The organism is Salinarimonas rosea DSM 21201 (assembly GCF_000429045.1).
Lineage (GTDB): Bacteria > Pseudomonadota > Alphaproteobacteria > Rhizobiales > Beijerinckiaceae > Salinarimonas > Salinarimonas rosea.
Window position 1 is genome coordinate 110,076 of the sequence record NZ_KE386842.1, and the last position, 55,646, is coordinate 165,721.

Sequence of the window (55,646 nt, forward strand, 5' to 3'; positions counted from 1 at the left end):
CCGGCGCGGTGATCCCGCAGCAATTCTCCAACCCGGCGAACCCGTACATCCACCGGGTGACGACGGCCGAGGAGATCTGGAACGACACGGCCGGCGCGGTCGACGTGCTCGTCTCGGCGGTCGGCACCGGCGGCTCGATCACGGGCGTCGGCAAGGTGCTGAAGGCGCGCAAGCCCGAGGTGAAGGTGATCGCGGTCGAGCCCGAGGACAGCCCGGTCCTCTCCGGCGGCCAGCCCGGCCCGCACAAGATCCAGGGCATCGGCGCGGGCTTCGTGCCGGAGATCCTCGAGCGCGGCCTCATCGACGAGGTGGTGACCGTGGGCAACCAGACCGCCTTCGACACCGCGCGCGCGCTCGCCCGCGCCGACGGCATCCCCGGCGGCATCTCGACGGGCGCCAACGTCGCCGCCGCGCTGGAGATCGCCGCGCGGCCCGAGATGAAGGGCAAGACGATCGTCACCTTCGCCTGCTCCTTCGCCGAGCGCTACATCTCGAGCGCGCTGTTCGAAGGGCTGTGAGACGCCTCTCCTCTCCCCGACGGGAGAGGACCGCCGGCGAGGCGGGGGCACTCCCGCAGCACGACAGAAGACCCGGAGGATCCGTCATGGCCCATCCCGCCCTCGAGCCCGGCGCCACCGCCGTCGTCACCGGCGGCGCGGCCGGCATCGGCCTCGCCGCCGCCCGCCGCTTCGCCGAGGCGGGGCTGAACGTCGTCGTGGCCGATCTCGGCGAGGAGCGCCTCGCGCGGGCCGCCGCGGTGCTCGCCGCCGCCGCGCCGCGCGGCGCGGACGCGATCCTGGCCCGCGCCTGCGACGTGTCGCGCCTCGCCGATCTCGTCGCGCTCGAGGCGGAGGTCGCCGCGCGCTTCGGCGGCACCGACGTGCTCGTGCTCAACGCCGGCATCCAGCCGGGAAGCCGCGTCGACGGCCCCCGCGAGGCGTGGGAGCGCATCCTCGCGGTGAACCTCTGGGGCGTCGTCAACGGCGCCCACGCCTTCGTCGGCGGCATGCGCAGCCGCGGGGGAGACGGGCTCGTGATCGCGACCGGCTCGAAGCAGGGCATCACCACGCCACCCGGCGACCCGGCCTACAACGTCTCCAAGGCGGGTGTGAAGGTCTTCACCGAGGCGCTCGCCCACGACCTGCGCCAGGACCCGGAGTGCCGGATCACGGCCCACCTCCTCATCCCCGGCTTCGTCTTCACCGAGCTCACGGCGCGGGGCCGCACCGAGAAGCCGGCGGGCGCCTGGACGCCGGAGGAGACAGTGGACTTCATGCTGGAGCGGCTCGAGGCGGGCGATTTCTACATCCTGTGCCCCGACAACGAGGTGACCCGCGCCGTGGACGGGAAGCGCATCCGCTGGGCGGCCGGCGACGTCGTGGAGAACCGGCCCGCCCTCTCGCGCTGGCATCCGGACTGGGCGGACGCGTTCGCCGCGTACATGCGGGACGGGTGAGGACGCGAGCACGTCGGCTCTGCCCTCGTCCCCATCCTCGTCGCGGGGCTCACCGGCCCGAGTCGCCGAGCGCCGCGTCGGCCTCCCACCCCCGCCGCAGCTCCGCCGTCAGCCGTCGCGCGATCGCGACGCAGGCGATCGAGAGTGCGACGCACCAGGCGCCCATGAACAGGCTCTGGGTGGGAAAGCCGATGCCGAGGTCGATCAGCACGCCTGTGAGGCCCGGGCCGATGGCGGTCGAGACCACCATGATCGTCGTGGCGAGGGCGCGGATCGCGCCGAGGTGCCGCGTGCCGTAGACGTGGGGCAGGAGCACGCCCCACAGCGCGCTCGCGGCACCCTGCGTGATCCCGATCACGCCGAGCGCGCCCCACCAGGCCTCGACCTGCTCCGCCGGGAAGACGAGGGCGATGCCGATGCCCATCGGCAGGAGGAAGACCGGCAGGAGCCGCTGTGGCCCGAACCGGTCCGCCGCCCACCCCGCCGCGAGCGCAGAGACCACCGTGGTCGTCGCGAAGGCGGGGTAGCCCGGCGCCATTTCCGCGAGCGTCCAGCCCTTCACCGCCGCAATGTGCGACTGGTGGAAGAAGGCGACGGTGCTGACGAAGCCCGGCGTGAGCAGCACCGGCACGAGCGCCGGCAGGAGCCAGTGCCGGACGGCGTCGGAGCGCGCCCAGTCGCGCCCGTCCTTCCGACGTAGACCCGCGAGGCCGGGGCGGGGAGCCGCCTCGCTGCCGCCGCGCGGGTGCCGCTCCTCCCGCAGCAGCGCCCAGAGGAGCGGCGCGACGACGAGGAGGACGACGCCCGCGACGCCGACCCAGGTCGGCCGCCAGCCGATCGCCGCCACCGCCGAGACGGCGACGAGCGGGATCACGATCTCGCCGGCGGGGTGCCCGAGATTGGCGAGCGAGACCGCCCGCCCGCGCCGGGCCTCGAACCAGCGCCCCATCGCCGTCATGGCGATGTGGCTGAACATGCCCTGCCCGCAGAACCGCAGCAGGAACACGCTCGCGCCGAGCAGCCAGAGCGACTGCGCGGCCGCCATGCCGAGGGCCGCGAGGGCGAAGGCGCACGCCGTGAGCGGCGCGAGGCGCGAGAGCGACATCGTGTCCGCGACGGCGCCGCGCCAGAACATCAGCGCGGCGGCGGTGAGCGTCGCCACCGTGTAGAGCGTGCCCCAGCCGCCGTCGCTGAGCCCGTGCTCCTGCTTGATCGCGCCCGCGAAGAGCGCGATGAACCACGTCTGGCCGAAGGCCGAGGCGAAGGTGAGCAGGAAGCCGGCCCCGAGCCAGCGGGCGTTCTCTCGGATGAAGCTCGGCATCTGCTGGGGGACCGTCCGGTTGCATCGTTCGCCGCGCCGAGGCCGCGCGGCGTCCGCGCAGCGCGGCAGGCCCCATTGGCCTACACCCTCCCGCCACGCGGCGCATCGTGCGGCGGTGGCGATCGGCGGTGCGCCGACGCGCGAGCCGAACGGTCACGCCTGCCCGCGCGTTCCCCCGATCCTCCGTCGTGCGGGTCTCCGGCCCCGGGCGGGAAGGCCGTCCTCAGGCCGGTAGGTCGAGGGCTTGCGGCCCGATGCCGAGCCCGATCATCAGGCTGTCGGCGATGCGGTGCGCGCGGTCGACGAGGAAGGCGGCGGCGTCCGGGGGGCAGACGTCGCGCGCGGTCGCCTCGAACAGGGCGAGCCAGCGGGCGAAGGCCGCCTCGTCGAGCCCCATGCCGCCGTGCGCCCGCTGGGGCCTGCCGCTGTAGCGGCCCGTCTCGCCGGCGATGGCCGACCAGAAGTCCACCATCTTCGCCAGGTGCGCGTCCCAGCGCCCGGCGAGCCGCGCCTCGAAGATCGGGCCGAGCTCGGCGTCGTCGCGGATGCGCGCATAGAACGTGTGGACGAGCCGCGCGACGTCGCCGTCGTGGATCGGGACCCGCGGCGCGACGAGCGGGACGCGGGTTCGTGCGGAGGCGTTCGCCATCGCCCTCCTCCAAATCAGGTATCTCGGACGCCTCTTTTCCCTACGCCCGACATCGGGGTATTGTCGATACCCGTATCGGGACATCCGTAATGAAGCTGACCCTCCACACCGACTACGCCCTGCGCGTGCTGATGACGCTCACACTGCTCCAGGACCGGGTCGTGACCATCGACGAGCTGGCGCGGCGCCACCGTGTGTCCGAGAACCACCTGCGCAAGGTGGCGCAGTCGCTCGGGGCGCTGGGGCTCGTCGCGGGCCTGCGCGGCCGCGCCGGAGGGCTGCGCCTCGCCGTCGATCCGCGGCGGGTGCGCATGGGCGGCATCGTGCGCGCCCTGGAGGACGACCCGGGTCTCGTCGCCTGCCTCGGCGACGCGCCGGCGGCCTGCGTGCTCTCCGGCGCCTGCCGGCTGACCGGCGCGCTGGCGCGGGCGCTCGACGCGTTCTACGCCGAGCTCGACCGGCTCACGCTGGCCGATCTCGTCGGCTCCGCGCCGGCGATGCGCGCGCGGCTCGGCCTCGCGGACGCCGACGCGTCGTGACGGGGGCGGCCGCGGCGGTTTTCGCCCGTGACCCGCGCGGCGTCCCGCCCTAGTGTGCGCGCCGCAGCCCGCACGGAGCCCCGCCATGACCGCCGCCTCGACCGCCCAGACCAGCCCCACCGCTTCGGCCCCGCTCGGGGCGGGGGACACGCTGATCCTGGTCGACGGGTCGTCCTTCGTGTTCCGGGCCTTCTTCCAGTCCATGAACCAGGACGCGCGCTACAACTACCGCTCGGACGGCCTGCCGACGGGGGCGCTGCGCATGTTCTGCGTCAAGCTCCTGCAGTTCCTGAACGACGGCGCCGCCGGCATGAAGCCGACGCATCTCGCCATCGTGCTCGACAAATCGGAGGGCTCGTTCCGCCGCGAGGTCTATCCCGAGTACAAGGGCCACCGGCCGGATGCGCCGGAGGACCTGAAGGCGCAGATGCCGCTGATGCGCGACGCGGTGCGCGCCTTCGGGCTCGAGCCGATCGAGCTCGAGCGCTACGAGGCCGACGACCTGATCGCCGCCTACGCCAAGGAGGCCTCCGCGCGCGGGGCGGACGTGCTGATCGTGTCGGCCGACAAGGATCTGATGCAGCTCGTCGGCCCGAAGGTGCGCTTCTTCGACTTCGAGAGCGGCATCAAGGGCAGGCCCGGCTACCGGCCCGAGCGCGACCTCGACGAGGCGGCGGTGACGGAGCGCTGGGGCGTGCCCCCGAAGCAGATCGCCGACGTGCTGGCGCTGATGGGCGACACCTCGGACAACGTGCCCGGCGTGCCCGGCATCGGCCAGAAGACGGCGGCGCAGCTCGTGAGCGAGTACGGCGACCTGGAGACGCTGCTGGCGCGCGCCTCCGAGATCAAGCAGCCCAAGCGCCGCGAGACGCTGATCGCCAACGCCGACGTGGCGCGGCTGTCGAAGCGCCTCGTGCTGCTCGACGACGCGGCGCCGATGCCGGTGCCGGTGGACGACCTGCGGCTCGGCGCCTTCGACGCGCGCCGGCTGATCGCCTTCTTCAAGGCGATGGAGTTCACCACCGTGACGAAGCGGGTCGCGGCGGACTGGGACATCGACCCGAACAGCGTCGAGGCGGACCCGGCGCTCGCCCGCGCGGCGGGTGCCGCGCGGGCCGGCGGGGGCGAGGATGGTCCGGACGCCGGCGCGGCCGCTCCCGTGGCCGACGAGGATGCGACGCCGGCGCGGGTCGTGGCGCTTCGCCTGAAGGAGGCCACCGACGTCGGGGTCGACCGCGGCGGCTACGAGCGCGTGACCACGCTGGAGCGCCTGCGGGCCTGGGTGGACGAGGCGACCGCCCTCGGCATCGTCGCCTTCGACACGGAGACGACCGCGCTCGAGGCGCATGCGGCCGATCTCGTCGGCGTCTCGCTCGCCACCGGCCCGAGCCGCGCCTGCTACGTGCCGCTCCAGCACCGCGACCCGGAGAGCGACCTCTTCTCCGGGTCGGGGTCGTGGCTCCTGGCGGACCAGATCCCGATCGCCCGGGCGCTCGAGGTGCTGCGACCCATGCTGGAGGACCCGGGCGTCCTCAAGGTCGCCCACAACATGAAGTACGACTGGCTGCTGATGCAGCGCCACGGCGTCGAGGTCGCGCCCTTCGACGACACGATGCTGATGTCCTACGTGCTCGATGCCGGGCGCAACAACCACGGCATGGACGACCTCGCCCAGCGCCATCTCGGCCACACCTGCATCGCCTATGCCGAGGTCGCGGGCTCGGGCAAGGCGCAGGTCTCGTTCGACCGCGTGCCGATCGACAAGGCGACGACCTACGCCGCCGAGGACGCGGACGTGACGCTGCGGCTGTGGCGGGTGCTGAAGCCCCGCCTCGTGGCGGAGGGGAAGGTCACCGTCTACGAGACGCTGGAGCGGCCGCTCGCGCCGGTGCTGGCGCGCATGGAAGGGCGCGGCATCAAGGTCGATCGGCAGGTATTGAGCCGGCTATCTTCCGACTTCGCCCAGACCATGGCGCGGCTGGAGGAGGAGATCCAGGAGGATGCCGGAGAGCGATTCTCGGTCGGCAGCCCCAAGCAGATCGGCGAAATCCTGTTCGGCAGGCTCGGCCTGCCCGGCGGCAAGAAGACGCCGTCGGGCCAGTGGGCGACGCCTGCGGCGGCGCTGGAGGAGCTGGCCGAGGCGGGACATGAATTGCCGGCTAAGATCCTCGAGTGGCGGCAGGTGCAGAAGCTCAAGTCCACCTACTCGGACTCGCTGCCGGGCTACATGGACGCGGCGGGCCGCGTGCACACCTGCTTCTCGCTCGCGGCGACGACGACGGGCCGGCTGTCCTCCTCGGACCCCAACCTCCAGAACATCCCCGTGCGCACCGAGGCCGGCCGCAAGATCCGCACCGCCTTCGTCGCGGAGCCCGGCCACCGCATCGTCTCGGCGGACTATTCCCAGATCGAGCTGCGGCTGCTCGCCCATATCGCCGACATCCCGCAGATGCAGGCGGCCTTCGCCGAGGGCGTCGACATCCACGCGACGACGGCGTCGGAGATGTTCGGCGTGCCGCTCGACCAGATGACCCCGGACCTGCGCCGGCAGGCGAAGACCATCAACTTCGGCATCATCTACGGCATCTCCGCCTTCGGGCTCGCGGCGCGGCTCGGCATCCCGCAGGGCGACGCGGCGGCCTTCATCAAGCGCTATTTCGAGCGCTTCCCCGGCATTCGGGCCTACATGGACGAGACAAAGTCCTTCTGCCGCGAGAACGGCTACGTCACGACGCTGTTCGGGCGGGTCTGCCACTACCCGGCGATCCGCGCCGGCAACCCCGCGGAGCGCGCCGGCGTCGAGCGCCAGGCGATCAACGCCCCGATCCAGGGCTCGGCGGCCGACATCATCCGCCGCGCCATGGCCCGCATGGAGGACGCGCTCGCGGAGGCGAGGCTCTCCGCGCGCATGCTGCTGCAGGTCCACGACGAGCTCGTCTTCGAGGTGCCGGAGGACGAGGTCGAGGCCACCCTGCCGGTCGTCACGACGGTGATGGAGGAAGCGCCCCACCCGGCGCTGACCCTGAAGGTTCCGCTGGCGGTGGAGGCGCGGGCCGCGGGGAACTGGGAAGAGGCGCATTGAGGGCCCGGCGTCCCTCGCGGCGCAGCAACGGCTCGCACCGCCGTCGCGCGCGGGACGCGGGCGCCGCGCTGCGTCAGCCGTAGGTATGATCCTTCCAGGCGCCCGGCCCGCGCGGCGCGTGCAGCGGCCAGTCCGGGCGGGCCTCGCGCACCATCATCACCTCGGCGAGGTTCTCGCGGGTGAGCAGGCCGACGAGCCGCCCCGCCGGGTCGAGCACGAACAGGGCCGGCGCGCCCGAGGTCGAGAGCACGCGCATGCCCTCCGCGAGCGGCGCGCCCGCGGCGATCTCGGGGACGTCGCGCGCCATCACGTCGAGGACCGGGTCGCTCGGGCTGCCGTGGCGCAGCGCCGGGATCAGCGCATCGCGGGTGACGAGCCCGCGCGGGCGCCCCGCCCCGTCGAGCACGGGAAACTCCTTCTGCGAGGTGCGGATCAGGCACTCCACGGCGTCGTCGAGGGTGGCGCCCGGTGACAGCGTCTCCACCACGCTGACCATGGCCTCGCCGATGGTGGCGTCCCGCGTCGCGCCCTTCATCTGCACCTGCTCCACCTCGGCGGAGGCGGCGAGATAGACGAAGATGGCGATGACGAGCAGGATCGGGTTCCAGAACAGCCCGATCACCGCGAAGGCGACCGCGGCGGCCTGGCCGATCCGGCCCGCGATCCGCGTCGCCTCGGCGTGCGGCCGGCGCATGGCGAGGAGCGCGCGCAGCACGCGCCCGCCGTCCATCGGGAAGGCGGGAATGAGGTTGAACACGACGAGGATCACGTTCACCGCGGCGAGGCGCGCCAGCAGCGACAGGCCGGGGTTCTCGATCTCCACGAGGTTCGCGGTATCGAGCGTGGCGCCGAGGACGAGGAAGAGCACGACGGCGATGACGACGTTGACCGCGGGACCCGCGATCGCGACGACGAGCTCCTGGCGCGGGTCCTCGGGGATGCGCTCGAGGCTCGCGATGCCGCCGATCGGCGAGAGGATGACCGAGGGCGTGCGGATGCCGTAGCGGCGGGCGGCGAAGATGTGGCCGAACTCGTGCGCCAGCACGCAGGCGAACAGGAGGAGCACGAACAGCGTCGTCGTCAGCGCCGCCTCGAAGCCGCCCGCGCGCCAGGCCGCGCCGGCGATCCAGACGAGGAACAGGACGAAGGTGACGTGGATCTTGACGACGGTGCCGGCGATGACGCCGATGGGGAAGGACCAGACCATGGACGACGCTCCTCGCGCGCGTGCGGACCCCGGACGGCGCCCGCGGCGGTCGCACGGCGTGCGAACGCGATCCTAGCAGCGCCGGTTCGCGGGCGCGACGGCGAGAGGGGCCTCGGCCGCCGCGCCGCATGCGACGTCTTGCATCCGTGAAAGCCCGCATGTCCCGCGGGCGTGCTAGGCTTCTCGTCCGATCAGCCGATCAGGAGGTCGCCATGCAGCTCACCGGCATCCATCACCTCACCGCGGTGACCGCCGACGCGGCCGGGAACCACGCCTTCTACACCGACGTGCTCGGCCTGCGCCTCGTCAAGAAGACGGTGAACCAGGACGACGTCTCGGCCTACCACCTGTTCTATGCCGACGGGCTCGCCTCGCCGGGCTCGGACATCACCTTCTTCGACTGGCCCGTGGGGCGCGAGCAGCGCGGCACGCGCGCCGTCACCCGCACGGGCCTGCGCGTCGCGGGCGAGGCGGCGCTGGCGTTCTGGGATAAGCGGCTCGCCGAGCACGGCGTCGCCCACGGCGCGATCGCGCGGCGCGACGGCCGTCTCGTCATCGACCTCGGAGACCCGGAAGGCCAGCGGCTGAGCCTCGTCGACGACGGCGGCATGGGCGCGGCCCATCCCTGGGAGCGTTCGCCGGTCGCCCCCGAGCATCAGGTACGCGGGCTCGGGCCGATCACGATCTCCGTGCCGGACCTCGCGCCCACCGCCGCCGTCCTGGTGCAGCTCATGAACATGCGCGAGGCGCGGGCCTACCAGACGCCGGGACGGCCCGGCTCGACCACGCACGTCTTCGAGATGGGCGACGGCGGCCCGGCGGCGGAGCTGCACGTCGCGGTGGAGCCCGGCGTCGCGCCGGCACGGCCGGGCGCGGGCGGCGTCCACCACGTCGCCTTCCGCGTTCCCGACGCTCAGTACGACGCCTGGGCGGAGCGGCTGCGCGGGCTCGGCGTTCCCTCCAGCGGGCCGGTCGACCGCTACTACTTCCGCAGCCTCTACTTCCGCGAGCCGAACGGCATCCTCTTCGAGCTCGCGACCGACGGCCCGGGCTTCGCCGTGGACGAGCCGCTCGACACGCTCGGCGAGCGCCTCGCCCTGCCGCCGTTCCTGGAGCCGCGCCGCGCGGAGATCGAGCGGGGCCTGAAGCCGCTCTGAACGGGGCGGCGGGGAGGGTGCCGGGGAGGGTCTCGGGGAGGGTCTCGGGGAGGGTCACGAAGCACCCCGCCCGGGCGCGAAAACCCGCTTGCGGGCCGCGGCGGGCGCGGCTATCTATGGGGCCGACGCGGGCGTAGTTCAGTGGTAGAACGTCAGCTTCCCAAGCTGAATGTCGTCGGTTCGATCCCGATCGCCCGCTCCAAGCTCTCCTCCGGCATACCGGTGACCTGCCCGGCCCTCGGGCCCCGCGTGCCCGATCCGTCGTCGACGAGGACGCCTCTGCCTGGTGCGCGGAGGTCCTCGCTGCGTGCGGCGGGCTCCCGTCACACACGGGGTCGGCGTCGTACGCCGTCGCGGTACCCGGCGTCCTGCGCTGCGGCGAATGGACGGCGCTCGTCGGATACCGGATCGGCAGACCGTCCTCGATCATGGCCTGCGCGCTCGCGCCGCCCTCCTCCGGACGCCGGGGCCCCGCGCCGCGCACGTCAGCTGCTCGCGCCCCCCGCCATCGCGAAACTGCGCCCGATCAGCTGGACGGAGAAGAAGCCGAAAAGGACCGCGCTCCCGAGATCGATCCAGAAGCCGTGGGACCGGTACCAGCCGATCATGCCCTGCGAGGAGAACAGCAGCGCGTAGCCGTAGAAGACCATCACGCCGAGGATCCAGCAGCCCGCCACCACGAGCAGCGGCAGGATCGGCGCGCTTCCGGGCACCAGGACGATCGCGATGATCGCCGACCACGCGAGAACGCCCTTCGGGTTGAGCAAGTGGATGGCGAGACCTTGAAGGTAGAAGCTCCGCCCGGACCGGCCTTCGGGGCCGGCCGGAGCCGCGGCGCCGGACAGGGCCCGCCGGAACGAGCGGAACGAGCGGTAGGCCAGGTAGCCGAGATAGAGTCCGCCGAGGGTCATGACGACCGCCGTCGTGCCGCGGTGGGCGGCGATCAGGACCGAGAGGCCCGCGGCGGCGACGAGGCCCCAGAACAGGGAGCCCGTAATGACGCCCGTCGCCACCGACAGGCCGGCGCCGCGGCCCCAGCGCATGGCGGCGTTCATGATGGCGAGATTGCCGGGCCCGGGGCTTATGGTCGCCACGAGGTAGACCACGACGGCCCACCCGATATTGCTCGCGACCTGCGTGATCTCCATGCGTCGCCACCTCGTCTCGTCGGGTCCGTCACCGGCCTCGGGCCGGGCGTCCTCACCCGGGTCTCGGTCCCGCTCCGAGGACGAGGCCCATTCCCGTGGGTGATCGATGCGCCGCTCCCCGTTCCGCGATCAGCGTCGGCGGCGCGACTCGGAACGTTCCTCGGATCACCGCGTCCCGGCTGCGGAACGTCGCCTCGTCTCCTGGAACGCGTCGGCACGAGCTTCGTGGGAGGAGAGCAGGGTTCGGATCGGGTCCATGCACGGGCGTCCTTCGGTGCGGGCAGAGCCTATCCGGAAGACGCCCGACGCCGGCTCGGACACTCGCTTCGGTAGATCCGAAGGGGTTTTTCTATATTCGAGATTCCAGACGCGTCAAGGCTCGATTTCAACCGAGGGGACGTGCTCGGCAACAGATGCTCGAGCGTCGACTCGGCCCGAGACTGTCCAGAGGGCGAGATTGGCCGCGACGCTCGCCGCAGCGAGGCCGTTGAACGCCAGGAGCGCGACTCCCGCGAGCTTCGGGATCCGCACCGAGGTGACGTTGAGCACCGCCAGCACGGCGAGCACGGTCGGGAAGAGCACCGCCACCGCGGGCAGGTCCATGGCGGCGACGAAGAGGCAGGCGGCCATCGTGCTGAAGATCACCGGCACGCCGGTATAGGATCCGTCCGCGCGCGGTCCCGCGAGCGCGAAGAAGGCGAGGCGCAGCACCGCGCAGACGGCCAGGGCCGTCGCGACGAGCACCGTTACCGGCGACGACCCGACCACCGCCACGAGAAGAAGCCCCGGCAGCACGCCGCCGTGGACGACATCGCACAAGGCATCGAGCAGGCCTCCGGCGCGGGCCATGACGCTCGCCCGCGCTGTCTGGCGGCGGGCGACGGAGCCGTCGAGCATGTCCGCGAGAAGCGCCAGGCCCGCGAGAGCCGCCCCCAGCCGCGGCTCGTCGAGGACTACGGCGTGAGCTCCGAGGACGGCGCACGAGAGCCCCGCCAGCGTGACGGCGTTCGCAGGATCCCATGCGATCGCGCCGATCGTGCGCGGGAGCGCGGCCGGTGGCTCGACGCCGCGTTCGCCGTCGTCCCTCACCGGGCGGCTCCGAGGCCGACGCCGAGCGCGATGTACAGGGCGGAGGTCACCGTCGGGATCACCTTCCCGGTCACGGACTTGGGCATCCGGCTCTTCAGCACCACGAGGACGAAAGCGTAGAGCGCGTGGATACCGATCACGATCGCCGCGATGGTGACGAACATGATGGCGAACTGCGTCGGGACCGGGCGGTCCGCGGCGACGAATTGCGGCAGGAAGGCCGACAGGAAAATGACGGTCTTCGGATTGCTCGCGGACACGGTGAGCGCCTCGAGATAGCGCCGACGTGCGGATGGGATTGCCGGCGTCGGCTTCACCGCCGTCGAAGCGTCGAGATCGCGCCGCTTGTGCAGGACGTAGAGATCGTAGAAGCCGCGGCAGCCCAGATAGACCAGATAGGCCGCGCCGGCGTACTTCATCCAGGTGAAGGCCGCGCTCTCCTTGGTCAAGAGCGCCCCGACGCCGAGCCCCACGGCGGAGATGATGACGAGCTGGCAAGACAGGTTGCCGGCCATGGTCACGGCGATGCTGCGGTAGCCGTAGCGCGCGGCATGGGTGAGGACGATCAGCACGTTGGGTCCGGGAGACAGCGTGATGGCCAGATACGCGGCGGCGAAGACCGCCCAGAGCGACGCGTCCATGTGAGTTCCTCGAACGAGATCTACATCCGGAAAGGAGCGCTCGGGCTTCTGGATGTCGCGAAGGACCGAAGGATATCGGGTGGGTCGCGGCCCGCACCGGGCGCTCTCAGACGCCGCGGAGAAGCGGGCCCGCCCGCGATCGGCCGTCGTGCTCCGGCCGCGAGGATCGCGGCCGGGCATCGCGCCGGCGCTCGAAGAACGCGATGTCCTCCCGGCTGTCGAGTTCCCCCCAGGGAGCGGAGGTCGGGACGCAGGCGACGTTCCGTCCGGCCTCGACAAGGCCCGCGAGCATCGACGTCGTGTCGATGGCGGCGCGGCGAGACGGCTCCAGCCCGTCGAAGTGCTCGACGAAAGCCGCGAAACCCGCGGGTCGAAACGCGAGGAGACCCATGTACTGGCCTTCCACGGCGTCGATGTTCTCGACCCGGCCGCCGATCTCCCCCAACGAGCCGTCGGGACGCAGGCGGAACTTCTCCAGGTCGGCCAGCGGATCGGAGAAGCGCGCCTCCCAAAGGGACCTGCCGTCCGGGTCGAAGGCGATGGCGATGTCGGCGTCGCAGGTGGAGAGGTCGGCGACGATCCCGGCATCGTAGAAGATGTCGCTGTAGCTGACGAGGCACGGCTCAGCGGCGAGGCGCTGGCGCGCGACGAGGAGCGTCTGCACCATGTTCGTGACCGCCCAGCACTCGTTGACCAGAACGTCGTCGACGACCGCCACGGTACGGGCGAAGTCGCGCAGGACCTCGCTGCGATAGCCGCCGACCAGCGTCACCGATCGGCACCCACCCGCCTCGAGTGCCCTCAAGGTCCGTGCTAGGAGCGGCTCGCCCATGAAAGGTACGAGACATTTCGGCCGGTCGTCGGTCAGGGGCCCGAGCCGCGACCCACGTCCGGCGGCGAGAACGATCGCATGCATGACTTCTGCGCCTCAGGACGAGAAATGGGATTGCACGATGGCGACGTCTGACGGGAACGGATCGGGCTCTCGCTCGGGATGCCACATGATGCCGGCCATACGGCGCCGGTCGTCCTGCATCCACTCGATGCCGCCGTCCGCCGCGCGCGCGCGCGCGACGAACCCGGCGGGCGCCTCTCCGATTACGTTGTGATGGTAGGAGTTGACCACGCGGGCGATGTCGGGGCCGACGACCCGGTGACGGGTGGCGACGTGGCCACTCGCCTCCACGAGGCAACCGCCCGCGTCGAGGCAAATCTTCTGGAGCCCGCGGCAGACACCGAAGATCGGCAGGCCCTCGGCCGAAACGGCGGCGATCGCGAGGTCCTCGACGTCGTCGCGCTCCGTACGCGCCTCGGGGGTACAGCCCACCGCACCGCCGCCGGTGAGGAGGAGCCCCGCGAGCTCGCCACGTGTCCGCAGCGCGCGATCGAGGAGCGCCGCCGCGTGAGACCGTCGGTTCGGCAGGCAGAGCGGCACGAGGCCGCAACACTCCAGGAAACCCCACCAGCCGGCGTCGAGGGCGTCGCGCCACTCGTCGCGCTCCGGCAAGTGGTGTCGCAACATGGTGATTGCGACGACACGCGTCATGGTCGCCTCCGCCGAAACGACAAGCCGAGATCGAGGCTGCGGCCGGCTGTCACAGCAACACCTCGACGCGGCGGGTGGCGCAATCGATCCGAAGCAGGCGGGACGAACGCCAGGTCTCGTAGGAGCTCCCCGCGCCGATGACGGCCGGCAGGCCGAACTCACGCGCGCGGATGGCCATGTGCGAGTTCTCTCCGCCGAACTTGGTGACGAAGCCGGCGATCGGCCGCGTGAAGATCCAGTCGAAGCCCGGGTCGGCGCTTTCGATGAACACGATGCGCCCGGCGAGTTCGCGCTCGTCGATCGATGCGACGGGCGCCTTCACTGCCTGGTCGGTGATGAAGTTGGGCGCCGATGCACGGATCTCGAAGGCATAGACGTCGTCGAGGCCGGTGAGGAGCTCGGGCAGCCTGATCGGCTGGTTGCGCCGCCAAGCGACCCGGTTCGCACTCGATATCTCGGCGATCCGATGGTGCAGATCCGGCCCGAGGTCGAGACAGCTGTCGATGTCGGCCACCGTGAGGAACGACATCGTATCCCGGTCGAAGCCGAAGCGCGCACCCACCCGCGCGATGATCTCCAACGCATCGGATATGCCCGCGGAGTAGAGGAACTTCACACGCTCGCGCGCATGGATCGCGTGGCGCGCGAAGCCGTGAAAATCTTCCCAGCCGAAGGTGTAGCCGTGCGCGGCGAGAGCGGCGTCGAGGCGCGCGGCATCCGGGTTCCAGCCGGGCGGCTGCGCGGGCACCACCGGCTCGACCTCGCGCGGGGTCGTCTCGCTCGCCTCGAAATACGGTGCGCTCGGGTCGTCGTAGCGCGGTACCATGATATCGAAGGTCCCCGGTCGGACGTGGCCGTAAAGCCCCATGAAAGTCCGCCGATCGAGGGTGCGGAAGTCGTCGACCATGCGCGCGCCGATGCTGTCCGCCGCGCGGGAGATCTCGTCCAACGTCTCGACCGGGACCGTTCCGCTGCCGACGAGCGCCTTGAGGATGTCCGTCGCGACGAAGGCCGCCCGGGCGGCGGTCGCGAAGAGCGGAATCGCGTCCCGCCGCACGCGGGCGAGGAGGGTCCTGACGTCGATCAGGTCGCCGCCGTCGATGTCCGCCGGTTCGTGGTGAAGGGCCTCGACGGCGCCGAGGTCGCGCATGGCGGAATGATAGTGTCCCTGCGGCGCGACGATGTCGTTCGTGATCTCGAGGAGCGCGTCGAGGTAGGCGGTCCATTCCGCATCGTCGAGCGAGGGGAAGCGGGCGCGCCAAGCCTCCTTCCGGAGATCCGGCTTGAAGACCGTCGGCATGATCCTGAATTCGATCTTGTCGTGATGCTGCGGCTCGGCGCGCAGCGCGCGGCAGGCGTCGGCCACGATGCGGCGACGCATGTCCGGCGCGATGCTCGCAGGCACGAGGGAATGGAAGCTCGTCTCGACCGAGATGTAGGGGATGCCGCCGATCGGCGACATGAGCGAGTAGCGGTGCATGTCGTGATAACCGAGCCGCGCACGCCCCTTCGCCCATGCGCAGTCGGTCACGAGAAGGCGATAGAGCGAATACGCGAGGGGGCGCGGCTTGAAGCCGATCAGCTCGCCCGGGTTCCAGTCCGGCATGACGCCGAGGAGCGTCCCGTCCTCCAATCCCTGCCGACGACCGTGCTGCGCGACCGCGGCGTAGGCCTCGCGCACCTGACCGACGAGTGCGGGAAAGCTCGCGCGGTGGGCGAGATACCGCGTCGTGCCGAGGACGAGGGGCCGAGCCTGGAAGACCGTGACTTCCCCGAACCGATCGATGGCGAACTCGACGTCGATGGGCGCGTCGTCGAAGAGCGTCGCGAGTTCGTCGATCACTGCGCGCAGCGGCTCCAGCTCGCGCTGGAGGCGTGAGCCGTGGCCTTTCAGGACGATCGTCGTCCTGGTGCCCGCGGCACCGCTCGTCACCCGGGACGTGTCCGAGCCGGGCGCGTAGTCGATCACGATGTAAGGAGCACTCGACTTCGCGTCGACGGTCGTCAGGACGCCGCTGAGCGCGACATCGCGTGCCATCGGTTGCACGAGGACGTGCTCCTCCGTTCGATCGTACTGACCGAACGGAATGTGGACGGGCCGCTCGTAGGAGCGGAACACGCGCACGATCGCGTCTCGGAGCTCGGCCGGGCTCGATACGTCGAGGACGGAGCAGAAAGCCCCCGCCATGGAGGCTCGGCCGGAATCCTCGCCGGAAAAGCTCGATCTGACGATGAGGGGGAACGAAAAGCGCGGATCGCCCACGATCGACGCGAGACGAGCGGTGCCGTTGCGCGTCCAATCCCGGGCCGATATCGTCGCGGCGGGGAGCACCTTGAACGTTGTGGCGACTGCGGCCAGTCGGTCGAGGGTCTGCGCCTTCGTCCCGAAGACGACGTGACGCGAGGCGGGGCTCCCCATCGATCCGGGGTAGCGGACCTCGTGGGCATTCTGCGAAGTCGAAACTGCTGTCATGTGCCGCCTCGGCGCCCATAAGTTTATTAGCCCGCCACGATGCAATCAGCTTCGATTCGATGTCAAGTTGCTTTCAAGGGAGACGTACGGCTAAAAATTCGACCTCGTGATTTTCGCGTCTCGGCGACGAGGTCGGGGATGCGCGAGGCGGCTGCGAGCGCGGCCGACGACGTGAGACGATGCGGTCACCCCGAGGGCCCTGGTATCGTAGTGGTGCCGCGACCTCGTTCGACGATTCGTTCGAGCCGGTCCGGGGCGAGCCGCGCGCGCGTACGGCGCGTCCGGCTCGTTCACACGGCCGCGGCGGAGCGGCCGTTGGTGGCCGCCACGGAGCCGCAGGGCAGGTCGACCGGAGCCGAAAGCGCATCGGGATCCACGTAGCCGCGCCGGCGGTCACGTGGATCGGCCGGCACCGGCAGCGGTGCCCGGACCCGGGCGGCCCGAGCGGGATCCTCCCTACACGTCGGCCGCGCACGCCGGGCGGAACAGGACGGCCCATGCGAGAGCCGCCGAGGTGCCGCCGCATGCCGCGATGGCGGCGACCATCGGAACCGTCGTTCCGTCGAAGAACGGCCCCGAGACGACGACGACGAGACCGCCGAGGATCATCTGCAGCGCGCCGCCCAGCGAGGAGGCGAGGCCCGCGATTGCGCCGTGGGGGTCGAGCGCCATCACCATCGTGCTCGGTATCACGACGCCGAGGAAGGCGTTCGCGACGACGAGGAGGCCGATGACGACGGCGAGCGGGGCGAGCCCCGCCCAGGCGAGCCCGAAGAGCAGGCTCGAGAACAGCGCGAAGCCGGTCGTCCCGGCCAGCACCACCCGGTCCATGCCGAAGCGCTGGCCGAGCGTCGCGGCGACCTGCGACGCGGCGAAGAACCCCGCCGCGTTCGCCGCGAAGGCCAGGCTGAACTCGGTCGGGGTCAGCCCGAAGCTCTGCGTGTACACGAAGGAGGCGCTCGCGATGAAGACGACGAACGAGGCGAAGCCGAAGCCGCCGACCAGGGTGAGCCCCACGAACCAGCGATCCGACAGCAGAACGGCGCTCCCGCGCGCCAGCCCCGACGGCGACACGCGGACCCGGGAGGCGGGGGGCAGGGTCTCCGGCAGGAAGAACTGCGTGACGACGAGGCTCGCCACCGCCGCCGCCAGCAAGGCCAGGAAGACCAGGCGCCAGCCGCCCAGGGCGATGACGCCGCTCCCGGCGAGAGGGGCGAGCATCGGCGATACGCTGATCACGAGCATGACGAGCGCCATGATCCGCGCCGCGTCGGTTCCCGTCGCCGTGTCGCGGATCACCGCGCGCGGGACGACCATCAGCACGGACCCGCCGATGCCCTGGACGAAGCGCGCGGCGATCAGCCAGCCGATCGAGGGCGCGATCGCGCACGAAGCCGAGCCCAGGATGAAGATGCCGAGCCCGAGGATCAGCGGCGTCTTCCGCCCGATCCGATCCGAGATCGGCCCCCAGGCGAGCTGCGAGACGCCGAAGGCGATGAAGTACGCGATCAGCGTGGCCTGGACCGCGGAGATCGGCGCGTCGAGCTCCGTCGCCACCGACGGCAGGGCCGGCAGGTACATGTCGATGGCGAAAGGGCCGACGCTGGCGAGGAGGCCGAGCACGACCGCGAGGCGCACCGTGGAGACGGGGGAGTGTCCGTGACGCATGATTGTCTCGTGGAACGAGGGGGCGGCCGGGCCGGCACGACGCCGGCGGGACTCCCCTCCGGATGCGGGATCGGCGCGAGGACGCGCGAGCCTCGCCGCTTCCGACCGCCGGCGCTCGGCCTCCGCCGCGGCCGCTGCCGTCCCCCCCAGATGTCGTCCCCCCCGATGCCGTCCCGCCGCGCGGCGGGCATGCGCGGAAACCGCCCGCGCATGCCCGCCGACGGCTCACGCCGTCGCGAGCGCCCGCGCACCGCGGACCCCCAGCCCCTGCGCCAGCGCGAACGCTGCGACGGCCACGGCCTGGAGCATCACGAAGGCGACGCCGAGCGCGGTGGGCGCCACCCAGCCGCTCGCCAGCAGCAGGAGGCTGTCTGCCACCCAGACCGCGTTCAGGATCGCGACGGCCCAGCCGAGCGCGGTCCGGATCCGTGCGCGGGCCGCCAGGAGCCAGAGCACGGCGGCCCAGGCGAGGCAGACCGCGCCGACGATCCGCAGGAACGGTGCCGGCAGGCCGAGCAGGTCGGAGAGCGGGCCCGCCGCGACGGCGAGGCCCGCGCCCATGGCGCCGCTGGCGAGCGCGTCGGCGCGCAGCGCGAACCGGAGGAAGGGGGTGATCGAAACGTGTGTCATGTCGTGTCTCCTCGAGTGCCGATGCCGGGAGGATCACTTCGATTCGGAGCCCGCGCGATGGCGTGGGAGGTAATTGGCTCCATCCCGGCGGACGCCATAAGCTCGCCCCATGATCGCAGCCGCCTCCCCCGCTCCGGCCGCCGCCTTCGGCGACCACCTCCGCTCCTGGCGCCGCCGACGCCGGCTCAGCCAGCTCGACCTCGCGCTCGACGCCGAGATCTCGCAGAAGCATCTGAGCTTCTGCGAGAGCGGGCGGGCGCGGCCGAGCCGCGACATGGTCGTCCGCCTGGCCGAGCGGCTCGAGATCCCGCTGCGCGAGCGCAACGCGCTGCTGCTCGCGGCGGGCTATGCGCCGCTCTATCCGGAGCGACCGCTCGACGCGCCCGAGCTCGCCGCGGCGCGCGAGGCGGTCGCGCTCGTGCTCGAGGGCCACGAGCCCTATCCCGCCCTCGCCGTCGACCGGCACTGGTCGATACTCGCCACCAACGCCGCCGTGGCGCCGCTCCTCGACGGGATCGCCGAGCGCGCGCTCCTCGCGCCGCCGGCGAACGCGCTGCGCCTGAGCCTGCACCCCGGCGGCCTCGCGCCGATGATCGTCAACCTCGGAGAATGGCGCGCGCACCTCCTGGAGCGCCTCGCCCGGCAGGTCGCCGCGAGCGCCGACGAGGCGCTCGAACGCCTGCTGGAGGAGCTGCGCGCCTATCCCGCCCCGCCCCATCCCCGCTCCGACGGTGCGGAGCGTTCCGCGATCGCCGTTCCCCTGCGGCTGCGCAGCCCGGCCGGCGAGCTCGCCTTCATCTCGACGGTGACCGTGTTCGGGACGCCGACCGACATCACGCTCTCCGAGATCGCCATCGAGGCCTTCTTTCCCGCCGACGAGGCGACGAAGCGCGCGCTGCGCGTCGATCGAGCCGCCGGCGCGGCTTGATGTCGGCGTCGCGGCGCCTGCGACGTCCTCGGCGAGCACAAGGAGAGTTGAGGGCGATGGCTTACGTCGACGGTTTCATCATCGCGGTCCCGAAGGACCGCCTCGCCGATTACGAAGCGCTCGCGCGGGTCGCGGGCGAGGTCTGGAAGGAATACGGCGCGCTCGCCTATGTCGAGGCGCTCGCCGACGACGTCTCCTACGGGGAGCTGACCTCGTTCCCCCGTGCCGTGATGGCGACGGAGGACGAGATCGTCGTGTTCTCCTGGATCGTCTATCCGTCGCGGGCCGCGCGCGACGACATCCTCCAGAAGGTGATGGCCGACCCCCGGCTTCGCGCGGGCATGGAGGCGCCGCCCTTCGACGCGAAGCGGATGATCTGGGGCGGCTTCACGCCCTTCGTCGAGTTCTGAAGCGCAACCGGGAGCCCGATGCAGATGACGTCACCCGCCCGGAAGACGATCGCCGTCCTCCTGCCGGACGGCTTCGCCGATTGGGAAGTCGGCATGCTCGCGGCCTCGGCACGCGAACGGTTCGCTGCGCAGATCGCCTACCTCACGCCCACCGGCGCGCCGGTCGCCTCGATCGGCGGCCTGCGCGCCGCGGCGGACGGCCGCTTCGCGGAGGCGGACGGCGGCGCCGTCGACGCCGTCGTCGTCTGCGGGTCCGACGCCTGGGCCGGCGACGACGCGGGCGCGGGCGCGATCATGGCCGCCGCGCTCGCACGCGGCACGCCGGTCGGCGTGATCTGCGGCGCCACGATCGCCGCGGCACGCGCCGGCCTTCTCGCCGGGCGCGTGCACACCAGCAACGGCCGCGACTGGCTCGCCGGCATGGCGCCGGGATATGCCGGCGCGGAGCTCTACCGCGACGGCGGCGGTGCGGTGCGCGACGGGACGTTCGTCTCGGCGCCCGGCACCGCGCCGGCCACCTTCGCGGTCGAGATGCTGTCGCTGATCTTCGCGGGCGCGCCGGGCCTCGACGAGACGCTGGCGATGCTGCGTGCCGCGCGATGAGGAGCGCAGGGCCGTGATCGCGCCGGCGCGCGTCCGCGAGGTGGCGCCCGCCGCGAACCCGAAGCGCAGTGCAGCGGATCGGGACCCCTGCGCCACGGTCCGGCCGGAGGCCTTCGCCCCCGCGGACGGCGGTGCGGCTCGATGCGCTCGCCGCTGGCTTTCGAGAGAGGAGACTCCATGAGCGGCATCGTTCTCGTTACCTTCGACCGGGTCCCGCAGGGCCCACGCGGCTACGTCCGCGACCTGCGGATCCGCTGGGCGCTCGAGGAAGCGGGCCTCGCCTACCGGATCGAGACGACGCCGTTCGACCCGCGCACCGACAGCCATGCGTCACACCAGCCGTTCCGGCAGGTGCCCTGGCTCGTCGACGGCGATCTGACCGTGTTCGAGACCGGGGCGATGCTGCTCCATCTCGGTGAGCGCAGCGAGGCGCTCGTGCCGCGGGACGCCGCCGGTCGCTCGTCGGTCGTGCAGTGGCTCTTCGCCGCCCTGAATTCGGTCGAGCCGGCGAGCCTGCCCTGGTCGCTGTTCCGGTTCGCCGGCGACGACGCGCAGACGCCGGGACGGCGCCACATCGACGCGTTCCTCGCAGGCCGCCTCGAACGCCTCGAGCCGGTGCTGGCCGCGCGAGACTGGCTCGCCGGACCGTTCTCGATCGCGGACATCGCCATGGTCGACGTGCTGCGGCTCGTCGGTCGCTTCGACGGCCTCTCGGCGTATCCCGCCTGCCGCGGCTACGTCGCGCGGGCGACGGCGCGGCCCGCCTTCGTGAAGGCGCACGCGGATCAGATGGCGCATTTCGCGGCGGCCGATCGGGCCCGGGTGTAGGCACCCTGCGCGCGGATGCACGGTGGGTGAGGCCCGGTCGCTCCGAGGCGCCTCCTGCGGCTGGCGGTCGCACCACGAACGGAGCATGATCGCGTGTCGGGACGCGCCGCCCTCGCGCGTCCTCGGTCGCCTGTCCCCCGCGGAGCGCCCCCGATGCCCGAGCCGTGCGCGATCGCCGATGCCCTGACGACGGCGCGGCCGCGTGCGCTGGCGGCGCTGCTGCGCCGCTTTCGTGACCTCGATTCGGCGGAGGACGCCTTCCAGGAGGCCTGCCTGAGGGCGCTGGCGACGTGGCCGGCGCGGGGCCTGCCGTCGGACCCGCTCGCCTGGCTCGTGCTGGTGGGCCGCAATGCCGGCACGGACCGCGTGCGCCGCCGCGCGCGCGACGTGCCGCTGCCGCCGGAGGACGCCTTGTCCGACGCCTCGGACGCAGAGGCTCCCCTCGTCGAGCGCCTCGATCACGCCACCTGCGGCGACGACGTGCTGCGGCTGCTCTTCGTCTGCTGCCGCCCCGAATTGCCGCCGGCGCACCAGATCGCCCTCGCGCTGAAGGTGGTCTGCGGGCTCTCCGTCGCCGAGATCGCGCGCGCCTTCCTCGTCTCCGAGAGTGCCATGGAGCAGCGCATCACCCGCGCCAAGCGCGCCATCGCCAAGGCCGGGATCTGCTTCGAGGTCCCCACCGCCGCAGAACGCGAGGCGCGGCTTTCGGCGGTGGCGGCGGCGCTCTACCTCCTCTTCAACGAGGGCCATTGCGGCGAGGCGCGGGAGGACGGCCCGCGCGCGGGCTTCTGCGAGGAGGCGATCCGGCTCGGGCGCCTTCTCGTCGACCTCTTCCCCGGCACGCCCGAGCTCGAGGGGCTGCTGGCGCTGATGCTCCTCCACCGCGCCCGCGCGAAGGCGCGGATCGATGCGACCGGTGCGCTCGTCCCCCTCGACGCGCAGGACCGGCGGCTCTGGGACGCCGACGCGATCGGCGAAGGCCTCGCGCGCCTCGCCCGCGCCGAGGCCGCCGGCCCGGCGGGGCCGTACGTCCTGCAGGCCGCCATCGCGGCCGAGCACGTGCGCTGCGCGGACGGGGCCGCATGCGACTGGCGGCGCATCGCGCTCCTCTACGCCATGCTGGAGCAGGTCCAGCCGACCCCGGTGGTGCGCCTCAACCGCGCGGTCGCGGTCGCGAAGACCTTCGGGCCGCATGCGGGCCTCGCTTTGGTCGAAGGCCTCGCCGCCCCGCTCGACGGCTACCTGCCGTTCCACGACGTGCGCGGCGCGCTGCTCGCCCAGCTCGGCCGCCGCGACGAGGCGCACCGCGCCTTCGCCCGCGCGCTGGCGCTCGCGACCGACGATGTGCAGGCGGCGCGGCTGCAGCGGACGCTGGCGGGCCTCGCCGGCGGACGCCGGCCGTCCTGACGGCGCCGCTCACGGCTCCGTGCGGCCCGTCTCGTCGCGGTCGCGCTCCCAGCTCCGCGCGAGATCGAACGGGGGCAGCCACGCCTCCCGGCGCACGGTCCACAGCTCGTAGGTGGGCCGGAACCGATCGGGCGCGTCGAAGGCGCCCAGCGCGACCTCGATCTCGTCGCCCGTCCGCGCGAACACCGAGGAGCCGCAGCGCGGGCAGAAGTGGCGACCGCGGTAGTCGCGGGTCTCGCCCTCCACCGCGACGGCATCGGCCGGAAAGATCGCCGAGGCGTGGAAGAGCGCGCCGTGATGCTTGCGGCAGTCGAGGCAATGGCACAGCCCCACGCGATGGGGCGCGCCCGTCGCGACGAGGCGCACGTCGCCGCACATGCATCCACCCGTCTGTCCCGTCATCGGTCCCTCACCTTCGACCCGCGGATCCACAGCCGAACGAGCTCCTGCCCGGGCGGGCGCCACGACGGCGGCATGTCGCTGCGCTCGGGAAGCCCGATGTCGCGGCGGATATCGTCCGACAGGTCCGCTGTCGAGAGGGCGCGCTCCGACGCCTTCGCGAAACCGCATGCGGCGAGAATAGATCGAACCGGCATCGTCACACCCGCATCTCGCCCGAGCCCCGCGGCCCGCCTTCCGAGACGCGTCATGCCGGGGGAGACCGACACCCGGAGCACGATCGTCTCGTCCGGCGGCTCGCCGCGGGATCCTCGGCCGGACGGATGTCGCGCCGGTTCTTGACCATGCGGTAGAGTGTATCTACACTCATCTCATGCCCATCGACGAAACTCGCGCCTGCCTCTGCCTCGCGTCCCGGCGCGCCGCGCGCTCGATCACGGCCGCGTTCGACCGCGCGCTCCGGCCGCACGGGCTGCGCGCGACGCAGTTCACGCTGCTTTCGGTGCTCGCCATCAAGGGACCGACGCGGATCGGCACGCTCGCGACCATCGTCGGGACCGAGCGCACGACCATGACGCGCAACGTCGCCGTCGCCGAGAAGGCCGGGCTCGTCGTCACGCACCGCGACGAGGAGGACGCGCGCCAGCGGCTCGTCGGCATCAGCGCACGGGGCCGCGCCGTCCTCGAGGAGGCGTTCGTCACCTGGCGCCGGGTCCAGGGCGAGCTCGCCGCCGGGCTCGGCGCGGAGGCGGTGGACGGACTGCGGCGCTTCGCGGCGGCGGGGCGCCGCCCGACCATGGGAGCGGTTTCGTGAGTACCGAACGACGCCCGGATTGCGGTCGGCTGCATGCCGCACGACCACCCGCGACGCGGGTCATCGCACCCGTCCTGGGCCTCGTCTGCGACGGCCCTTTCGCGGAGGCGCGCGACTACGCTGCCTCCGTTTTCGCCGCGCGCGGCGAGCGAGAGACGCTCCCCACGCTGGCGCGCGATCTGGCGGGACGGTGATCTCCGACGTCGACGTGCGGGACGCGCACGCGTGCTCGCGCAGCGACAGGTCTCCTGCCGACGAGGCACGATCACGGTGGACGGACGCGGGCGCGGGTTTCGTGACGTCCGGCTGCTCGACGAGATGGGGATGCCCTACCGCCTCGGGGACGTCGACCTGCTCGCAGGCGTCGAGAACGACGAGGAGTTCCTGCGCATCGATCCCGCGGGGTTCGTCGCATACGGGGTGCGCTGGCTGGAGGATCGGTTCGGGCCGGCGGCCCGGGCGAGGCCGTGACCGGTCGATGTCGGACGGCATGGCGCCGGCGCGTCCTCGAGCATACGTCCGCCCCATCCCTCGAGGTGCCCTCCGATGAAGCTCTACGGTATCCCCCCGACCCGCGCCACGCGGCCGATCTGGTTGCTGAACGAGCTCGGCCTCGACTGCGAGATCGTCACCGTCGACATTCCGCAGGGCGAGCATCTCGGCGCCGCGTTTCTGGCGGTCAACCCGTTCGGCAAGGTGCCGGCCCTCGTCGACGGCAACGTGCGTATCGCCGAATCCGCGGCGATCTCGCTGTACCTGGCCGAGCGATACGGAGACGGGCGGTTCATTCCCGGCGACTCGCGTGCCCGCGCCGAGATGTATCAGTGGATCTTCTTGCTCGTCACCGAGATCGAGCAGCCGCTCTGGCGCGAAGCGCTGCATACCGCGATCTACGCCGAGCACGAGCGTCGCCCCGAGGAGGTCGCGCTCGCGCATCGGGACTGCCGCCGTATGCTGGAGCCTCTCAACGCGCACATGACCGGGCGGGACTTCTTCGTCGGCTCCACACCGACGGTCGCCGATTTCATCGGCGCGTCCACCCTGGACTGGGCGCGCGAAGCGGGGCTTCTCGAGGCCTCGCCGGCTCTGACGGCGTTCGTCGACCGCATGTACGCTCGCGAGGCGGCTCCGCCGACGATCGCGGAAGGCTTCGCCACGCTCCATGCGGGCGGCATTCCGGATCGGTACCGGCGGCCGCGCTAGCCGATCCGCGCGGAAGGCGGGGCGAGGAGACGACCAGCGAGCCGTCGGCGACCCAATTCGTCCACCGCGCCTCGCACCCGGCGCTCGCGGGCATCGTCGCCTCGCTGGTCGGCTATCGCGAGATCGCGCGGGGTCTGCGGGTGCAGCACGACAGCGCCGCGCTCGTCGTGCCGGTCATCGTGTGGAGCGTCGGGACCCATTGGCCGAGTGCGGACAGCGCGCCGTCGTCATCCCGGAGAGCCCGCGCAGATTCCTCTCGCGTGTCGCCGGTCCTCCTGTCGGCGAAGCCGATCCTCCCGCGTCCTGGCTGTACAGGCGGCGCAATGCCGGTCTCGAGGGACGACGCGAGGAGGAACCGAGGGCATGTGGGCCGAAGCCACGCCGTTCGCACGACAATTCTTCCACGGCACCAAGGCCGACCTGGGGCCCGGCGATCTCCTCCGCGTCGGGTACCGCTCGAATTTCACCGACACGAAGCCCCTCTCCTGGATCTATTTCGCGGCGACGCTGGATGCGGCGATCTGGGGTACGGAGCTGTCGCTCGGAGACGGACGTGAGCGGATCTACGTCGTCGAACCGACCGGAGACTTCGAGGACGACCCCAACCTCACCGACAAGAGGTTTCCCGGCAATCCGACGCTCTCCTATCGCTCGCGGCATCCGCTGCGCGTCGTCGCCGAGCTCGTGGGCTGGCGGGGGCATTCGCCGGAGACGATCGCCGCGATGAAAGCCGGTCTCGCGCGCTTGGTCGAAGGCGGAGAGGCCATCGTCATCGATTGAGGCGTTCCCGTCCGGAAGGCTCCGGACCCGACGCGCGCGACGAGGAGAGGACGACCATGCCGCTCACGCTCTACGCTCATCCGTTCTCGTCGTATTGCCAGAAGGTGCTCACGGCCCTCTGGGAGAACGAGACGCCTTTCGCGTACCGTCACCTGGAGGAGCCCGGCGCGGGCGAGGAGCTGGCGCGGCTGTGGCCGATCGCCAAGTTCCCGGTCCTCGTCGACGGGGATCGCACCGTCGCCGAGACGAGCATCATCATCGAGTATCTCGACCTCCATCACCCGGGCCCGGTGGGCTTCGTGCCGACGGATCCGGCCGCAGCACTGGAGGTGCGCTTCCTCGACCGGTTCTTCGATCAGTACGTGATGAACGCCATGCAGGCGGCCGTCGCAGAGGCGCTGCGCGAAGAGCCGGATCGGCTCCACGAAGCGAAGGCGAGTGCCGGCCGGTCGCTGGAGATCGCCTACGGCTGGCTCGAACGGCGCCTCTCGGGTCGCCAATGGGCCGCCGGAGACGGCTTCACCCTGGCCGATTGCGCGGCGGCGCCCTCCTTGTTCTATGCCGATTGGGTGCACCCGATCGCGGATGCGTACCCGAGTCTCCGCGCCTATCGAACGCGCCTCCTTCGGCGGCCGTCCTTCGCGCGAGCCGTCGAGGAAGGCCGTCCGTACCGGCGCTACTTCCCGCTCGGCGCCCCGGATCGGGACTGACGAGGGACGACGCCCGACGGATGGTCACTTCGACAGGGTGGCGGGCCACCGCGCGAGCCGCGGGCAGTAGCGAACGCGGTGCGCGTCGGTCCGGTCGCCCCGCGGCGTCACCAGAAGTCCGGCATCGCCGATCATCCAGAGCCACCGCGGCGCCCAGCCGAGCTCGACACGCGCGCTCGCCTCCGCGCAGAGAAAGGCATCCGGTTCGATCACGGCGTGCGCCGCGACGAGATCGAACGGGTAGAACCCCTCGAGGCCCACAACGTCCCTCCAGAAGGCGAGCCAGCCTTCGGCCGCGCTCGCCACGTGCGCGCCCGCCGCGTCCGCCGCGCTCAGCCGGGCGAGATCCTCGCGCGTGATCAGCACCTGTCGCGCCACCTCGTAGGGAAGGAGCGTGAGCGGCACGCCCGTTGCGAGGACGACCCGCACCGCCTCCGAGTCCATCCTCAGGTTCATGTCGCTGAACACGGGCCCGTGGCCGAGCAGGACGCCGCCTCCCTGCCCCTCGCTCGGGTGGAACAGGTGGCCCGGACGCCGGCCCATCACCGCGACGATCCGCTCGACGTTGCGAGCGAGGGCCGGTTCCGCGCGGAGCGTCTCGGCGATCGTGGTGAGCGGGCCGAGCGCGAGAATGATCAGCGGCCGGTCCCGGAGCCCGCGGGCGAGCGCCGCCTGCGCGTCGCTCGGCGCGGCGTCCCGCTCGTCGAGCGGCGCCGATGCGCCCCGGGAGACCTCCGGCAGCGGCGCGCCGACGCCACGCAGCCGGGCGACGATCTCGCGGGTCACGCGGTCGGTCCGGGCGAGCGGAGCGTTCCCGAACACGGTCGAGATGCCCACGATCTCGAGGCCGTCCTCGCGGGCGAGCCGGTGCAGCGCCAGGCAATCGTCGGGGTCGGTCCGAGGGCCGAGACCGCAGGCGGCGTCGGTGTCGATCCACAGCCGCGCCGGCCGCTCGCCCGCGTGGTGCAGCAGGGCGAGCGGCTCGGTCTCGATCTCGCCGGTCCGCCAGGACGCGATCGGGAGCGCGAGCGACAGGACGCCGAGCGCGAGGATCCCGGCGAGCAGGAGCAGGACGCGGGCGGGCCGGAGCCCTCGACCCGGGCGGCGTCGAGGCCTCAATCCACCAATGCTCCGCAGCTGAGATCGGCGACCACGCCCGTCGTCGCCGCGGCACGGTCGGAGGCGAGGAAGGCGGCCATCTCGGCCACGTCGGCGAGAGTCGGCAGACGCCCGAGCATGGTCGTGCCGGCGGCGCCCTTCAGCCAATGCTCGACGGAGAGCCCGGCGTCGCGCGCCTTCGCGGCGAAGAGCTCGCCGGTATAGGACCCGGCCTGCGGCGCGTCGGCGATGGCGTGCGGCCGCAGGCAGATCGCCCGCACGCCCTTGGGTGCGAGTTCGGCCGCGAGCGTCCGCGTGAAGGCCTCCTTCGCCGCGCAGGTCGCGGCGTAGCCGAGATGTCCGGGCACGGCCATCTTCGCGGCAGGTGTCGAGAAGGTTAGGAACGCGCCGCCCCGTCCGTCGCGGCCGAGATGAGGCGTCGTCGCCTTCGCCACGTTGAACAGCGAGCGCAGGAACAGATCGAGGGGGCGCAGGAAGTCCTCGAGCGACAGCGCATCGATCGTCTGCCCCTGGACGTGCATGAAGCTCACGGCATGAACGACGATGTCGATGCCGCCCGCGGTCTCGGCCACGATCTCCGCGTGGCGGGCGACGGCGTCGGGATCGAGCACGTCCACCACCGCGCCGGTCGCGAGACCGCCCTCGGCCGCGACGCGCCCCACGACCGATTCCAGCCGTCGGCGGTCTCGTGCGGCGAGAAAGACCCGGGCGCCCTCGCGCACGAAGGTCCGCGCGAGGCTCGCGCCGATTGCACCACTGCCGCCGTAGACGACGGCGACCTTATCCTTCAGCATCGTCTGATCCTCCTCGCCGGGCGGACGTCCGCGGCCTGGCGAGACGAGGACGCACGGGGCCCGCGCTCGCCGACCCGAGAGACGCCCCGCCGCGCGCGACAGCGCCCGATCGACCGCGCTCCCCGCGGCCGAGGACGGCCGCGCGCTCGGCCGCGCCGAGATCCCGCACGGCGAAACGCGACCCCGGGGTCGTCATCGGGCCAGGCGCTCCAGCGCCGCGACGTCGATCTTCCCCATGCGGAGGAACGCCTCCGTCACCTCCGGCTTCGGCGACGCCAGAAGCTCCGGCAGGTGCCGCGGGCCGACGATCCAGGAGACCCCGAACCGGTCCTTCAGCCAGCCGCAGCGCTCGGCCTCGGGCACCGCGGAGAGGGCGCTCCAGTACCGATCGATCTCGGCTTGATCGTCGCATGCGACGACGAAGGCGTTCGCCTCCGAGAAGGTGAAGTCGTGGACGGCGGAGCTGCCGACGACGCCGAGCTCCTGGCCGGCGATGCGGAGCCGCGCGTAGTTCAGCGCGCCCTCGGGATCGGGGCCGGAGCCGTCGTGGCGCGCCAGGATGTCCGCGCGCGCGTCGGGGAACACCGCGACGTAATGATCGATCGCCGCCTCGGCCTCGCCCGGCGGGCCCGTGAACATGAGGGCAGGCTCCACCGTCGTCTCGCCGTCGTCTCCCGGCGCGGAGAGACGCAGCTGCCAGGACATGCCCCAGCGATCGTCGAGCCAGCCGTAGCGCGCGCTCCAGGGATAGGCGCCGAGCGGCATCCGCACCCGCCCGCCGTCCGCGAGCGCCTCCCAGGCGCGATCGAGGGCCTGCACATCGGCGAACGCGACGAGATACGACACCGCCGGGGTCGGGCGCAGGTGCGGGCCGCCGTTGATCGCGATCGTCCGCAGGCCGCCCAGCACGAGCGAGACGCTCATCACCGAGCCCGCCGGACGGCCGTGCACCTCGAACCCGGCGGACCCGTATCGGGCGACGCTCTCGACGCGCGAGCCGGGCACGAGCGACGCGTAGAGCGACGCGGCCTCCTCGGCCCGGTCCTCGAACCAGAGGTGGGGGATGATCTTCTGGCCACGGGTGGGCATCGTCGGTCTCCGTCTCGGGACGTACCCTCGAAGGACGATCCGCGGCCGCGCGGGCCGACACGCGCATCGTCGGCCGATGCCCTCGTCGGCGAGAGCGCAGGTGCCGGCGAGAGCCCAGGTGCCGGCGAGAGCGCAAGTGCCCGCGAGAGCGCAGGTGCCGGAGCGGCTCCCGGCCCTCGCGCCGGCGCGACCCGCGAACCTCCCCGACCGCGCGAGAGGCGGCGGGATGCACGACCCGTCACTCCGCGGACGCGCTCCGCCCCGTGGCCGCGACGAGCGCGTCGGCCGCGAGCTCGGCGAGGCACGCATAGCCGGCATCGCTCATGTGGAAGCGGTCGCCCGCGAGCATGGACGCGAGGTGCTCGTCCGAGCGATCCGCCCAGGCCCGCATGACGTCGTAGCGGCGCAGGACCGCCACCCCGCGCGCCTCGGCGAGGCGTCCGACGAGCCTCACCGCGCGCTCGTAGGCCACCCGGTCGGGAATGGCCGGAAAGAACTGCGGGTCGACGACGAGAAGAGGGATTCCGGCGTCGTGCGCCAGTGCCACGCCGCGGTCGAGCCGTGCGGCGAGCTCCGCCTCGGGCACGCCGCGCAGCGCGTCGTTCGTTCCCACCTGCCATATGGCGAGGTCGAAGCGCTCGGCGGCGAGAATGGCCGCGAGACGCTCGAGCGTCGCCTCGGCGGTCTCTCCGGGGACGCCGGCATTGACCACGACGACGTCGCGGCGCGCCGCGCGCTCGCGCAGGATCGCTTCGAGACGGGCCGGATAGGCCTCGCGCGGCGAGGTCGCGCCGGTTCCGAAGGTCGAGGAGGAGCCGATCGCCAGCACCCGGTAGCCGGTCTCGGCCGGCTTCCCGTCGAGGCGCGGCAGGGTCTCCGGACGCGTGATCGCGGCGACGTCGGCGCAGGGGGAGGCGACGACCGGCGCCGGGAGGATCAGGGCAGCTGCGAGCGCGAGGACCGCGACGCGAGGGGCACCGGTGCGGGCGCCAGGGGCGACCGCGCCGCCTCCGGCAGCGCCGCGGCGGAAGAGGCGGAGGAGGACCATTCGCGGGCGCGCGCCATGAGGACGAGGAAGCCGATCGAGGCGAGCGTGTATAGCATCGCGATCACCTCCACGCCATCGAGACGGTTCTCCGCCGCGACGATCGTCAGCGCCTGGCCGAGGGCGGCCAGCATCGAGCCCGCGACGAAGACCGGGAGCCCGTGACGGCCGAGCCGCTTCAGCTCGGCGCCGATCGCCCCCTGGCCGGCGGCGTCGGCGACACGCAGGACGACGAGGAGATAGGCGAGCGCGGCGGCATGGAGGATCCGGCCCAGGCCGAGCTCGGTCTTGCCGAGGTCGAGGTGGGGCATCACCGCTCCGCGCAGCCCGGGAAGCGCGCCGAAGGCTTCGGTCACGACGATCCAGGCGAGTGCGACGATCGCGGCGCTGGCGCCGATCACGGCGGGCGAGCGCGGGGGTGCGTCGCCGCGCCAGCGCAGCCCGGCCGCCATTCCGAGCGCGAACAGGAACTGCCAGGTGACGGGATCGAAGAACCAGCCCCCCGCCCCCTCCGGCCAGGACGGAAGATCGAGCGGCAGGGCCCGTCCGGCGACGTAGGCCGCGAACGAGACGCCGAGCATCCACCACGGGCCGAAGCGCCGCGCGACCAGGAAGAGCAGCGGCGCCGCCAGCATCAGGACGACGTAGAGCGGCAGGATGTTGAAGTAGCCGATCTGGTAGGTGAGCGCGACGAGACCGACGAGCGCCTCGGGCGTGTGCTCGAAGAGCGGCGCTCGCCCGTGCGCCGAGAGCAGCTCCTCCGCGCCGGTGAGCAGGGCGAGGGCCGCGAACGCGACGATGGCGAAGGCGGTCAGGGCGAGATGCGTGCGGTAGAGCTCGAGCGCGCGCGCGAGGTTGCGGCGCGTGGTCGGCCAGGCGCCCTCGCGGGCGACGCGGGGGCCGTAGATGATGGCGAGCGCCAGCCCGGAGATGAAGACGAAGGCTTCCGCTGCATCGGAGAAGCCGATGTTGCGATGGGTCAGGTGCTCCAGAAGATTGCCCGGAACATGGTTGATCGTGATGGTGACGAGGACCAGGCCACGCCAGAAATCGATCGTGTCGTTTCGCCGCGACATCGCTCCTCGAGGGCTCGCCGGGCGTGGGTCGCCCGCGTCCGAACGCTCGGCGGCGGCGTTCGGTTCGGGTGTTTCGCAGGCGGCGCGGTCGAGCACGCCGCCGCCCTCCACGCGCGACCGCCGAGCGCCGGGCGCCGGGCTTTGCGACCCTCCGGCCGCGTCGCGACGAGCCGTCCCGGCAGCGGCATGCGGCGCACCCTCTGCCTGAGGCGATGGCGCGCCCGGCCTGCGCCTCAGGCAGAGGGTCGCGGGGCGGCGGTCACCGGCGCGCGGCTCGCCGTCGACCGCGCCGCGTCCCGGGCGATCTCGGCCGGCGCACGCCCGAGGAGGCGCCGTGTCCAGCGGGCCATGTGGCTCTGGTGCGAGAATCCCGTCGCCGCGGCGACCTCCGCCAGGGGGAGACCGTCGTGGATCAGCGCCGTGGCGCGCTCGACCCGCCGGCGCATGAGCCACCGGTGCGCCGGCTCGCCGCACGCGTTCCGGAAGGCCGGCTTGAAATGCGATTCGCTCGAGGCGGCGACGGCGGCGAGGCGCCTCACGGTCAGCGGCTCGTCGAGCCGCGCGTCGACATAGGCGACGAGCTGCGCCATGCGTGCGGGGGAGAGCGCCGCGCCGGCGCCCCGGTCGGCGGGCGCCTCCTCGCCGCAGGCGCAGACGAGCCTGAGCGCGAGGGCCTCGCACAGGGCGGCGGCGAGATGCGCGCCGCCCGGGCGGCCGGCCTCGATCTCGCTCGCGAGGGCGAGACCGCAATGCGCCAGCGCGGCGTCGCGCAGCTGAAACCGCGGCCGGATCGTCATGCGGCGCGGCACGCGCCCGAGACGCCGTGCGGCACGCGCGACGAAGGCCGCCGGCAGCCGCACGGCGAGGGCGCGTGCGGAGACCTCGTCCTCCCAGTATCCGGGCACGCCCGGCGGCAGGACGTCGATGTCGCCCTCCCGCTGCAGGACGTCGCGTGCCTCGCCATCGGCCCGGCCGCTCGCCGGGACGGGCGCGCCGAGATGGATGCTCAGGAGATAGGTGCTCGCCGGCGGAACGGCGACCGAGCCCGGCGTGAAGCCGTAGACCTCGGCCGAGAGCCCGTCGGGCAGCTGCTCCGCGGGCGGGTTCGTGCACGTGACGACGGCGGTGGGCTTCACGGGCATGGGCTCTCGTCCTCCGGCACCGGCGCGCCCCGGACGCCGTCCTTTCGTGCTCGCCGCCATCCGTCCATGCGCGATCCGGCGAGCGATGCGCAGTATGTCTACCGCCCGAATCGCGCCGAGACGAGGCCATCGTGAGTTCCGGTCCACAACCGAGCCGCAGACGATCCGCCCGTGCGGATCTACCCGGCATCGCATCCCTGCGTCTGGACGGTCCGTTCGCCGAGACGAAGGACGTCGCTCTGGGGACGACGGCGCACACGCGCGCGGCGTTCGACGCGCCGCCCGCAGCCGATCGCGATCGACCCGGACCGCCGTCGCCGCAGCGGCGCTTGACGCGTCGCGCGGGGTGGTGACATCTGGTCCGCCCTCATCGCGCCGCGACGGATCATGGATACGCGAGCATCGGACACGCCTCCCCTTCACAACGCGACGCTGCGCGATGTGGCTCGGGAAGCCGGCGTGGACGCCTCCACGGTCTCGCGCGTCCTGAAGAACGCCGCCGACGTGCGCGTGCGGCAGGAGACGCGGGCGCGCATCCTGGAGGCGGCCGAGCGCCTGAACTACCGCGCGAACCCGCTCGCCCGGGCGCTGAAGACGGCGCGGTCGCGGACGCTTCTCATCGTGGTGCCGCAGATCGAGAACCCGGTGTTCTCGGCCGCCATCCTCGGGGCGGAGGAGGAGGCACGGGCGCGCGGATACGTGCTTCTCGTCGCCTACGGCCGGGAGGGATCGGCGGCGGGTGTCCTCGAGCGCGTCTCCCAGTCGAGCCTCGTCGAGGGCGTGGTGATCGCGAGCTTCGACGAGGACGAGACTCTGCGCCAGAGCATCGCCGCGATCGGCCAGCCCCACGTGGTGATCAACCGGAGGCTCACGGGCGGCGGCTCCTGCGTCGCGCTCGACACGCGCGCCGCGAGCGCCATCGGCGTCGCGCATCTCGCCGCGCTCGGCCATCGGCGGATCGGGCATCTCGCCGGCCGGCTCGGGCGCTTCAACGGCGATGCGCGGCGCCGGGGCTGGGAGGACGCGATGCGCGCCGCCGGGCTGGCGCCGGATCCCGACCTCGTCGCCGAGGCGGGCTACGATCCCGCCCGCGTTCCTGCCGCGGTGGACGCCCTGCTGGCGCGCGGCGTCACGGCGATCCACGCGGCGACGCTGCTCACCGGCGCGGCCGCGATCGCGCGCCTGCACGGCCACGGGCTCGACGTTCCGGGCGACGTCTCGGTCGTCACCATGCACGACGACCTCCTCGCGCGGGTCGTCTACCCGGCGATCACGACCGTCGAGCTTCCGTCCGCCGAGATGGGCGCGCGCGCGGTGAGGCTGCTGCTCCGGCGCCTCGAGCCGGGGGCGGACGACGGGCCCGCCGAGGCCTCGGAGACATTGATGCTGCCTCCCGGCAAGCTGGTCTTGCGCGAATCCACATCACCACCGCGATGAAAGGCGGTTGACTCCCCCGCCGGCTTCTGCGTTTCTGTTTGCACAAACGTTTGCTCAGCGGCGAAAGCCAGCGCGAGCGCATGCACAGCGACCGCGCCGGTCGCGATCGCCAGGCGGCGCGACCGGCGCAGCAGAACAGGAGGGACCGCGGTGAGCAGGAACGAGCCGATCGCAGGCTTTGCGGAGATCGTCGGCGCGGAGCACGTGCTGACGGCCCCGGAGGAGCGCAGGCGCTACGCACACGACAAGCTGCCCTACGCCAACTTCCGGGCCCGCGAGGGAGCGCTGGTCGGCACCTTGCCGAGCCTCGTCGTCCGTCCTGCCGACACGCAGGAGCTGCGCCGGGTCGTGGCCCGGGCGGCGGAGCTGGGGCTCCCGCTGATCCCCTACGGCTCCGGCTCGGGCGTGCTCGGCGGGACGATCCCGCTCGGCGGCGAGATCCTGGTCGACCTGCAGCGGATGTGCCGCATTCTCGAGATCGACCGCGAGAACGGGCTCGTGCGCGTCGAGGCGGGCATGAACGGCGGCGCCTTCGAGGCGGAGCTGAACGCGCTCGGCTACACGGCGGGCCACCTGCCGCAGTCGCTCACCATCTCCACGGTCGGGGGCTGGGCCGCCTGTCGCGGCGGCGGCCAGGAGTCGAGCCGGTACGGCAAGATCGAGGACATCGTGGTCGGCCTCGAGGCGGTGCTGCCCGACGGACGGCTGCTCCGGGTGCGTCCGCTGCCGAAGCGGGCCACCGGCCCCTCGATCCGCGACATCGTCGTGGGCAACGAGGGAACGCTCGCCATCATCACGGAGCTGACGCTGCGGCTCTGGGCGCTGCCGGAGGCCGAGGAGGTTCTCGTCCTCGCGCTGCCGGATCGACCCTCGGCGCTCGGGCTCGCCCGGCGCATCATGCAGGCGGGCCTGCATCCGCGCCTCGTGCGCCTCTACGACGAGCGCGAGACCGCGGCGCGGACGGAGGGCATCGCCGCCTTCGGCGAGCGGCCCGTGATGGCGAACATCGTGCTGTGCGGGGAGGCCTCGCTCGTCGCCGCCGAGGCGGCTCTGGTGCGGGCCTTCGCCGCGGAGGCCGACGCGGTCGAGACCGAGCACCGTCCCTTCGAGGAATGGCGGGCCAAGCGCTACGATTCGATCAGCAAGCTCTGGCAGGACCGCGGCTACTACAACGACACGATCGAGGTGACGGTGAACTGGTCGAGGGCGGCGGCGCTCTACGACGCGATCGCGTCGGGCGTCGCGGCGATCCACCCCCAGGCGCACTTCAGCGCCCACTGGTCCCACGTCTATGCGGAGGGCGTCTGCCAGTACATGACCGTGCGCCTGCCCCCGATGCCGCAGGCGGAGGCGCTGCCGCTGCATGCACGGCTCTGGCAGCTGCTCGAAGGCGAGACGCTCGCGCACGACGGCTCCATCGCCCACCACCACGGCAGCGGGCTGTTCCGCGGGCCCTGGATGGACGAGGAGCTCGGGGTCGGCATGGACGTGCTGCGCGCGATCAAGCAGGCGATCGATCCCGCCAACCTGTTCAACCCCGGCAAGCTCGGGCTTCCGGCCCGTCCGGATGCGGTGGACCCCTATCGCGACCGGGGCGACCATGCCTGAGGCGCTCCTCCTCGGCATCGACCTCGGTGCGGGATCGCTGAAGGCGACGGCGATCGACGCCTCGGGACGGGTCCACGCGACGGCCTCGGCGCCGGTCGAGACCCTGACGCCGCATCCCGGCTTCAGCGAGCAGGCTCCGGAGGGCTGGTGGCACGCCCTCGTGGCGAGCGTCGGCGCGCTCCTGCGCGAGGGCGTCCGGCCGGACAGCATCGCCGCGATCTCCGTCACGGCCGGAGCGCATACCCACGTGCTCGAGGACGCGGAGGGGCGCGTTCTGCGGCCCGCGATCATGTGGAACGACCAGCGCTCCGGCGCGCAGGTCGCGGCGCTCCGCGAGGCGGCGGGGCCGCGCATCCTCGAGCTCTCGGGCAACCGGGTCAGCGCGACCTGGACGCTGCCGCAGCTGGTCTGGGTGCGCGAGAACGAGCCGGCGCTCTTCGCCCGGATCCGCCGCATCCGTCCCGCCAAGGACTGGCTGCGGCGCCGGCTCGACGGCAGCGACGCCACGGACCTGACGGACGCCTGGGGCCTGATGCTGGCGGACGCGGGCTCGGGCGGCTGGTCGGCGGAGCTGTGCGCGCTCGCCGGCCTCGATCCGGCGGCCCTGCCGCCGATCGTCGCCTCCCACACGACCACCGGACGCGTGACCGCAACGGCCGCCGCCGAGACCGGCCTCGCCGCGGGCACGCCCGTGGTCTGCGGCACGTCGGACACCAACGCGGAGACGTTCTGCGGCGGCATGACCCGCCCGGGCATGGGCGCGCTCAAGCTCGCCACCGCGGCGACGGTGTCGACGCTGACGGCGCAGCCGGCCTTCTCCGAGGACGTGATCCACTATCCTCATCTCGTCCCGGGCCACTGCTACGCCATCCTCGGCACCAATTCCTGCGCCTCGGCGCACCGGTGGCTGCGCGACAGCCTGTTCGCCTCGCTGGGCTTCGACGGCATGGACGAGGCGGCGCGCGGGGTACCCGCCGGAAGCGACGGGCTCGTCTTCCACCCCTACCTGAACGGGGAGCGCAGCCCGTACTGGGATCCGGATCTGCGGGCCGCCTATGTCGGGCTCGGCTTCGCCCACGGCCCGGGGCACTTCGTCCGTGCGCTCTACGAGGGCGTCGCCTACAGCCTGCGCGACTGCCTCGACGTTCTCGAGGCCCGCGGGATGGGCTTTGCGACCGCCCGTCTGGTCGGCGGCGGCACGCGCAGCCTCCTCTGGCAGCAGATCATCGCCGACGTGACGGGGCTGGTGATCGAGCTGCCGCGCCAGGCGGACGCCTCCTTCGGCGCGGCGCTGCTCGCCGGCATCGGCGTGGGCGCCTTCGCCGACACGGAGGCGGCGGCGGCCGTCGTCTCGGTCGAGGCGATCCGCGAGCCGAACCGCGCGAACCGGCGGGGCCACGAGGAGGGGGTCGCGATCTACCGCGCCGCCAAGGACGCGCTCACCCCCGTCAACCATCGCATCGTCGCCGCGACCAGAGGAGCGACCTGATGGCCGAGGTCAGCCTGAGGACCATACGCAAGACCTACGGGAGCGTCACCGCGGTGGAGGAGGTGAGCCTCGACATCGCCCGGGGCGAGCTGATCGTGCTGCTCGGCCCGTCGGGCTGCGGCAAGTCGACGACGCTGCGGATGGTCGCGGGGCTCGAGACCATCACGTCCGGCACGCTCCTGATCGGCGGGCGCGACGTCACGAGCCTGGAGCCGAAGGATCGCGACATCGCGATGGTGTTCCAGAACTACGCGCTCTACCCGCACAAAACGATCCGCGCCAACATGACGTTCGGCCTGAAGATGCGCGGCGTCGAGCCCGCCCTCGCGGCCGAGCGCGTCGAGGCGGCGGCCGAGATGCTCGGGATCACGCATCTCCTCGACCGCAAGCCGCGGCAGCTCTCCGGCGGGCAGATGCAGCGCGTCGCGCTCGGGCGGGCGCTGGTGCGCGATCCCGCCGTCTTCCTGCTCGACGAGCCCCTGTCGAACCTCGACGCCAAGCTGCGGGTGCGGATGCGCGAGGAGATCGCCCTCCTGCAGAAGCGCATCGGCAAGGCGATGATCTACGTGACGCACGATCAGACCGAGGCGATGACCCTCGCGGACCGGATCGTGATCATGCGCGACGGCCGCGTGCAGCAGATCGGCGCGCCGCTCGAGGTCTACGACCGCCCGCAGAACGTCTTCGTGGCCGGCTTCATCGGCTCGCCCGAGATGAATCTCTTCCAGGCCGAGATCGCAGGCGGGCTCGTGCGCCTCGACGGCGGGGCGACTCTGCCGGCGCCGGACGGGGCGAGGGACGGGCGCGTCGTCGCCGGGGTGCGCCCCGAGGCGCTCGAGCTGGTCGACCGGGGCGTCCCGCTGTCCGTCCGCGCGGTCGAGCAGCTCGGCTCGCAGACGCTCCTCGTCGGAGGCGTCGGCGAGATGGGCATGCGCGTCATGCTCGGCCGTCGAGACGACATCCGCGCCGGCGCCACGGTGCACGTCTCGGCGGATCCGGCCGCTATTCACCTGTTCGATCCCGTCACCGAGGAGCGACTGCCGTCGGCCTCGGACGCAGGGGATCGATCGACACGGGCGTAATCGAACCATCGCCCGACAGAAGGGGAGGAAACCATGACCGACATCACGAAAACGGGTCTCGTCACGCGCCGCCGGGTTCTGCAGGGCGCGAGCGCGCTCGGCCTCGGCCTCGCGATGACCGGCGTCGCCGCACCGGCGCTGCGGGCGCAGGGCGGACGTCCCATCCGCTTCCTGAACTGCGAGACCGGCCGCGACACCCTGGCCTTCTTCGATCGCATCAAGGCGGAATACGAGGCCCAGACCGGCGTCGAGGTCGTCGTCGACTCCGTCCCGCTCGGCGAGGCCTTCACGAAGATCACCAACGGCATCCGCAGCGGCACGCCCTACGACATCGCCAATGTCGGCTTCGTCGGCCACGTGCTGCTGCTCGCGGACGAGGGTCACATCGTGCCGCTGAACGAGCTGACGGACCCCTACGAGTGGGGCAACAACATCCTCTTCCCGGTCGACGGGAAGGTCTACTGGTACCCGTTCGACTACAATCTCTCGGTGATCTACTACCGCAAGGATCTCTACGAGAAGCACGGGCTGACGGTGCCGGACACCTGGGACGGGTTCGTCGCCAATTGCGAGGCGACGGTCGACGGGCGCCAGAAGGGCTGCCTGTTCCCGATCGGCTCGAACGGCGCGACGAACTGGATGTCCTTCGCCTTCATGTGGGCGGAAGGCGTCGAGCTGTTCGACGACGCCTGGAACGTCGTCCTCGACAACGAGACCATGAAGCCGAAGGCCGCCGCGTATCTCGACTTCATGGAGCGGCTGTACCCGACCATGCCGCCGGGCGCGATCCAGGCGGACTACGCCACCGTGCTCTCCAACATCGTCGGCGGCACGATCGCCCACGGACCCTATGCCGGGCGCGTGCTCGAAGCGGCGGAGCGCGACAATCCCGCCGTCGCCGAGCAGCTCGACATCATGCCGTACATGGACCAGAGCGGCCAGCGCAAGGCCGTCAGCCACGGCTACGACGGCTGGGTGGTGCTCAACACCGACAACACCGGCCGCGCGATGGACTTCATGCGCTGGCTCACGACCGACCGCCTGATCGACTTCCTGCACACCGCACCGGTGCATTTCCAGCCGACGCGGCTCGACATCTACGACAACGACCAGTGGCGCTCCAACCCGCTGATCAGCAAGTACAGCGGCCAGATCGAGACGATGCGGCGGATGGTGTCCGACGACTCGATGCTCGTGACGTCGATCGACACCCAGGGGCCGCACCCCGACACGCGCCCCGGCAAGGTGTTCGAGGCCTTCGTCATGCCGGAGATGCTGCAGGACAAGCTGATCCGCGGGCTGTCCTCCGCGGAGGCGGTCGATCGCGCCGCGGCACGCATGCGCGAGCTCGTCGGCTGAGCCGTCCCGCGACGATCATCCCCGGGGGGCGACCGCGCTCCCCGGGGCTTCCCACTCTTCGAGCAGGCTCGCCATGACCCGATGGATGCTGCCGACCTTCCTGGCCGTGGGTGCGATCGCGACCCTCGTGCTGATCGTCGGCCCGGCGCTCTACGCCGTGTCGCTCAGCTTCTACCACATGACCTCGCTCACCTCGGAGCCGGTCTTCGTGGGGCTGGCGAAATACGCGGACGTGCTCTCCCGCGCGGAGTTCTGGAACGCGCTCGTCAACGGCATCGTCTACGCGGGCGTGTCGATCGTGCTGCAGGTCGTGCTCGGGATCGGCTTCGCCCTCATTCTCCACCAGCCCTTCCGCGGCCGGGCGCTGGTGCGCGGCCTCGCCTTCCTGCCCTACCTCCTGCCGACGGTCATCGCCGTCCTGACCTTCAAGTGGATGGTGGACGGCTCGCTCGGCATCGTCACCATCCTGATGGACGATCTCGGCCTGCCCCCGATCTACTGGTTCGAGACCGAGAGCGCGGCCATGTGGTCGGTGATCCTGATCTCGGTGTGGCTGTGGACGCCCTTCGTGACGACGACGTTCCTCGCCGCGCTGCAGACGGTGCCGTCCCAGCTCTACGAGGCCGCCCGGGTCGACGGGGCCGGACCCGTGCGCCGCTTCTTCCACGTCACCCTGCCGGTGCTGCGGCCGATCCTCACGGTCATCATCCTCCTGCGCGGGGTGTGGATGTTCAACAAGTTCGACGTGATCTGGCTGACCACCGGCGGCGGGCCGATCGGCGCGACGGAGCACCTGCCGATCCTGTCCTACCGCACGGCCTTCGCGCTGTTCGACATCGGCGCCGGCGCGGCGATCGCCACGATCTCGTTCCTGTTCCTGTCCCTGGCCGTGTTCCTCTACTTCCGCGCCTTTCCGATGGAGGACGACGCATGACGACCGGCTCGACCGGGCGACGCAGCCCCTTCGCCAGCGCCGCGATCTACCTCGCGGCCGCCGCGATCGCGCTCTACAGCGCCTTCCCGATCTACTGGATGATCTCCTCCTCGCTGCGCCCGACGCAGGAGATGCTGACGGCACCGTCGCTGGTCCCGTCGCGGCTGACGCTGCAATACTACTACAGCCTCCTGGCCCAGACGGACTACCCGCAGCAATTCCTCAACAGTCTCGTCGTCGCGCTGGCGACGGTGGCGATCACGATGGTGCTGTCGGTCATGATCGCCTACGGCGTGACGCGCCAGCGCATCCGCGGCAAGAAGGCCATCGTGGCGGGCATGCTCTACGCCTACATGTTCCCGCCGCTGCTGCTGGCTATCCCGCTCTACACGATGTTCGCGCTGGTCGGGCTCAACGACACGCTCCTCTCCCTCGTGATCTCCCACCTGACCATGACCATGCCGCTCGGCGTCTGGTTCCTGTGGGGCTTCTTCAAGGCGATGCCCTTCGAGCTCGAGGAGGCGGCGATGGTCGACGGCTGCACCAGGCTCGGCGCCTTCCTGCGCGTCGTGCTGCCGCTGTCGGTGCCCGGGCTCGTCACCGTCGCCATCTTCGCGTTCCTGCTGTCCTGGACCGACTACACCTTCGCCCTCGTTATGATCGGCTCGGACGCGAACAAGACCGTTCCGCTCGGCCTCGCCTCGATGATCGGCGCGTTCGACCTGCGCTGGGGCGACATCATGGCGGGCTCGACGCTGATCGCGCTGCCGCTGTTCGCGGCCTTCGTGATGCTGTCCCGCTACTTCGTGCAGGGCCTCACCGCCGGCGCCGTCAAGGGATGACCCCATGAGCTACAGGATCTTCGGCGCGCCGCAGCGCTACGTGCAGGGACCGGGCGCGGCGGCGGAGCTCGGCGCCGAGGTGGCGCGCCTGGGCGGCGGCCCGGTCGCCGTGGTGATCGATCCCGTCGCCCGCGATCTGCTCGCGGAGACGATCGCGCGGGTCCTGCCGGGCGCGGCCCTGCTGCCGTTCGGCGGCGAGTGCACCGCAGCCGAGATCGACGCCCGGGCGGCCGATGTCGGCGACGCGCAGATCATCCTCGGGATCGGCGGCGGAAAGGCCATCGACACGGCGAAGGGCGCGGCGATCCTCACCGGACGGCCGGTCGGGATCGTGCCGACCATCGCCTCGAACGACAGCCCGACGAGCCATATCGCGGTGGTCTACACGCCCGATCACGCGGTGGCGGGCGTGCGCCACATGGCCACGAACCCGGCCTTCGTCGTCGTCGACACCGCCGTCGTCGCCGGCGCGCCGCGGCGTTTCCTCGCCGCCGGGATCGGGGACGCGATGTCGAAGCCGTTCGAGCTCGCGGGCGCGCTCGCGGGCGGCGGGCGCAACTTCTTCGGCGGCACGCCGACGGAGCTGACCCGTGCGATCGTGGGGCGCGCGCACGACATCCTGCGCACCGACGGCGAGGCGGCCATGGCGGCATCCGCCGGCGATCCCGCCTTCGAGCGCGTCGTCGAGGCCGCGATCCTCCTGAGCGGCCTCGCCTTCGAGAGCGGCGGGCTGTCGATCGCCCATTCGATGGTGCGCGGCTTCTCGGCCGACCCGCGCCTGGCGACGCTGCTCCACGGCGAGATGGTCGCGCTCGGGACGCTCGTCCAGCTCGCCGCGGGGCAGGGGACGCGCGACGAGATCCTCGACCTCGCCGGCTTCTTCCGGCGGATCGGGCTGCCGACCTCGCTCGCCGCCTTCGGCCTCGTCGACGAAGCCGATCTCCTGAAGATCGCCGAGATCTCGCTGACGGCGCCCTACGCCTCGAATTACGAGCGCTCCCTCTCGGCCGCCGACCTCGTGCGGGCGATGCGGGCGCTGGACGACGAGGCCCTCCTGCCATGACCCGCGACGACCCCGCAGGGAGCACGGGCGCGCGCCCGCGCACGGCGATCGTGACGGGCGGCGGTACCGGGATCGGGCGCGCGGTCGCCGAGCACCTCGCGTCGGCCGGGTGGACGGTGATCGCCGCGGGCCTGGAACGGGACGATGCCTTGGATCCCACGGTCGAGTTCGTGACCTGCGACGTGACGGACGCCACGGCGCGTGCGGCGGTGCTCGCACGGGTCTCTGCGCTCGACGCCCTCGTCAACGCCGCCGGCGTCATCCGCTTCGAGGCGGAGTGGGAGAGCGCCGCCTTCGACGCGGTGATGGCGGTCAATGTCGGCGGGAGCTTCGCCATGGCCACGGACGCCCTGCCCGCCCTCGAGCGGGCCGGCGGGTCCGTGGTCAACATCGCCTCGATGTGGAGCTGGTTCGGCAACGCGGCCGCCCCGGCCTACGGGACGAGCAAGGGAGCGGTGGCCGCGATGACCCGCTCGCTCGCCGTCGCCTGGGGCGGGCGCGGGGTGCGGGTCAACGCGGTCGCTCCCGGCTGGGTCGACACCCGCATTTCGGCGCGGGCGAAGGCGGACCCGATCCGCGGGCCGCGAATCCAGGCGCGCATCCCGCTCGGCCGCTGGGCCGAGCCGATCGAGATCGCCCGCGTGATCGGCTTCCTGCTCTCGCCGGACGCCTCCTACGTTCATGGCGCGATCGTCCCCGTGGACGGCGGCTATCTCGCCGCCTGAGGGACCCGCCCCCCCGCGACGCGACGATGCGCCGGCTACCGGCGGCGGCGCCGATGCGGCGTGCCGTCGCGGTCCCCGCCGCCAGTCCCGCTGCCGGCCGACGGGCTCTCGCATCGAGGCGGTCGCCCAGTCCGCGATGGGTCGCGCTTGACGTGCGGGCCGCGGGCGGGACAATGCCCCCCGCGAAGAGGAGCCCCGATGCCGCAAGCCACGCCCCGCCCCCCGCGCGCGCCGCGCGTCGGCCTGTTCGTCACCTGCCTCGTCGACCTGATGCGCCCCTCCGTCGGCTTCGCCGCGGTGAAGCTGCTCGAGGATGCGGGCTGCGTCGTCGAGGTGCCCGCGCAGACCTGCTGCGGCCAGCCGGCCTTCAACTCGGGCGACCGCGCCACCGCCCGCGCCCTCGCGGAGCAGACCATCCGGGAGTTCTCGCGCTTCGACTTCGTGGTCGCGCCCTCGGGCTCCTGCGCCGGGCAGATCAAGGCGCACTACCCCGAGCTGTTCTCCGACGACCCGAACTGGGCTCCCAAGGCGCATGCGCTCGCGGCGAAGACGCACGAGCTCGTCTCCTTCCTCACCGACGTGCTCGGCGTCACCCGCGTCGAGGCCTCCTTCGACGGGGCGGTGACCTACCACGACAGCTGCGCGGGCCTGCGCGAGCTCGGCGTCAAGGCGCAGCCGCGCAAGCTGCTGGCGAGCGTCGACGGGCTCGAGCTCGTCGAGATGGCGGACACCGACGTCTGCTGCGGCTTCGGCGGCACCTTCGCCGTGAAGTACGGCGAGATCTCCTCCGCGATCGTCGAGCAGAAGACGAAGAACATCGTCGCGTCCGGCGCGCCGACGCTGCTCGCCGGCGACCTCGGCTGCCTGATGAACATGGCCGGCAGGCTGCAGCGGGAGGGACGAAACGTGAAGGTGCGCCACGTCGCCGAGGTGCTCGCCGGCATGACCGACGAGCCGGCGATCGGCGAGGCCTGAGCGCGCGCGATCTCCCGCCGCCGCTTCAGCGCACCTGCGTGGCGAAGCCCGCGCGCTGGGTGGCCTGGCCGCCGACCGCGCCGAAATAGCCGTCCGAATCGCCGAGCCTGAGCGAGGGCTGGCAGTCGGGCGTGCAGGAATAGCTCTCGCGGTCGAGCCCGCGCTGCACGACGACGACCGAATCCTCGAGCGGCGCCTGGACGCTCACCATGCTCTCGGCGAGCAGGAGGCCCTGCGCGTCGAGCGCGATCAGGTTCGTGGCGCCGTAGGCCTTGCCGGTGACGACGAGGATGCCGTTGCGCTGCACCGTCACGTCCGCGATGAAGGGATTGCCGACGATCACGGTCTGGGTCCGCTCCGGGAGGCGGATGACCTTGGCGTGATCGAGGAAGACCGTGAGCGTCTCGCGCGGCCCGCCGGCGGGAGCGGGTGCATCGGCCTGCGGAGCGCCGGCAGGCGGCGTCGCGGCGGGCGTGCGGGGCTCGTCGATGGGACGCGTGATGGCGACGATGCGCGGCGCCACGATGCCGGGGGCGACGCCCGGCGGCACGCCCGGCGCATCCGGGCGCTCGACCCGCGGGCGATCCGGATCGTCGCTCACGACGGCGTCCTCGTCCTCCTGCGCGCGGACGTCCGGCACGAGAAACAGGCCGAGGCCGACGGCGATCGTGGCCGCGAGTGCCGGGGCGATGGCGCGGACGGGGCGGATGCGCATGATCCAGGTCTCTTCCTGCGACGCCGGTCGGGAACCGGCGGATGAAGGCTAGCACGGCCGCAAGGACAGCCGAAAATGGTGAACAATCGCCTAATCCGGCCGGAACGACTTGTGGCGAAGCCGTGCTGTTCCTCGCGCCGGGCATGCCGCTACGCCACCGCGCCTCGACGCGCCCCGCTTCGCGACAGAATAGGCGGCAGGAATACACTGGTGTGAACGCCTATTCACCAATTTCTACTACCACAATCTCACAGCGGCACAAATTTTTAGGCCGATGACGCAAAACAGGGCGGATCAGAAAAGATTAACCATCGGAAAGACACTGGCGGTATCTTTGGGAATGCTTCACCGGCTTAACCGGCTGGCAAGAGGTGGCGCGTAGGGTGCCCTCATCGCCGCTCGGTTCCAGAAGCGAGAAAGCCGGGGCGCGCGTCGAAGCACAGTCGTACAGGAGCACACCATGACCAACCTCTTCAAGCGCTTCGTCAAGGACGAGTCCGGCGCCACCGCGATCGAGTACGCCCTCATCGCCGCCGTGATGGCGGTCCTGCTGCTCGCCGTGTTCAACCTCATCGAGACCCCGATGAACGACGCGTTCCAGACGATCGCCGACCAGCTGAACGCCGCCGGCAGCGCGGACACGATCGACTGATCGTCCCCCGGCTTCGGCGCGGCGCAGTCCGCGCGGGGCCGCATCGCCTCGGCCGAGCGTTCGGCCGCTTCGTACCGCGGCCGAGCCGTTCCTCGGCCGGCTCACCAGGGAGCCCGCGCCATGCCGTCATCGTCGAAGATCGGCGCGCGCGCGGGCTTCCTCGCGGACGAACGCGGGGCGACCGCCATCGAGTACGCGCTGATCGCCGCGGTGATGGCCATGATCCTGCTCGCGACGTTCTCCCTCCTCGAGGACCCGATGAACGTCGCGTTCCAGCTCATCGCCGACACCTTCGAGGATTCGGCGCAAGACATGATGCTCATCGAGTAGCGAGAGGCCTCCTCCCGTGTCGCAACAGATCGCCCTCGCCCTCCTCGCCGGCTTCGTCGGCCTCCTCGGCGTCGCCGCGCTCTGCGACGCGCGCACGATGCGCATCCCCAACCGCATCAGCCTGCTGCTGGTCGCGGCCTTCCTGCCCTTCGCCCCGCTCGCGGGGCTGGAGCTCGCACAGATCGGGCTTCACCTGGGAGTGGGCCTCGCGGTCCTCGCCGGCACCTTCGCGCTGTTCGCGCTCGGCCTGATCGGCGGAGGCGACGCGAAGCTGATCGCCGCCGCCGCCGTGTGGTTCGGCGCATCCGACGTGGGCGGATTCCTCTTCGCGACCGCGATGGCGGGCGGCGTCCTCACGCTGGCGATCGTCGCCCTGCGGGCGGTCCCGGTCCCCGCGGCGGTGGACGGGTGGCCCTGGCTCGCTCGTTTGCGCAGCAAGGACGTCGGCGTCCCCTACGGCATCGCCATCGCCGCCGGCGCCTTCGTCGCGCTGCCGCAGAGCGCAGCCTGGCGCCTCGCGATCGGCGCCTGATCGGGAGCCGTCGACGCCGCGACGCGGAGCCTTCGAAAAGGTCCCTTAACCATAATTTGACGATTCGCTGGTGACATCCGACGCACGAGACCCTCCGTAGCGTTCGGGACGTCGAACCATGAAGCGAGCACAACTGGCAGTCCTCGGACTCGCATTGGCGGCCGGTGCGGGCGCGATGCTGCTGATGCGCGGCGACCCGCCGCCTCCGCCGCAGGTCCAGGTCGTCGCCGCGCCTCGGGTCGAGACCACGGCGATCCTCGTCGCCGCGGCGCCCATCCCGATGGGGCAGACGCTTTCGGAGCAGGACCTGCGTTGGCAGGACTGGCCGGCCAACGCCGTGCCGGAGGGCCTGATCACCCGCGACGCCGGCATCGAGGCCGCCGCCGGCGCCATGGCGCGCCAGAGCATCCTCGCCGGCGAGCCGATCCGGCTCGAGCGCCTCATCCGCTCCGACGCCGGCGGCTTCATGTCGGCGATCCTGCCCGCGGGCATGCGGGCCGTCTCGATCTCGATCGATTCGCGCGGCTCGAGCTCGGCGGGCGGCTTCGTCCTGCCCAACGACCGGGTCGACATCATCCGCACCTTCCGCAACGAGAGCGCCTCCCAGCAGGGCGGCGGCGACGTGCTGGTGTCGGAGACGATCCTGCGCAACGTGCGCATCCTCGCCATCGGCAAGAACGTCCAGGTCGACGAGCAGGGCAATTCCTTCGTCGACGGCGAGCACGCGACCCTCGAGCTGACGCCGAGCCAGGCGGAGGCGATCACGCTCGCACAGCGCACCGGCCAGCTCTCGCTCGCGCTGCGCAGCCTCGCCGACGCCGCCCCGACCGCGGTGGCAGTGGAGGAGGAGGTCGTCGAGGAGCAGCTCGGCAGCCTCGACATCGTGCGCTTCGGCGTCTCCATGCCGACCCCGATCCCGTGAGGAGAGGCAGGATGACCCGCGCCCCCGCCCAGAACGCCCCCGCCCCGCCCCGCTCCGCCCGCCGCGCCGGCTTCCTCGGCGTCGCCTCGGCGATCGCGCTCGCCGCGACGCTCGTCGCCGGCGCGCCGCCCGCGGCCGCCGTCGACTGGAACCCGAACGCGCCGGGCGCGCACCCGGCCCAGCCGCCCACCGCGCCGATCGTGCGCATCGCCGCCGGCGAGGGCGCGATCTCGCGGCGCGTCGACGTCGCGGTCGGCAAGTCGGTGATCGTCGAGCTGCCGGCGGACGCCCGCGAGGTCTTCGTCGCGAACCCCGCGGTCGCGAACGCGGTGGTGCGCTCGGCCCGCAAGATCTTCCTCATCGGCCAGGCGCCCGGCGCGACCTCGGTCTTCGCCTTCGACGCCGAGGGCCGCCAGATCGCCTCGCTCGACGTCGACGTCGGCCGCGACCTCCAGGCCCTGCGCCAGACCCTGCGCGGCTCGATCCCCACCGGGCGGATCGACGTGCGGGCGGCGGGCGATTCGATCCTGCTCACCGGCGAGGTCGATTCGAACCTCGACGCCCAGCGCGCCGTCGACATCGCCAACGCCTTCGTGGGCGCGAGCGCGGGGGCGACGGGCGCCGTCGTGAACTCGCTCACGGTGGGCGGCGAGGACCAGGTGATGCTGCGCGTCACCGTGGTCGAGGTGGAGCGCTCGGTGCTCAAGCGCTTCGGCATCGACACGACCGCGGGATGGGCCCCGACCCCGATCGCGGTCGACGAAGGCATCAGCCTCGCGACCACCGGCGCGAACGGCACGGTGCGGGCCGGGCTCCAGGCCGCCGGCTTCAGCCTGCAGGCGACGCTCAACGCCTTCGAGAGCGCCGGGCTGCTGCGCGTGCTGGCCGAGCCGACGCTCGTCGCGATCTCCGGCGAGACGGCGGACTTCCAGGCCGGCGGCGAGATCCCGATCCGCACCTGCTCGGGCACCGGCGTCGACCGGACCTGCGCGATCGAGCTCCTCGACTTCGGCGTGAACCTCTCCTTCACGCCGGTCGTGCTCTCGAGCGGGCGCATCTCGCTGCAGGTGGCGACGCGGGTGCGCGAGCTCGACGGCGGCAACTCGATCCAGATCGACGGCGCCACCTATCCCGGCTTCAAGACCCGCGAATCGGCGACGAGCCTCGAGCTCGCCTCCGGCTCGACCATCATGACCGCGGGCCTGATCTCCTCGCGCGTCGACCGGCGGGTCTCGGGCATGCCGGGGCTGCTCAACCTGCCGATCATCGGCACGCTGTTCCGCTCCCAGGCCTACGACCGTCGCGAGACCGAGCTGATGATCCTGGTCACGCCGCTCATCGCCCAGGCGATGGAGCCCTCCGAGGTGGCGCGGCCCGACGACGGCTTCGTCGACGCCTACGACCCGCAGGCCATCCTGCTCGGGCGGCTCAACCGGCTCTACGGCACCGTCGAGGCGGCCGACCCGGTCGGCCTGCGCGGCACCTTCGGCTTCATCGCGGACTGACCGGGTCCTCGCCCCGCGAGAGGACGCCTCACCAGAGGACCACGACGAGAGATGGCCCGCATGATTTCCGCCAGCACCCGGACCCGCACCGGCAGGCTCGCCCGCCTCGCGCTCGTCGCCGGGGTCGCCGCGACGCTCGGCGCCTGCGCCGACCGCGTGATCCAGACCGGCTCGACGGCCTATCCGCACGACTACCGCGAGCGCCACCCGATCGCGCTCCAGCAGGCGCCGGAGGTGCTCGACGTGATCGTGCGCGGTGTCGGGCTCGACCGGCGCCAGCGCACCGACGTCGCCGCCTTCGCCGAAGGCTATCGCCAGGGCGGCAGCGGCGCGCTGCACGTGCAGGTGCCGCAGGGCGGCGACGAGGTCGGCACGCGCCGCACCCTCGACGCGGTGCGCGCGACGCTCGCCGAGTCCGGCGTGCCGGCGACCTACCTCTCGCTCACGACCTACCGCCCGGGCGATCCGAGCCTCGCGGCGGCGATCCGGCTGTCCTACCGCGCGCTGCAGGCGCGGGTGCAGAGCCGCTGCGGGCTCTGGCCGCAGGATCTCGGCGTGTCGGACGCGGCCTTCAACCTGCGCAACGAGCCCTACTGGAATCTCGGCTGCGCCACGCAGGCCAACGTCGCCGCCCAGACGGCGGATCCGGTCGACCTGGTGCGCGGCCGCACCCGGACCCCGTCGGACGTCCAGGCTCGCCTGCCCGACATCCGGGCGGTCCGCGAGGCGACCTCGCCGGCGACCGGCAACGAATGAGCGCGCCCGTCGAGGGAGGAACACGACCGATGACCGAGAGCCCGCCGCGCGACGACCTGATCCCGCCGGTCCCGCGCATCACGCTGCAGGCCTTCTGCGAGACCGCGGAGGTGGCCGCGGCCCTGGAGGCCGCCGCCGCCGACCGGCGGATGGTCAAGGCGCACGTGCGCGTCCAGACCGGCGGCGTCCCCGCCGCCGTCGCCGCCTACTCGCAGGCCCCGACGCCCAACGTCGTGCTGCTCGAGACCCGCATGACCTCGCAGCCGGACTTCCTGGCCCAGCTCGACCAGCTCTCGGAGGTGTGCGATGCGGGCAGCAAGGTGATGGTGCTCGGCCACGTCAACGACGTGGGCTTCTACCGCGAGCTGATCCGGCGCGGGGTGAGCGAGTACCTCATCGCCCCGGTCGAGCCGATCGACCTCGTCCGGGCGGTCTCGGGCCTCTACGCCACCCCCGGCGCGCCGCCGGTGGGGCGTACCGTCGCCGTGATCGGCGCCAAGGGCGGCGTCGGCGCCTCGACGGTGGCGCACAATCTCGGCTGGTCGTTCTCGCGCAAGCTCGCCATGGCCACCGTGATCGTCGACCTCGACATCGCCTTCGGCACGGCGGGGCTCGACTTCAACCAGGCCCCGCCGCAGGGCATCGCCGAGGCGATCTTCGCGCCCGACCGGCTCGACGCCAACATGGTCGACCGGCTGCTCTCGAAGTGCTCCGACCGGCTCAGCCTGCTGACGGCGCCCGCCGTGCTCGACCGCACCTGCGACCTCACCGAGACCGCCTTCGACCAGATCATCGACATCCTGCGCACGTCGACGCCGGCGATCGTGCTCGACGTGCCCCACGTCTGGACCGCCTGGGCGCGCCGGGTGCTGATCGGTGCGGACGAGGTCGTCGTCGTGGCCGCCCCCGAGCTCGCCTCGCTGCGCAACGCCAAGAACCTCGTCGACCTGCTGCGGCAGGCGCGGCCCAACGACCGCCCGCCGCGGGTCGTGCTCAACCAGGCGAGCCTCGCCAAGCGCCCGGAGATCGCCGCGGCCGACTTCGCCAAGGCGCTCGACGTGGCCCTCTCGGCCGCGATCCCCTTCGACGCCCAGCTCTTCGGCACGGCGGCGAACAACGGGCAGATGGTGGCGGAGATCCAGCCGGGATCGAAGCCGGCGGAGGCCTTCGACGAGCTGGCGCAGGCGATCGCCGGGCGTCCCGCCGAGCGCCGGGGCGCGCGCGCGGCGAGCCTGCTCGACCCGCTCCTGTCGAAGATCGTGCGCCGCAAAGCCTCCTGAGGCGACGCGGCGAACCGGAGAGTGAACCAGCATGTTCGGCAAACGATCGACGTCCGGGACCGCGAGCGACGCCGCTCCCCGCCCGATCCACGCCGCCCCCGCCCCGGCGCCCCAGCCTGCGGCGGAGCCCCATCCGAGCCCGGTCCCGGTTCTCGCCGAGGCCGGCTACGTGCCCGCGTCCTCGCTAGAGCCGCGGGCCGTGCGCGAGAAGCCGCTCGTGGTGGAGGAGCGGCAGAAGTCCGACAAGTACTACCAGACCAAGAGCATGGTGTTCGGGGCCCTGATCGAGGCCATCGACCTGTCCCAGCTCTCGCGCCTCGACGCCGATTCGGCGCGCGAGGAGATCCGTGACATCGTCAACGAGATCATCGCCCTCAAGAACGTCGTGCTCTCCATCGCCGAGCAGGAGGAACTGCTCGAGGACATCTGCAACGACGTGCTCGGCTACGGGCCGCTGGAGCCGCTTCTGGCGCGCGACGACATCGCCGACATCATGGTGAACGGCGCCAACAAGGCCTACATCGAGGTCTCGGGCAAGATCCAGCTCACCAACGTGCGCTTCCGCGACAACCAGCAGCTGATGAACATCTGCCAGCGGATCGTCAGCCAGGTGGGCCGGCGCGTCGACGAATCGAGCCCGATCTGCGACGCGCGCCTGCCGGACGGCTCGCGCGTCAACGTCATCGCGCCGCCGCTCTCGCTCGACGGCCCGGCGCTCACCATCCGCAAGTTCAAGAAGGACAAGCTCACCCTCGACCAGCTCACGCGCTTCGGCGCGATCTCGCAGCCGGGGGCGGACATCCTCAAGATCATCGGCCGGGTGCGGGCCAACACCGTCATCTCCGGCGGCACGGGCTCGGGCAAGACGACGCTGCTCAACTGCCTGACGAACTACATCGAGCACGACGAGCGCATCATCACCTGCGAGGACGCCGCCGAGCTCCAGCTCCAGCAGCCGCACGTCGTGCGCCTGGAGACGCGCCCGCCCAACCTCGAGGGCCAGGGCCAGATCACCATGCGCGACCTCGTGCGCAACTGCCTGCGCATGCGCCCCGAGCGGATCATCGTCGGCGAGGTGCGCGGACCGGAGGCGTTCGACCTGCTCCAGGCCATGAACACCGGCCACGACGGCTCGATGGGGACGCTGCACGCCAACTCCCCGCGCGAGTGCCTGTCGCGTATCGAATCGATGATCACCATGGGCGGCTTCGCCCTGCCCTCGCGCACGATCCGCGAGATGATCGTCTCCTCGATCGACGTCATCATCCAGGCCGCGCGCCTGCGCGACGGCTCGCGGCGGATCACGCACATCACCGAGGTGCTCGGGATGGAGGGCGACGTGATCATCACCCAGGACGTCGTCGTCTACGACATCATGGGCGAGGACGCGAACGGACGGCTGATCGGGCGCCACCGCTCCACCGGCGTCGGCCGCCCGCGCTTCTGGGAGCGCGCCCGCTACTACGGATGCGAGGCGGCGCTCGCCGCCGCCCTCGACAAGCTCGAGCCGAGCGACGCCGAATGAACCGGGGAAGCGCGCCATGGACCTGAACGCGATCGCCGTCGCCGTCTTCGCCACCGTCGCGGTGGGCGGGGTCGCATGGGTCTTCCTCTACCCGCTCCTGTCGGGCGAGCGCCGCGCCGAGAAGCGGCAGCAGACGCTCGTCATGCGCACGCCCGAGGCGCGGATGGAGCGCGTCAACGCCGCCGCGCGCCGCGAGCAGATCGCGCAGAGCCTCAAGGACCTCGATTCCGCCGCGAAGGGCAGCAAGGCCAAGCTCACGCTCGAGCAGCGCCTGACCCAGGCGGGCCTCGACTGGGCCCCGAAGAAGTTCTGGATCGCCAGCGCCGGGTGCGGCCTCGTCTTCGCGCTCCTGACCTTCGTGGGCACGACGTCCCCCGTGATCGCCCTCCTCGCCGGCTTCGCCGGCGCCTTCGGCGTGCCGCGCTGGACGCTGGCCTACCTGACGAAAAAGCGCATCGCCGGCTTCATCTCCGAGCTGCCGAACGCCATCGACATCATCGTGCGCGGCATCCGCTCGGGCCTGCCGCTCGGCGACTGCATGCGCGAGATCGCCTACAACGCGCGCGAGCCGCTGCGCTCCGAGTTCCGGCTCGTGATGGAGTCGCAGTCGGTCGGCGTGCCGCTGTCGGAATCGATCACCAAGCTGGCGCAGCGGGTACCGGTGCCGGAGGCCAACTTCTTCGCCATCGTCATCACCATCCAGTCCAAGGCCGGCGGCAACCTGTCCGAGGCGCTCGGCAACCTGTCGCGCGTCCTGCGCGATCGCAAGAAGATGCAGGACAAGGTCAAGGCCATGAGCACGGAGGCGAAGACCTCGGCCGCCATCATCGGAGCGCTGCCCTTCGGCGTGGCGCTGATCACCTTCTTCACCAGCCCGGACTACATTTCCCTGCTCTGGACCACGCTGCTCGGCAAGATCGTGCTCGGCGTGTGCGCCGTCTGGATGACCATCGGCGTGCTCGTGATGCGCAAGATGATCAACTTCGAGGTCTGAGGGCGCGCCATGGACCTCTTCTCCGATCCCAACATCGTCCCGATGCTGCTCGCGGGCGTCGCCGCGGCGGCGACCGTGTGGTCGCTCGCGATGTCGCTCGTGCCGGCGGACACGCTCGACAAGCGCCTCAAGGCGGTGGCGGTCGAGCGCGAGAAGATCCGCGCGCGCGAGCGCGAGCGGATGAACGCCGATCGCCAGCGCGCGACCCTGCGCCAGCGCCCGACGACGCGCCTCAAGGAGCTCGTCGACCGCTTCAAGCTCTCGGACTGGCTCGGCACGGAGACCGCGAAGGCGCAGCTCGTCCAGGCGGGCTATCGCGGGCAGAAGGCGGAATACACCTTCCTGTTCTTCCGCCTCGTGACGCCGATCGCGTTCCTGCTGTTCGGCTTCCTGTACCTGTTCTTCGTCAACGACCACGATCTCGCGCCGCTCCTGCGCGTCGCCGGGGTGATGACGGCGGCCTACCTCGGCATCAAGGCGCCGGAGCTCTACCTGTCGAACCAGCGCTCGAAGCGCCAGCTCTCCCTCAAGCGCGCCTGGCCGGACGCGCTCGACCTCCTGCTGATCTGCGTCGAATCGGGCATGTCGATCGAGCAGGCCTTCAAGCGGGTGGGCGCCGAGGTCGGCGCGAACTCGATCCCGCTCGCCGAGGAGTTCGCCCTCACCAGCGCCGAGATGGCCTACCTCAGCGATAGGCGCCAGGCCTACGAGAACCTCGCCCATCGCACCGGGCTCGAGCCGGTCAAGAGCGTCGTCACCGCGCTCGTCCAGGCCGAGCGCTACGGCACGCCGCTCGGCCAGGCGCTGCGCGTGCTCGCGCAGGAGAGCCGCGACACGCGCCTCAACGAGGCGGAGAAGAAGGCGGCCTCGCTGCCGCCCAAGCTCACCGTGCCGATGATCATCTTCTTCCTTCCGATCCTGTTCGCGGTGCTGCTGACGCCCGCGGCGGTGCAGGTGATGGACGCGTTCTGATCACGGACGCGGCCCGAGGGCCGCGCGCCAGGCGGTCTCCGGCACCCGCGTCGCCGCCGCGATCCCCGCGGCCGCCGCCGGCGCGAGCCGCGTGCCCGCGACGAGGGCGGCGCGGCCGAGCCCGCCGGCGGCGAGCCGCTCCAGCCCCCGCGCGCGCCCGATCGCCGGGCCGATCGCCGCCGCGAGCCGGGCGTGGTGGCGCCCCTCGTCCTCCCCGGCGACGAGCGCGTTCGCGGCCGCGAGGCCGCCGTAGAGCGCCATCGCCATCCCGTCCCCGCAGAACGACGGCACGACCCCCGCCTGGTCGCCGACGCGCAGGAGCGCCTGCGGGTCGGCGGACGACGGGCGGTGGACGAAGCCGTAGGGGATGCGCCCGACGGCGCGGGGCCGCTCACCCAGGAGGCGCGCGTCCGCGACGAGGGCCTCGAGCGCCGGCGTCCCGGCGGCGATGCCGGCGATCAGCCCCGGCAGCCCGCCGGCCTCGCGCAGCCGCCCCCCGGGCGCGACGAGGCACAGGTTCGCGCGCCCGCCCTCGACCCGCTGCAGGCCGGCATAGCCGCCGTCGAAGAGGACGAGCACGATGCGCTCCTCGAGCCGCGCCTCGGCGCCGGGCGCGAGCGCGAGACGGACCTTCAGCCCCACGAGGCCGGGATCGGCCGGGTCGGGGCGGGCGTGGCCGCGCAGGTCGTGCTTGCCGGTGGCGAGGACGACACGCGCGGCCGTCGCGACGTCGCCGCCGTCGAGCCGCGCGCTCCAGCGCCCGCCCTGCCGCGCGAGCGCGCGCACCGCCCGGCCGCGGCGCAGGTCGACGCCGGCCGCGGCGGCGCGCGCGAGGAGCGCCTCGTCGAGGCGGGCGCGGGAGAGGCCGCGGGCGACGAAGGGCAGGCCCGCCTCCGCCGTGCGCGCGCCGTGCACGAGCGCGAGCCGGGAGATCGCGGGGCTGCCGGCGAGCACGTCGGCGAGACCCAAACCCTCGAGCATGGCGGCGGCCTCCGC

At 72.1% G+C, this 55,646-nt stretch carries 55 protein-coding genes and 1 tRNA gene (2 of these 56 cut by a window edge); 36 read left to right on the plus strand and 20 right to left on the minus strand.

Features of this window, described 5'->3' with window-relative positions:
- Window positions 1-518, plus strand: partial view of a cysteine synthase A gene (cysK, locus tag G407_RS0123795; protein WP_052341822.1) — the 3' portion only. 478 nt of this gene lie to the left of the window's left edge; only the last 518 of its 996 coding nucleotides appear in the window; its start codon lies beyond the left edge, outside the window; its stop codon occupies window positions 516-518.
- A gap of 86 nt (window positions 519-604) precedes the next feature.
- The gene (locus G407_RS0123800) at window positions 605-1,456 is read left to right on the plus strand and encodes an SDR family NAD(P)-dependent oxidoreductase (RefSeq protein ID WP_029032822.1); all 852 of its coding nucleotides are present in this window, start codon (window positions 605-607) and stop codon (window positions 1,454-1,456) included.
- A 49-nt stretch (window positions 1,457-1,505) separates the two neighbouring features.
- Here G407_RS0123800 and G407_RS0123805 read toward each other — a convergent pair whose 3' ends face one another.
- The gene (locus G407_RS0123805) at window positions 1,506-2,777 is read right to left on the minus strand and encodes an MFS transporter (RefSeq protein ID WP_029032823.1); all 1,272 of its coding nucleotides are present in this window, start codon (window positions 2,775-2,777) and stop codon (window positions 1,506-1,508) included.
- Between the two features lie 223 nt (window positions 2,778-3,000).
- Window positions 3,001-3,426 (minus strand): group III truncated hemoglobin, encoded by a 426-nt coding sequence (locus G407_RS29740; protein WP_043540456.1) that lies wholly within the window; start codon window positions 3,424-3,426, stop codon window positions 3,001-3,003.
- Between the two features lie 89 nt (window positions 3,427-3,515).
- On the opposite strand from G407_RS29740, the gene G407_RS29745 reads away from it, so the two are divergent.
- Both G407_RS29745 and polA read left to right on the plus strand, forming a co-directional pair.
- Complete coding sequence (locus G407_RS29745; protein WP_043540457.1) at window positions 3,516-3,965, plus strand: RrF2 family transcriptional regulator; 450 nt, start codon at window positions 3,516-3,518, stop codon at window positions 3,963-3,965.
- Between the two features lie 85 nt (window positions 3,966-4,050).
- Complete coding sequence (polA, locus tag G407_RS0123820; protein ID WP_029032824.1) at window positions 4,051-7,047, plus strand: DNA polymerase I; 2,997 nt, start codon at window positions 4,051-4,053, stop codon at window positions 7,045-7,047.
- A gap of 73 nt (window positions 7,048-7,120) precedes the next feature.
- Here the strand turns inward: polA and G407_RS29750 are convergent, their stop codons facing one another.
- The gene (locus G407_RS29750; protein WP_052341823.1) at window positions 7,121-8,254 is read right to left on the minus strand and encodes a site-2 protease family protein; all 1,134 of its coding nucleotides are present in this window, start codon (window positions 8,252-8,254) and stop codon (window positions 7,121-7,123) included.
- 212 nt (window positions 8,255-8,466) lie between these two features.
- Here G407_RS29750 and G407_RS0123830 point away from each other — a divergent pair, with 212 nt between their 5' ends.
- Complete coding sequence (locus tag G407_RS0123830) at window positions 8,467-9,411, plus strand: ring-cleaving dioxygenase (RefSeq protein ID WP_029032825.1); 945 nt, start codon at window positions 8,467-8,469, stop codon at window positions 9,409-9,411.
- 127 nt (window positions 9,412-9,538) lie between these two features.
- Window positions 9,539-9,613: transfer RNA gene (locus G407_RS0123835), tRNA-Gly, on the plus strand.
- Window positions 9,614-9,896: 283 nt separating this feature from the next.
- On the opposite strand, the gene G407_RS0123840 is transcribed toward G407_RS0123835, so the two are convergent.
- The 8 genes from G407_RS0123840 to G407_RS0123875 all read right to left on the minus strand — a co-directional run bounded on the left by G407_RS0123840 (window position 9,897) and on the right by G407_RS0123875 (window position 18,606).
- The gene (locus G407_RS0123840) at window positions 9,897-10,559 is read right to left on the minus strand and encodes a LysE family translocator (protein WP_052341824.1); all 663 of its coding nucleotides are present in this window, start codon (window positions 10,557-10,559) and stop codon (window positions 9,897-9,899) included.
- A 372-nt stretch (window positions 10,560-10,931) separates the two neighbouring features.
- Window positions 10,932-11,648 (minus strand): CDP-alcohol phosphatidyltransferase family protein, encoded by a 717-nt coding sequence (locus tag G407_RS29755; protein ID WP_052341825.1) that lies wholly within the window; start codon window positions 11,646-11,648, stop codon window positions 10,932-10,934.
- Window positions 11,645-12,289, minus strand: a complete 645-nt coding sequence (locus G407_RS0123850) for a LysE family translocator (protein WP_029032827.1) — start codon at window positions 12,287-12,289, stop codon at window positions 11,645-11,647. Before G407_RS0123850 ends, G407_RS29755 begins: the two co-directional genes overlap by 4 nt.
- Before the next feature lie 106 nt (window positions 12,290-12,395).
- Window positions 12,396-13,205, minus strand: coding sequence for a phosphocholine cytidylyltransferase family protein (locus tag G407_RS29760; protein ID WP_084327773.1), 810 nt, complete (start codon window positions 13,203-13,205; stop codon window positions 12,396-12,398).
- A 12-nt stretch (window positions 13,206-13,217) separates the two neighbouring features.
- The gene (locus tag G407_RS0123860) at window positions 13,218-13,835 is read right to left on the minus strand and encodes a gamma-glutamyl-gamma-aminobutyrate hydrolase family protein (RefSeq protein ID WP_029032828.1); all 618 of its coding nucleotides are present in this window, start codon (window positions 13,833-13,835) and stop codon (window positions 13,218-13,220) included.
- Between the two features lie 49 nt (window positions 13,836-13,884).
- Complete coding sequence (locus G407_RS0123865; protein WP_084327774.1) at window positions 13,885-16,308, minus strand: PEP/pyruvate-binding domain-containing protein; 2,424 nt, start codon at window positions 16,306-16,308, stop codon at window positions 13,885-13,887.
- Between the two features lie 456 nt (window positions 16,309-16,764).
- Window positions 16,765-17,976, minus strand: a complete 1,212-nt coding sequence (locus tag G407_RS0123870) for a multidrug effflux MFS transporter (RefSeq protein ID WP_029032830.1) — start codon at window positions 17,974-17,976, stop codon at window positions 16,765-16,767.
- Window positions 17,977-18,201: 225 nt separating this feature from the next.
- The gene (locus G407_RS0123875; protein WP_029032831.1) at window positions 18,202-18,606 is read right to left on the minus strand and encodes a hypothetical protein; all 405 of its coding nucleotides are present in this window, start codon (window positions 18,604-18,606) and stop codon (window positions 18,202-18,204) included.
- 109 nt (window positions 18,607-18,715) lie between these two features.
- On the opposite strand from G407_RS0123875, the gene G407_RS0123880 reads away from it, so the two are divergent.
- From G407_RS0123880 to G407_RS0123900, 5 genes are all read left to right on the plus strand, one after another.
- On the plus strand, window positions 18,716-19,534 hold the full coding sequence (locus tag G407_RS0123880) for a helix-turn-helix transcriptional regulator (protein WP_029032832.1): 819 nt from the start codon (window positions 18,716-18,718) through the stop codon (window positions 19,532-19,534).
- Between the two features lie 56 nt (window positions 19,535-19,590).
- Complete coding sequence (locus G407_RS0123885; protein ID WP_029032833.1) at window positions 19,591-19,944, plus strand: DUF1428 domain-containing protein; 354 nt, start codon at window positions 19,591-19,593, stop codon at window positions 19,942-19,944.
- A gap of 24 nt (window positions 19,945-19,968) precedes the next feature.
- A complete protein-coding gene (locus G407_RS0123890) occupies window positions 19,969-20,547 on the plus strand; it encodes a DJ-1/PfpI family protein (protein WP_029032834.1) in 579 nt (192 codons plus the stop codon).
- Window positions 20,548-20,724: 177 nt separating this feature from the next.
- Window positions 20,725-21,375: a glutathione S-transferase family protein gene (locus tag G407_RS0123895; protein WP_029032835.1), complete on the plus strand. Its 651-nt coding sequence runs from the start codon at window positions 20,725-20,727 to the stop codon at window positions 21,373-21,375.
- 153 nt (window positions 21,376-21,528) lie between these two features.
- Complete coding sequence (locus tag G407_RS0123900) at window positions 21,529-22,782, plus strand: RNA polymerase sigma factor (protein WP_029032836.1); 1,254 nt, start codon at window positions 21,529-21,531, stop codon at window positions 22,780-22,782.
- 9 nt (window positions 22,783-22,791) lie between these two features.
- On the opposite strand, the gene G407_RS0123905 is transcribed toward G407_RS0123900, so the two are convergent.
- A complete protein-coding gene (locus tag G407_RS0123905; protein WP_029032837.1) occupies window positions 22,792-23,184 on the minus strand; it encodes a GFA family protein in 393 nt (130 codons plus the stop codon).
- A 370-nt stretch (window positions 23,185-23,554) separates the two neighbouring features.
- Here G407_RS0123905 and G407_RS29765 point away from each other — a divergent pair, with 370 nt between their 5' ends.
- The 5 genes from G407_RS29765 to G407_RS0123935 all read left to right on the plus strand — a co-directional run bounded on the left by G407_RS29765 (window position 23,555) and on the right by G407_RS0123935 (window position 26,688).
- Window positions 23,555-23,995: a MarR family winged helix-turn-helix transcriptional regulator gene (locus G407_RS29765; RefSeq protein WP_052341828.1), complete on the plus strand. Its 441-nt coding sequence runs from the start codon at window positions 23,555-23,557 to the stop codon at window positions 23,993-23,995.
- A gap of 225 nt (window positions 23,996-24,220) precedes the next feature.
- The gene (locus G407_RS32685; RefSeq protein ID WP_245259165.1) at window positions 24,221-24,466 is read left to right on the plus strand and encodes a thioredoxin domain-containing protein; all 246 of its coding nucleotides are present in this window, start codon (window positions 24,221-24,223) and stop codon (window positions 24,464-24,466) included.
- Window positions 24,467-24,541: 75 nt separating this feature from the next.
- Window positions 24,542-25,198: a glutathione S-transferase family protein gene (locus G407_RS30830; RefSeq protein WP_052341829.1), complete on the plus strand. Its 657-nt coding sequence runs from the start codon at window positions 24,542-24,544 to the stop codon at window positions 25,196-25,198.
- Window positions 25,199-25,561: 363 nt separating this feature from the next.
- Window positions 25,562-25,978, plus strand: coding sequence for an NAD(+)--rifampin ADP-ribosyltransferase (gene arr / locus G407_RS0123930; RefSeq protein ID WP_029032839.1), 417 nt, complete (start codon window positions 25,562-25,564; stop codon window positions 25,976-25,978).
- A 56-nt stretch (window positions 25,979-26,034) separates the two neighbouring features.
- A complete protein-coding gene (locus G407_RS0123935) occupies window positions 26,035-26,688 on the plus strand; it encodes a glutathione S-transferase family protein (protein WP_029032840.1) in 654 nt (217 codons plus the stop codon).
- A gap of 24 nt (window positions 26,689-26,712) precedes the next feature.
- Here G407_RS0123935 and G407_RS0123940 read toward each other — a convergent pair whose 3' ends face one another.
- The 6 genes from G407_RS0123940 to G407_RS29790 all read right to left on the minus strand — a co-directional run bounded on the left by G407_RS0123940 (window position 26,713) and on the right by G407_RS29790 (window position 32,953).
- On the minus strand, window positions 26,713-27,807 hold the full coding sequence (locus G407_RS0123940; protein ID WP_029032841.1) for a nucleoside hydrolase: 1,095 nt from the start codon (window positions 27,805-27,807) through the stop codon (window positions 26,713-26,715).
- On the minus strand, window positions 27,804-28,601 hold the full coding sequence (locus G407_RS0123945) for an SDR family NAD(P)-dependent oxidoreductase (RefSeq protein WP_029032842.1): 798 nt from the start codon (window positions 28,599-28,601) through the stop codon (window positions 27,804-27,806). Before G407_RS0123945 ends, G407_RS0123940 begins: the two co-directional genes overlap by 4 nt.
- Window positions 28,602-28,793: 192 nt before the next feature.
- A complete protein-coding gene (locus G407_RS0123950; RefSeq protein ID WP_029032843.1) occupies window positions 28,794-29,690 on the minus strand; it encodes a VOC family protein in 897 nt (298 codons plus the stop codon).
- Between the two features lie 238 nt (window positions 29,691-29,928).
- Window positions 29,929-30,738 (minus strand): SGNH/GDSL hydrolase family protein, encoded by an 810-nt coding sequence (locus G407_RS29780; protein WP_052341830.1) that lies wholly within the window; start codon window positions 30,736-30,738, stop codon window positions 29,929-29,931.
- Entirely contained in the window at window positions 30,627-31,811 is a 1,185-nt protein-coding gene (locus G407_RS29785) for an OpgC family protein (RefSeq protein ID WP_052341831.1), read from the minus strand. The genes G407_RS29780 and G407_RS29785 overlap by 112 nt, the downstream gene beginning before the upstream one ends.
- 233 nt (window positions 31,812-32,044) lie before the next feature.
- On the minus strand, window positions 32,045-32,953 hold the full coding sequence (locus G407_RS29790) for a helix-turn-helix transcriptional regulator (protein WP_052341832.1): 909 nt from the start codon (window positions 32,951-32,953) through the stop codon (window positions 32,045-32,047).
- Between the two features lie 387 nt (window positions 32,954-33,340).
- On the opposite strand from G407_RS29790, the gene G407_RS29795 reads away from it, so the two are divergent.
- From G407_RS29795 to G407_RS0124015, 10 genes are all read left to right on the plus strand, one after another.
- Window positions 33,341-34,390, plus strand: a complete 1,050-nt coding sequence (locus G407_RS29795) for a LacI family DNA-binding transcriptional regulator (protein ID WP_084327776.1) — start codon at window positions 33,341-33,343, stop codon at window positions 34,388-34,390.
- A gap of 150 nt (window positions 34,391-34,540) precedes the next feature.
- Window positions 34,541-35,998, plus strand: a complete 1,458-nt coding sequence (locus G407_RS29800; protein ID WP_052341834.1) for an FAD-binding oxidoreductase — start codon at window positions 34,541-34,543, stop codon at window positions 35,996-35,998.
- Window positions 35,991-37,487: a xylulokinase gene (locus G407_RS0123980; RefSeq protein ID WP_043540459.1), complete on the plus strand. Its 1,497-nt coding sequence runs from the start codon at window positions 35,991-35,993 to the stop codon at window positions 37,485-37,487. The genes G407_RS29800 and G407_RS0123980 overlap by 8 nt, the downstream gene beginning before the upstream one ends.
- Window positions 37,487-38,569, plus strand: a complete 1,083-nt coding sequence (locus G407_RS0123985) for an ABC transporter ATP-binding protein (protein ID WP_029032845.1) — start codon at window positions 37,487-37,489, stop codon at window positions 38,567-38,569. Before G407_RS0123980 ends, G407_RS0123985 begins: the two co-directional genes overlap by 1 nt.
- Before the next feature lie 33 nt (window positions 38,570-38,602).
- Window positions 38,603-39,928, plus strand: a complete 1,326-nt coding sequence (locus G407_RS0123990) for an ABC transporter substrate-binding protein (protein WP_043540460.1) — start codon at window positions 38,603-38,605, stop codon at window positions 39,926-39,928.
- A gap of 73 nt (window positions 39,929-40,001) precedes the next feature.
- The gene (locus G407_RS0123995; protein WP_043540461.1) at window positions 40,002-40,862 is read left to right on the plus strand and encodes a carbohydrate ABC transporter permease; all 861 of its coding nucleotides are present in this window, start codon (window positions 40,002-40,004) and stop codon (window positions 40,860-40,862) included.
- Window positions 40,859-41,704 (plus strand): carbohydrate ABC transporter permease, encoded by an 846-nt coding sequence (locus tag G407_RS0124000; protein WP_029032848.1) that lies wholly within the window; start codon window positions 40,859-40,861, stop codon window positions 41,702-41,704. The genes G407_RS0123995 and G407_RS0124000 overlap by 4 nt, the downstream gene beginning before the upstream one ends.
- 4 nt (window positions 41,705-41,708) lie before the next feature.
- Window positions 41,709-42,767 (plus strand): glycerol dehydrogenase, encoded by a 1,059-nt coding sequence (locus G407_RS0124005; RefSeq protein WP_029032849.1) that lies wholly within the window; start codon window positions 41,709-41,711, stop codon window positions 42,765-42,767.
- A complete protein-coding gene (locus G407_RS0124010) occupies window positions 42,764-43,492 on the plus strand; it encodes an SDR family NAD(P)-dependent oxidoreductase (RefSeq protein ID WP_052341835.1) in 729 nt (242 codons plus the stop codon). Before G407_RS0124005 ends, G407_RS0124010 begins: the two co-directional genes overlap by 4 nt.
- 198 nt (window positions 43,493-43,690) lie before the next feature.
- Entirely contained in the window at window positions 43,691-44,467 is a 777-nt protein-coding gene (locus tag G407_RS0124015) for a (Fe-S)-binding protein (RefSeq protein ID WP_029032851.1), read from the plus strand.
- Between the two features lie 25 nt (window positions 44,468-44,492).
- Here G407_RS0124015 and G407_RS32690 read toward each other — a convergent pair whose 3' ends face one another.
- Complete coding sequence (locus G407_RS32690) at window positions 44,493-44,957, minus strand: pilus assembly protein N-terminal domain-containing protein (RefSeq protein WP_425337524.1); 465 nt, start codon at window positions 44,955-44,957, stop codon at window positions 44,493-44,495.
- A 685-nt stretch (window positions 44,958-45,642) separates the two neighbouring features.
- On the opposite strand from G407_RS32690, the gene G407_RS0124025 reads away from it, so the two are divergent.
- From G407_RS0124025 to G407_RS0124070, 10 genes are all read left to right on the plus strand, one after another.
- Window positions 45,643-45,834 (plus strand): Flp family type IVb pilin, encoded by a 192-nt coding sequence (locus G407_RS0124025; protein WP_029032852.1) that lies wholly within the window; start codon window positions 45,643-45,645, stop codon window positions 45,832-45,834.
- 120 nt (window positions 45,835-45,954) lie between these two features.
- The gene (locus tag G407_RS0124030; protein ID WP_029032853.1) at window positions 45,955-46,164 is read left to right on the plus strand and encodes a Flp family type IVb pilin; all 210 of its coding nucleotides are present in this window, start codon (window positions 45,955-45,957) and stop codon (window positions 46,162-46,164) included.
- A 16-nt stretch (window positions 46,165-46,180) separates the two neighbouring features.
- On the plus strand, window positions 46,181-46,696 hold the full coding sequence (locus tag G407_RS0124035) for an A24 family peptidase (protein ID WP_029032854.1): 516 nt from the start codon (window positions 46,181-46,183) through the stop codon (window positions 46,694-46,696).
- Between the two features lie 118 nt (window positions 46,697-46,814).
- Window positions 46,815-47,618 (plus strand): Flp pilus assembly protein CpaB, encoded by an 804-nt coding sequence (gene cpaB / locus G407_RS0124040; protein ID WP_029032855.1) that lies wholly within the window; start codon window positions 46,815-46,817, stop codon window positions 47,616-47,618.
- A gap of 11 nt (window positions 47,619-47,629) precedes the next feature.
- On the plus strand, window positions 47,630-49,123 hold the full coding sequence (locus tag G407_RS0124045) for a type II and III secretion system protein family protein (protein ID WP_029032856.1): 1,494 nt from the start codon (window positions 47,630-47,632) through the stop codon (window positions 49,121-49,123).
- Between the two features lie 60 nt (window positions 49,124-49,183).
- Window positions 49,184-49,879, plus strand: coding sequence for a CpaD family pilus assembly protein (locus tag G407_RS29810; RefSeq protein ID WP_084327785.1), 696 nt, complete (start codon window positions 49,184-49,186; stop codon window positions 49,877-49,879).
- Window positions 49,880-49,908: 29 nt separating this feature from the next.
- Entirely contained in the window at window positions 49,909-51,159 is a 1,251-nt protein-coding gene (locus tag G407_RS0124055) for a CpaE/TadZ family protein (protein ID WP_029032857.1), read from the plus strand.
- Window positions 51,160-51,190: 31 nt separating this feature from the next.
- Window positions 51,191-52,684 carry a TadA family conjugal transfer-associated ATPase gene (locus tag G407_RS0124060; RefSeq protein ID WP_029032858.1) on the plus strand — a complete coding sequence of 498 codons (1,494 nt, stop codon included), beginning with the start codon at window positions 51,191-51,193 and terminating at the stop codon, window positions 52,682-52,684.
- Between the two features lie 16 nt (window positions 52,685-52,700).
- Window positions 52,701-53,678, plus strand: coding sequence for a type II secretion system F family protein (locus G407_RS0124065; RefSeq protein ID WP_029032859.1), 978 nt, complete (start codon window positions 52,701-52,703; stop codon window positions 53,676-53,678).
- Between the two features lie 9 nt (window positions 53,679-53,687).
- On the plus strand, window positions 53,688-54,650 hold the full coding sequence (locus tag G407_RS0124070) for a type II secretion system F family protein (protein ID WP_029032860.1): 963 nt from the start codon (window positions 53,688-53,690) through the stop codon (window positions 54,648-54,650).
- Here the strand turns inward: G407_RS0124070 and G407_RS0124075 are convergent, their stop codons facing one another.
- Window positions 54,651-55,646, minus strand: the 3' portion of a protein-coding gene (locus tag G407_RS0124075) for an NAD(P)/FAD-dependent oxidoreductase (protein WP_029032861.1). It continues 156 nt past the right edge of the window; the window shows 996 of its 1,152 coding nt (coding positions 157-1,152); the start codon falls outside the window, past its right edge; it ends in the stop codon at window positions 54,651-54,653.

Coding starts and splice junctions, on each gene's coding strand:
- G407_RS30830 (WP_052341829.1), top strand. CDS start 24,542: ATGAAGCTCTACGGTATCCCCCCGACCCGCGCCACGCGGCCGATCTGG.
- G407_RS0123800 (WP_029032822.1), top strand. CDS start 605: ATGGCCCATCCCGCCCTCGAGCCCGGCGCCACCGCCGTCGTCACCGGC.
- G407_RS0123990 (WP_043540460.1), top strand. CDS start 38,603: ATGACCGACATCACGAAAACGGGTCTCGTCACGCGCCGCCGGGTTCTG.
- G407_RS0123875 (WP_029032831.1), bottom strand. CDS start 18,606: ATGACACACGTTTCGATCACCCCCTTCCTCCGGTTCGCGCTGCGCGCC.
- G407_RS0124045 (WP_029032856.1), top strand. CDS start 47,630: ATGACCCGCGCCCCCGCCCAGAACGCCCCCGCCCCGCCCCGCTCCGCC.
- G407_RS0124010 (WP_052341835.1), top strand. CDS start 42,764: ATGACCCGCGACGACCCCGCAGGGAGCACGGGCGCGCGCCCGCGCACG.
- G407_RS0123935 (WP_029032840.1), top strand. CDS start 26,035: ATGCCGCTCACGCTCTACGCTCATCCGTTCTCGTCGTATTGCCAGAAG.
- G407_RS0123850 (WP_029032827.1), bottom strand. CDS start 12,289: ATGGACGCGTCGCTCTGGGCGGTCTTCGCCGCCGCGTATCTGGCCATC.
- G407_RS0123860 (WP_029032828.1), bottom strand. CDS start 13,835: ATGACGCGTGTCGTCGCAATCACCATGTTGCGACACCACTTGCCGGAG.
- G407_RS29795 (WP_084327776.1), top strand. CDS start 33,341: ATGGATACGCGAGCATCGGACACGCCTCCCCTTCACAACGCGACGCTG.
- G407_RS0123985 (WP_029032845.1), top strand. CDS start 37,487: ATGGCCGAGGTCAGCCTGAGGACCATACGCAAGACCTACGGGAGCGTC.
- arr (WP_029032839.1), top strand. CDS start 25,562: ATGTGGGCCGAAGCCACGCCGTTCGCACGACAATTCTTCCACGGCACC.
- G407_RS0124025 (WP_029032852.1), top strand. CDS start 45,643: ATGACCAACCTCTTCAAGCGCTTCGTCAAGGACGAGTCCGGCGCCACC.
- G407_RS29765 (WP_052341828.1), top strand. CDS start 23,555: ATGCCCATCGACGAAACTCGCGCCTGCCTCTGCCTCGCGTCCCGGCGC.
- G407_RS0123880 (WP_029032832.1), top strand. CDS start 18,716: ATGATCGCAGCCGCCTCCCCCGCTCCGGCCGCCGCCTTCGGCGACCAC.
- G407_RS0123950 (WP_029032843.1), bottom strand. CDS start 29,690: ATGCCCACCCGTGGCCAGAAGATCATCCCCCACCTCTGGTTCGAGGAC.
- G407_RS29760 (WP_084327773.1), bottom strand. CDS start 13,205: ATGCATGCGATCGTTCTCGCCGCCGGACGTGGGTCGCGGCTCGGGCCC.
- G407_RS0123885 (WP_029032833.1), top strand. CDS start 19,591: ATGGCTTACGTCGACGGTTTCATCATCGCGGTCCCGAAGGACCGCCTC.
- G407_RS29785 (WP_052341831.1), bottom strand. CDS start 31,811: ATGTCGCGGCGAAACGACACGATCGATTTCTGGCGTGGCCTGGTCCTC.
- G407_RS0124070 (WP_029032860.1), top strand. CDS start 53,688: ATGGACCTCTTCTCCGATCCCAACATCGTCCCGATGCTGCTCGCGGGC.
- G407_RS29745 (WP_043540457.1), top strand. CDS start 3,516: ATGAAGCTGACCCTCCACACCGACTACGCCCTGCGCGTGCTGATGACG.
- G407_RS0124060 (WP_029032858.1), top strand. CDS start 51,191: ATGTTCGGCAAACGATCGACGTCCGGGACCGCGAGCGACGCCGCTCCC.
- G407_RS0123805 (WP_029032823.1), bottom strand. CDS start 2,777: ATGCCGAGCTTCATCCGAGAGAACGCCCGCTGGCTCGGGGCCGGCTTC.
- G407_RS0124015 (WP_029032851.1), top strand. CDS start 43,691: ATGCCGCAAGCCACGCCCCGCCCCCCGCGCGCGCCGCGCGTCGGCCTG.
- G407_RS29750 (WP_052341823.1), bottom strand. CDS start 8,254: ATGGTCTGGTCCTTCCCCATCGGCGTCATCGCCGGCACCGTCGTCAAG.
- G407_RS29780 (WP_052341830.1), bottom strand. CDS start 30,738: ATGGTCCTCCTCCGCCTCTTCCGCCGCGGCGCTGCCGGAGGCGGCGCG.
- G407_RS0124055 (WP_029032857.1), top strand. CDS start 49,909: ATGACCGAGAGCCCGCCGCGCGACGACCTGATCCCGCCGGTCCCGCGC.
- cpaB (WP_029032855.1), top strand. CDS start 46,815: ATGAAGCGAGCACAACTGGCAGTCCTCGGACTCGCATTGGCGGCCGGT.
- G407_RS0124065 (WP_029032859.1), top strand. CDS start 52,701: ATGGACCTGAACGCGATCGCCGTCGCCGTCTTCGCCACCGTCGCGGTG.
- G407_RS29740 (WP_043540456.1), bottom strand. CDS start 3,426: ATGGCGAACGCCTCCGCACGAACCCGCGTCCCGCTCGTCGCGCCGCGG.
- polA (WP_029032824.1), top strand. CDS start 4,051: ATGACCGCCGCCTCGACCGCCCAGACCAGCCCCACCGCTTCGGCCCCG.
- G407_RS0123905 (WP_029032837.1), bottom strand. CDS start 23,184: ATGACGGGACAGACGGGTGGATGCATGTGCGGCGACGTGCGCCTCGTC.
- G407_RS29790 (WP_052341832.1), bottom strand. CDS start 32,953: ATGCCCGTGAAGCCCACCGCCGTCGTCACGTGCACGAACCCGCCCGCG.
- G407_RS0123945 (WP_029032842.1), bottom strand. CDS start 28,601: ATGCTGAAGGATAAGGTCGCCGTCGTCTACGGCGGCAGTGGTGCAATC.
- G407_RS0123890 (WP_029032834.1), top strand. CDS start 19,969: ATGACGTCACCCGCCCGGAAGACGATCGCCGTCCTCCTGCCGGACGGC.
- G407_RS0123980 (WP_043540459.1), top strand. CDS start 35,991: ATGCCTGAGGCGCTCCTCCTCGGCATCGACCTCGGTGCGGGATCGCTG.
- G407_RS0123865 (WP_084327774.1), bottom strand. CDS start 16,308: ATGACAGCAGTTTCGACTTCGCAGAATGCCCACGAGGTCCGCTACCCC.
- G407_RS0123830 (WP_029032825.1), top strand. CDS start 8,467: ATGCAGCTCACCGGCATCCATCACCTCACCGCGGTGACCGCCGACGCG.
- G407_RS0123870 (WP_029032830.1), bottom strand. CDS start 17,976: ATGCGTCACGGACACTCCCCCGTCTCCACGGTGCGCCTCGCGGTCGTG.
- G407_RS0123895 (WP_029032835.1), top strand. CDS start 20,725: ATGAGCGGCATCGTTCTCGTTACCTTCGACCGGGTCCCGCAGGGCCCA.
- G407_RS0124005 (WP_029032849.1), top strand. CDS start 41,709: ATGAGCTACAGGATCTTCGGCGCGCCGCAGCGCTACGTGCAGGGACCG.
- G407_RS0124030 (WP_029032853.1), top strand. CDS start 45,955: ATGCCGTCATCGTCGAAGATCGGCGCGCGCGCGGGCTTCCTCGCGGAC.
- G407_RS29810 (WP_084327785.1), top strand. CDS start 49,184: ATGATTTCCGCCAGCACCCGGACCCGCACCGGCAGGCTCGCCCGCCTC.
- G407_RS0124000 (WP_029032848.1), top strand. CDS start 40,859: ATGACGACCGGCTCGACCGGGCGACGCAGCCCCTTCGCCAGCGCCGCG.
- G407_RS0123900 (WP_029032836.1), top strand. CDS start 21,529: ATGCCCGAGCCGTGCGCGATCGCCGATGCCCTGACGACGGCGCGGCCG.
- G407_RS0123840 (WP_052341824.1), bottom strand. CDS start 10,559: ATGGAGATCACGCAGGTCGCGAGCAATATCGGGTGGGCCGTCGTGGTC.
- G407_RS0123995 (WP_043540461.1), top strand. CDS start 40,002: ATGACCCGATGGATGCTGCCGACCTTCCTGGCCGTGGGTGCGATCGCG.